We start from the raw sequence: 57,107 nt of genomic DNA on the forward strand, positions 1-57,107 counted from the left end.
AGGCCGCGGTAGCCGCGGTCATCGATCCCCGCCGCGACATCGATATCTACCTGCAAATGGCCAAGGCGCGAGGCCTGCGAATCGCCTACGCCATCGAAACACATATCCATGCCGACTTCGTGTCCGGTGCCCAGGCGCTGGCAAAGCGCACCGGGGCACAGATCATCGGCGGTCGTGCGGACAACTACGGGTTCGAGCTTCGCCAGGTCAGCGGTGGCGAGACGATAGAGCTCGGGCAGGCCACGTTGCAGGTCATGCACACGCCCGGGCATACGCCTGAACACATCTCCCTGCAGCTGTTCGACGCCCAGCAGGGCGACCAGCCGATCGCGCTGTTTACCGGCGATACCCTGTTCAACCTGGACGTCGGGCGCCCCGACCTGCTGGGCGAAGGCAGTGAGCGAAAGCTGGCCGGCGCGCTGTACCACACGCTTTTCGATCACTACCTGCCCCTTGGCGACCGGATCGAAATCTACCCCTGCCACGGCGCCGGCTCGGCCTGCGGCAAATCCATCGGCGACCGTCGCCACTCCACGCTCGGCAGCGAGCGTCTCTTCAACCCCGCGTTGCGCGAACAGCGGAGCGAGGACGAGTTTATCGATTGGCTACTGGCGGACATGCCGGAACCACCCCGTCACTATGCGCGACTGAAACAACTTAACGTGCGTTCGGGCGTACAGATGGAAGGCCCTTCCCTGCCACCGCCGCTCGCGCCGTCCGACTTCGAGACACTGGCGACGCGCGACATGCAGGTCGTGGACGTCCGCTCGATCCTCGCGTTTGGCGGCGGGCACGTACCCGGGGCGATCAACATTGCCCTGCGCAACGAGTTCGTGAACTGGGCTGGCTGGATGCTCGACGACGCTCGCCCGATCCTGCTGGTGGGCGAATCGGCCGACGATGTTCACCAGGCCGTCACTCAGCTCTACCGGATAGGCCTGGACGATATTCGCGGCTATCTGCGCAACGGCATGACGGACTGGCAGAACGCAGCGCTACCGCTGAACAGGCTTCAGGAATGGACGGTTCACGAGCTCAATGCGCGTCGTGAAGCGCCCGATGTGCAGGTGCTGGATGTACGCAGCCCTCAAGAGGTCGCGGCGGGCCGGGTGCCTGGCGCCAGGCACATCTTCGTCGCGCACCTTGCTGACCGGCTCAACGAGCTGGATCCGGACAAGACCACCGCCACCTACTGCGGCTCCGGCTATCGCGCCTCCATCGCGGCCAGCATCCTCAAGAAAGCCGGCTTTCGTGACGTGGCCAATGTCCCCGGTTCCTGGATGGCCTGGAAGGCGGCAAACCTGCCGGTTCAGAAAGACTGAAGGATCTATCGGCGTTTGAACGGCGCAGGTGTCTGGTTTGCCACCTGCGGGTGCGCGATCAGAAGGCGACCTGAAGCAGCAAGGCCGACGCGGCAACCGCCGCGACCAACCCGAAGCCTCGCTGCAGCAGGCGCCCGTCCAGGCGAGATGAAACCATGCGGCCGGCGAACATCCCGAGCACCGCACCGGCCGAAAACGGCAGCGCCACTGCCCACTGGATGCCACCCGTCAGCGCGGCGGACAACACGCCGCTGACCGACACCAGGCCGATGACCGCCAACGACGTGGCGGCAATCGAACGCATCGGCAGATCACTGAAGCGACTGAGCGCCGGCACCAGCACGAACCCGCCGCCGACCCCCAGCAAGCCGGACAGGAAACCGGCTAAGGTGCCGGACGCGGCGACAGTGGCCGCGCAGCGGGACGTCCAGTGGAAACGGCCCGTGTCGGGATTCAACCGACAGGGCACGGCCCTCGGGGTCGTGTCATCGCTCGGCGGGCGCCTGAATGCCCTGAAGGCAACCCAGAACATCACCAGCGCAAACACCACGGCGAGCACATCGTGCGCTACCCGCCCGGCCACCCAGACGCCGACGGGCGCGAGCAACACACCGCAGCAGGCCATCAGCGCCGCCGCCTTGTAACGGACAATGCCGTCCCTCAGCCCAATCACCGCCCCAACCCATGCGGCAAGCCCGACCGCCATCAACCCGATGGGCGCGGCCTGATGCAGCTCGAGCCCGACCACGAAGATCAGCAACGGCACGGTGAGGATGCCGCCGCCAGCACCCGTCAGCGCCAGGACGAGGCCGACCAATAGCCCGAGCCCGATCTCAACCATCGTTGCGCTCCGGAAGCCTTGGATCACCTTTCGATTTACAGCGACCGCAACGTTTCACTGCGGCTTCCCTGAAAAGCGTGTCTGCAACTCGTAGAGCGCCATACCTGCCAACATGGCGAGGACAAAGATCAGCGGTTCGCTCCGACCACTCAAAAGCGTCGCGACCGCCGGCCCCGGACAATAGCCAGCCAGCCCCCATCCCGCTCCGAATGCCAGGCTGCCCAGTACAAGAGGGCGATCGATCCGGGTGGCGGTGGGCATTCGCATGACATCTCCCAGCACCGCCCGGGACCGTTTGGAGGCGAAATAGAACCCGACACTGCCGACCGCAATCGCACCGCCCATAACGAACGCGAGCGAGGGGTCCCACGGACCGGCCAGATCGAGAAAGGCGATCACTTTGGACGGATTGGCCATCCCTGACAGGATCAGGCCGAGGCCGAAAATCAGCCCCGCTACAAAGGCGCTCAGCAATTTCATGGCAACTCCTCAGCCCAGCAGGTGGCGGATGACGAACACGGTCAGAAAGCCGCTGGCCATGAAGGCGGCCGTCGCGACCAGCGAGCGCGGCGACCGTCGCGACAACCCGCAGACGCCATGCCCGCTCGTACAACCGGAGCCATACCGCGTGCCGATCCCGACCAACACACCAGCCGCGATTAGCGTCAAGGTGCTCGCCTCTACGTCGATGTCTGGTTGCTCGAACGCGGCCTGAAACAGCACCGGCGCGATCACCAGCCCGGTAATGAAGGCAACACGCCAGAGCACATCGCCTTTGCCTGGCCGCATCAAGCCGCCGATCACGCCGCTAATGCCCGCGATTCTTCCGCTCAACAGAATAAACAAGGTCGCAGCAAGACCGATCAGCGCGCCCCCGGCGAGCGAGGACCACGGTGTGAAATGTACCCAGTCAATCGTCATGTCGAGGGTTCCTCGCGTTCGGGATGCTGACAGTAAAGCCGGTAGAGCACCTGCATAACCTCCATCGCTTGTTGGCTGGCGATGCTGTAATGCACTTGCTTGCCCTCGCGTCGGGTGCTGACCAAGCCGTTATGGCGCAGCACCGTGAGCTGCTGCGACAGGGTCGGCTGCACAATGCCCGTCGCACTGGCGAGGTCACCCACGCAGTGCTCGCCCTGGGTCAGCTGGCAGAGCAACAACAGGCGGTCAGGGTTGCCGAGCACTTTCAGCAAGCCGCAGGCGTCCGCGGCACTGCGACGAAGCGTTTCGATATCGAGATCTGCCATGTGGGCCATTTTTATTCAGGTGGGTCAGGTGAATTTGACAATACGATTTATCAATATATATTTCAATAGATCGTATCAACGCGGCAGCGGACGCCCGGTCGGAACTCGACCACCCGCACACACCCTAAAAATATGCGGCATCGCTGTGACTTTTCACCTCGCCGCGCCCACCCTGTCGGCGCGAACCAGGAGATCAACATGTCATCGATACAGCAGAACAGTACCCATCATGACCAGGCGGACCGGGTTCGCCGCTCAACGTCCCGACCTGTGAATCAGGAAATCGATCGGCAAACGGACGAGAACATTCGTCACTTCAGCGGGATGGGACGAAGCGCAATCCTTCAGCGTATCGACGCCCTGGATCGCGAGTGGGATGTCGAGCGCGTGCTCGAGGTCAATGCCTCCTCGCTCGCGCTGTCTGGCCTGCTGCTTGGCCTGACAGCGAACCGAAAGTGGTTTCTGCTGCCCGGCGTCGTGCTGCCGTTTCTTCTGCAACACGGCTTGCAGGGCTGGTGCCCGCCGCTGGCGATCTTGCGCCGGCTGGGTATCCGCACGCGGGGCGAGATCGATCAGGAAAAATATGCACTGCTCAGTGCGCTGGAACAGGCACCGCTGAACACTCACCACTAGCCGAGACCATCATGATATTTCGCCAGCTGTTTGAGCCCGTGTCGTCCACCTATACCTACGTACTCGGATGCGAGGACACCGGCCAGGCCGTGCTCATCGACCCGGTCATTTCCGCAACGGACCGCGACCTGGCCGAGCTGGCCAGGCTGGACCTGCAGCTGGCGTTCACCTTGGACACCCATATACATGCCGACCATATCACCGCCGCGCTGGAGCTAAAGAAGCAGACCGGCTGCCGTATCGCGGGGCCGGCTATCGACAAGCTGCCCTGCACGGATGTGGGCATCGTGGAAGGCGTCCCTTTCATAGTCGGCAGCCTGCAGTTCACGCCTTTGCATACCCCCGGCCACACGGACGGGCACTTCGCCTACCTCCTCGGTGATCGCCTGTTCAGCGGTGATGCGTTGCTCATCGACGGCTGCGGTAGGACTGACTTTCAGAACGGCAGCGCCGACGACCTGTTTCACAGCGTTAGAAACAAGCTGTTCACGCTGCCAGACGACACCCTGGTCTATCCCGGCCATGACTACAGTGGTCGACGAGTCTCGACCATCGCCCAGGAAAAGCAGCGCAATCCCCGACTCGGTGAAGCGATAACGTTGGAGCGCTTCCGCGACATCATGGCGGAATTGAATTTGCCTTATCCCAAGTTCATCGATCACGCCGTGCCGGGGAATCGCCAGTGCGGCGTTTGCCCACCCGACCTGACGGATAATTTCCGCCGCTATTGCGAACAGGTTGAGCACAGTCCTCAGGGTTGAGCACGTCATGCCAGCCCCCGTGAGGCCCGGAGAATCCCGTTAAATGAGTCACCGTTCGCAGCCTCCAGGTGACGTTGCCAAGCATCCATTCGCTACGTGAGGGATTGAATATGAAGACCCCTGATCGACCCCGTTTCCGCGTGAGCGCAGACCGGCAATCGGGAAGCCGCCGCGTTCGCTATGTTGAAACCAATCATCCAGATAGCCAGAACTGCACGATTTGCCAGCTGGATGAGGAGAACCCACCGCCGATGGAAGAACGGCCTTCGAGCCCGTCAGGTACTCGAGGGGAGAACCATGACGCGAAGCCGGAGCGATCCTGATCGGGCGATGAGATTGATAAATTATCTGTATCAACTCGTCGCGTTCGTTTGTAGTCGGTTCGTTTTGTACCACTGACGTCGACGCGCAAGACGTCGCTGCGTGCCACGGCAGCAGGACAACAAAAAAGCCCCGCATCAAACGATGCGGGGCTTTTCTGTTTAGGCTGAGTCCTGTTCCTTTCGGCCGCTCCGAGCAGCAATTCCCTACGCCGATCCTGGCGCATGCGAGTTCCTTCGCGGCAGCCTTGCCCGACCCAAACGTGGCGGGTCGGGTGCCGAGCTAGGCGTTTCGCGGCACGTCGAGACGGGTCGCGGAGCGGCTAGCAGCGGCAGCAGGGTTAAGAGGAGCAGTGATGGCAAAAGTTCCACTTTTAGAATGAAAAGGCCATCAGATTAAGTGTTTTCAACTTTGGAGGGCTCTGGCATGGGCTCGCTGGCCGTACCGCAGCCCGTCGCCAAAAAGCATTAATGCGCCGGGACCCACTATCACGCAAGCGCACGAACAAAATGATCCCGGCACGGCGAACTACGCTGCATGGCGGTGATTCAGCCTGTAATGGCCATTAGCCGAACCCGATCCCAGCTGGCCGATCGACACCATTTCTTCGGACCTGCGGGCCGGAACATAACGAATAGATTGCTGTCAGCTGAGCGTCGCCACACTCCAGCGCAACTGAAAGGCATTGCTTTGCCGCCACGGAGCCAGCCTTGAGGAGCCAGGCCACTCGATGACCGCTATCACCACCGTCTTCAACAAACTCAAAGTCTATCTATTCAACGCATCATGGATGATGGCGGAGCGGTTGCTGAACATCGGTGTGGGCTTCCTGATGGCGATCCTCCTGGCCCGTTACCTGGGGCCGGAGCAGTTCGGCATTCTCGCGTATGCCATTTCGATGACTGCAATCTTTGCGTCCGCGGGCCACATGGGCCTGGCTGGCCTGGTTGTGCGTGAAGTGGTTCAGCAGCCGGACAAGGTGCCGGAAACGCTGGGCACCACCTTTATGCTTAAGCTGACCGGCATGACGCTCGGCTTCGCGTTGATCGTCGCGTATGCGTTCTTCTTCGAAGAGGTGGGCGGCACCGAGTTCTGGATGCTCCTGATCGTCGCCTCGGCTATTTTCTTTCAGACCTTCGACGTCGTGGAGTACTGGTTCCAGTCGCAGGTGCAGGCCCGCTACCCGGCCATCGCTAAATCGAGCGCGATCCTGCTCTCGTCCGGCCTCAAGCTGTTAATGGTGTTCAGCGGCGCCGGTGTCATCGCCTTCGCGTTCGCCCACACCGCGCAATTCCTGATGGCGGCGGTGATTCTGGCAATTCTCTACAAAGGCACCACGACCGTTTCGGTGATGAGCTGGAAGGCGAGCTTCGCCAAGGCCAAGGAACTGCTCAGCCAGGGCTGGATCCTCTATGTCGGCTCGATCTTCGCGGTGATCTACATGAAGATCGACCAGGTCATGCTCAAGTGGATGGTGGGCGCCGAAGAAGTCGGCGTATATGCCGTGGCCGCGCAACTGTCGGAAGCCTGGTACTTCCTGCCGACCGCCATCGTCGCATCGTTTTTCCCCAAGCTGATCAACCTCCACGCGGCCGATCCGGCGCGCTTCAATCAACGCTTTCAGCAGCTGTTCGATGTGTTGTTCATCCTCGCCATCGCCGTTGCGCTGCTGGTGACGCTCGTCGCCGGGCCGATGATTTCGCTGCTGTTCGGGGCGGAGTACCAGAACTCCGCCTCAATTCTCACCATCCATATCTGGGCGGGCGTGTTCATCTTCATGCGCGCAGCGTTCAGCCGCTGGATTCTGATCGAGGGCGCGCTGATGTTCTCGCTGATCACACAGGGCCTGGGCGCGCTGGCCAACATTGGTCTGAACATGCTGTTGATCCCGCATTACGGCGGAGAGGGAGCGGCCATGGCGACGCTGATTTCCTATGCGGTGGCCTCCTACGCGGCGCTGCTGGTGCACAAGAAAACCCGGCCCGTGTTCTTCATGATGACCAAATCCATATTCAGTCCTTTTCGTTATGCGTTCAGCGCCGTAGGAGCCTCCCGATGAGCCTCAAGTCCCTCGCCAGAGCCCTGCCTGAGCCGGTCAAGAATCTGATCAAGGCCACCCGGGACAACACCGGGCTGGCCCTGGTCCGGCTGTTTTCCGCCAATGGCTTCCTGTCGTCCCTTTATTACTGCCTGATCAGCCGCGAGTTCGACCGCGAGCACCGCGCGGTGCTGCTGGGGCGGCTGCAATTTGCGCGGCTGATGCGTGGCAAAGGCGAGAATGACGCCTTCCTGCGGCGCAACGTACACCGCTTGGAAAAAGGGCTGATCATGCGCCCGCGTCGCGCGACCTTCGCCGAAGACTACATCGGCCCGACCGTTCGCTGCTTCGCGGATGCAGCCCAGGCCGGTGTCGCCAGTGGCCAGCAGCGCTGGGCCAATGATGTGCTCACCGATTATTTTTCAGCAGTCGGCAGCACGCCGCGTATCGACTCGGCCAAACAGGCCTTCACCAGCGCGCAGCAGCTCGACGAATCCAGCCGGTGCGTCCCCTACCCGCACAGCGAATTGCCGCCCTGCCCGGTCAGCTATGACGAGCTGATGGTGCTGTTTCGCCGTCGCCGCTCGGTGCGCTGGTATCAGGACAAACCGGTGAGCAACGAGCTGATCGAACAAGCGGTCAAGGCGGCTGCCCTGGCCCCCTCGGCCTGCAATCGTCAGCCATTTCGCTTCTATGTCAGCAACGACCCCGCCAAAGCAGCCGACGTCGCGCAGTGCGCCGGCGGCACGGCCGGCTTTCATGACAATCTGCCCTGCGTGATTGCGGTGGTGGGCGACCTGGGTTGCTACCCCGAGGCGCGGGATCGTCACGTGGTTTATATCGACGGCTCGCTCGCCGCCATGCAGTTGATGCTGGCGCTGGAAAGCCTGGGCCTGTCCAGCTGCTCGATCAACTGGCCGGACGTGGAAGAAAAAGAACGCAAACTGGCAAAAAAACTGGGCCTGGCCTACCACGAGCGCACCGTGATGCTGCTGGCGGTGGGCTATGCCGACCCAACGGGAGGGATTCCTTATTCGGACAAGAAGACCGCAGACGACTTGATTGTATTCAACTGAGGTAAGCGATGATTATCGAGATCAGAAAGGCAGGCTTCGTCAATAAAGGCGCAGAGCTGATGTTGCACGCAGCGTTGCAGAAGCTGAGGACCCGGTATCCCGACGCTACCTTCGTCATGGCCCCGACCCCGAAAAAAGCCGAGCAGCCGTTCCGCAAGCTGGTCCAGCTGGGTTTCTATCCCAAGGCCTGGCTCTGGCGCTACGGCATCCAGTGGGGCACGCTGGCCAACTTCGCGCCACGTCCGCTGCGTGAGATGTACGGCGTGGTGCTGGATAAGGAAGTCGATGTGGTCATCGACGCGGCGGGCTTCGCCTATAGCGATCAGTGGGGCGAGGATCCTTGTGCTGAGTTGGCACAGTCAACCAAGCGCTGGCACAAGAACGGCACCCGGGTGATCCTGATGCCACAAGCGCTTGGGCCGTTCAAATCGGAGAAAAACCGGGCGGCAATGAAAACGGTGGTCGATAACGTCGACCTGATTTTCCCGCGCGAGCGCGTGTCCTACGAGCACCTCACCGAGCTGGTGGGCAAGCAGGCCAAGATCAAGCAATCACCGGACTTCACCAACCTCATCACCGGTGTGCTGCCGCCGGGGTTCGATACCGAGCAGAACCGTTTCTGCATCGTCCCCAACTGCCGGATGCTCGACAAGACCGACCAGAAGACCCGCGACGCCTACCTCCCCTTCCTGATTAGCTGCACACGCTACCTGCTGGAAAAGGGCGCCAAGCCCTTCGTGCTGGTGCATGAAGGCAAGGACGATCAGCGCCTGGCTGACGAACTGTCCGCGGCGGTGGGCGGCATCCCGATCGTCAAGGAGAGCGGTGCACTGGAAATCAAGGGCATCCTCGGCGCCTGCAGCGGCACCCTGGGCAGTCGTTTCCACGGGTTGGTCAGCGCGCTGTCCCAGGGCGTGCCAGCCTTGGCCACGGGCTGGAGCCACAAGTATCAGATGCTCTTCGAAGACTACGGCTTCCCGGAAGGACTGGTTCAGGTCACCACCGATGAGGCGGAAATCAAGCGCAAGATCGATCTGGTGACTGACGAAGCCGAGCGGATCAAGACGATGATCCAGGCCCGCACCGATCAGCTCAAGCAACAGTCCGAGCAGATGTGGCAGCAGGTGTTCGCCGTGATCGATCAGTGCGAGCGTGCTCAACAGCCGCAACACCACACCGCCGGCGCAGCCTGAGTGCCCGCCGTGGCGCCGCGAACCGGCGCCACGGTTTAGTGTTTCTTACCGGCGAAACGCTGACGAATCAGCCGGTACAGGTAATAGAGCACCATCAACACCACAACGCCGGTGGATACGGGATCAAGGTACTGCGAGACCTTCTCGTACTGGGACTCGAGGACGAAACCGGCCAGCGCCAGCAGCGCCGTCCAGATCAGCGAACCCAGCGTCGAATAGATCAGGAACTTAGTCATCGACATGCCGGCGATACCCGCGGGCACCGAAATCAGGGTGCGCACCGCCGGGATCAGGCGACCAAAGAACACCGCCCCCTTACCGTGCCGATCGAACCAGTCGCTGGCCTTGTCGACGTCCTCTGGCGACAGCGTCAGCCAGTGCCCCCAACGTTTGGCCAGCCGTTTCATGCGCTCTTGGCCGAGCTTGGCGCCGGCGTAATACCACGGCAGTGCACCGACCACTGAGCCGGCCGTGCCGACCAGAATCACTCCGATGAAATTCAAATCGCCTCGCGCCGCGACGAAGCCCGCCAACGGCATGATCAGCTCCGAGGGAATCGGCGGGAAGATGTTTTCCAGCAACATCAGCAAGAACACGCCGAGATAGCCAAATGCCGAAACCACTTCCACGATCTTGTCGAACATCGCTTACCTCTGCTGTTGGTTTGAAGCGTCCTGCGCCGAGGGCTCGGGGCGGATGGGCTCTCGCCTGTTTAGTGTCAGCGCAGGCTTACCACGTGCCGCGGTTTCCTCTGCCGGTAACGACGCGTAGTAATCGGCCAGTGCCTGCATCTGCTCCGGCGTGAGCCGCTGCGCGGCGCTGTGCATGATATGGGCGTACTCCGTACCGCCACGCTTACCGGACGTGAACAGCTCCAATTGCAACTTCAGATAGGGCGCGTACTGGCCGGCAATGTTCGGGTACATCGAATTGCGAGGGCTCTCCTTGGGCCCATGGCAATGCACGCAGGACGGGATGCCGCGTTCACGCACGCCGCGCTCGGCCAGCGACCGGCCCTGGGCAAGACTGTCGGGTAGCGGTTCCGGGGCGTCCGTTCGGCTGACAGGCGGCAATTCAGCGTAATGCTGCGCCAGCGCTTTGCGCACGTCCGGCTCCAGGCGCACAGCGATTGGCTGCATGATTCCGCTGTGGCGTTTGCCACTCGCATAGGCCTGCAGCGCACCGAGCAGATATGCCTCGTTCTGCCCGGCCAATCGGGGGAACGCGCCTTCGCCCCGGCCGCCGCCGTCTTCGGCATGACAGCGGCTGCAGTTGGCCAACACCGGACCGAGCGGATCCTGCAGCGGGCGCAGATGATCGGGGGTTACCGGTTTGGCGGGCTGGTCGACTTGCCCACCCAGCGCCAGTTGCCTGTAGCGCTTGGGCGACATGTTCGACATCGCCTGGAGGAATGCCACCAGGGCCCAGACCTCATCGTCCCTCTGCTGCGCGGGCCAGGCCGGCATGGCGGTGAATTTCACGCCATTCTTCACAATCCAGAACAGCTCCTGCGGCTCCCAGTGTTCGATGCGCGGCGGGAGGAATGGCGGCTCGGGCGTCATCTGCTGAACGATCAGCGAGCGCTCCTCACCCGGGGCGCCATGGCAGGCCAGGCAGCTGGTGTGATAGTGCCCGGCGCCCTTGAGCACCAGCGCCGGATCGTCCAGAGGCGGCACCTTGATGCCCATCGACTGCGTGCTCACCGCACGACGCATGGCGTAATGCAGCACCCAGCCGGTTGCCTTCCAATGACCCGAGCTGGCTCCGATCGAGACCAGCCCCAGCGAAACCAGCACAAACGCCCCCGTGCCCGCCAACGCAGCCAGCAGCGCAACGGCCGCTACGACGCGCTTCAATGAGCCTCCGGTTAGCCAACACAGCCAGCGCCGCAAGGGCGCCGAGCATCGCTGAACCATGCGTTTAGCTGACTGAAACGGCATTGCGCTTGTCCTGTAGAAGGCCGAACAGCAGGTACAACCCGCCGATCAAGTAGGCGCTGCCGCCAAAGGCCAGCATGATCACGCCGCCCATTTGCTGGTCCTCCAGTGGGCTCATGCCTGAAAGCGGAGACCCGGTGTGCTCGAACAGCGGCCGGCTCGACATTGCCAGCAGCACGCCGAGCAACGTCATGTGCATCGAGGTCAGCAGCAGACCGGCGATGCCGGCCAAGGCGCGCTGATGGCGCACGCCGCCGAACGCGGCGAGCCACACCAACAGCCCAACGAACAGGTAGCTGCCCTGTTCAAGCAGCTCAGCCGATTGCGAGGTGCGCGCTGCATGGTGCAGCGCCGGCATGTGCCAGGCCCAGACCACGAACAGTTCGATCACCGAAGCCAGGATCGGCGAGAACAGAAAGGGGATGCGATTGGAGACGTCGAACCTGCCGCCTGCGAGTCCAATCGCTAGCAGCGGCGCCGCCACCGCTACCACCATCACATGCATCAGCATATGGCCGACGAACAACCGATCCGCCATGTCCGGTAGCGGACCGAGCCAGACAGCCGCCAGCGTGGCCAGGCCGAGCATCAGCGACAGCGGGCGCCAGATCATGCGCAACTCCTGATGAACACCACGGACAGCGCGACGAAAATCGTTGCCACGAAACTCAGGCCACTGAGCAGCAATGTCGAGAAGCCAAGGAAACGATGGCGATCAGCGGGCGTATCGAAATCATGCGGTGCCGTGGCGTGGCCAAACGAGTGCTTTCGCCAGCCACGCCAGCCGGTCAGGGCGATGCCGGCCAGCGCCAAGGCTGTCAGCACACCGATGGCAAGGCGGATATCGCCCAGTTCGCCACTGCGACCCGCCACCTTCGCGCACCACACCGCCGTCGCCACGTAACACAGCAGAAAGTGCACCGCCCAGATAGTCGGGCTGAAGGTGATTAGCCAGAGCGTGTCACGCACCTGCGGCGGGGCTTCAGGCGCCTGCTGATCGCCGCTGCGTTGCCGTTCGCTCAGGTCTTCACTCATAGCACCTCCGGGAAGCCAGCGATGACGGCGACGGTCACGCCAACGGTGATGAGCATGAAATGCCAGTACAACGCGATGTTGCGGATATCGATGTCGTGCACCGCGGTCATCCGCCCGGCCGCACGGCGCGCCAGGCAATAGAGCTGCATGATCAGGCCGATGGACAGGTGAATCAGGCACCAGAGCACCAGTACCCAGACCGTGGCGGGGTACACGTTAGTGGTCGGGTCCAGCCCACTGAAATGCGGCCCGGCCCATAGCGAGTAGGCGCCACCGAGTGTGCAGATCGCCGCCAGCCCCAGCGCGCCATAGAAACCCGCCGCCTGATCACGGACGTTGCAGCGCCGTGCCAACAGCGTCAGCCACCAGGAGGCGGCAATCAACCCCAGCCCCAATACCGGCCAGAACACACCGGGGCCGGCCGCATCGGCCGGTGGAAAATCCTCGTGAACGGTCCAGAAAAAGAAGTAGCCGAACACCAGGCTGCCGAAGGCGCTCATGTCACCGATCATGGTGATGAACATCGCCCACCAACCTACCGATTTGGCGCCCGACGCATACAGCGGCACCGTTACGTCCAGGCCGATGTCCTTTTTCGGCTTCTCCGGGATCACCGCCGTGCCGGTCCACAGCCAGATGAGGATGGTGACCAGCGCGAGGCCGCCACTGACCAGCGCTGCGACGTACCAGCTGTAGGTCGCGAAGATGAACAGGCCACCCGTAAAGATGGCCGCCCACATGCTGAGGAAGGTCGGGCCCGGCACGCGCAGGCACTGGATCGGTTCGGCATCGATGATGCTGCTGATCAGGGTTTCGCGCTTGCCCTCCTCGGCATCCGGCAGGTAGAAGCGACCAGCATCGACGTCGCGCATCAGGTTGGGCTGATCCCACAGCGGGTAGCGGCTCTTGATGATCGGGATCGAGCGCGCACCCCACGGCATGCCAGGCATTTCCGCCAGCCATTCGAGTGTGCCGGCGTTCCACGGATTGCGCTTGCTGTAGGGCTGGTTGCCCTTGGGCCGCATGACATCCCAGACCAGCACCGCGACGCCGGTGGCGAGAATGAAGGCGCCCACGGTCGACACCATATTCAGAACGTCAAAGCCCATGTCCGGCGCGTAGGTGTAGACGCGTCGCGGCATCCCCAGCAACCCGGTGAAGTGCATCGGCAGAAAAGCGATGTTGAAGCCGATGAACATTAGCCAGAAGGCGATCCGACCCAGACGATCAGACAGCGTCTTGCTGCGCGCGAGGGGAAAGAAGTAATACAGGCCGGCGATCACTGGGAACAGCATGCCGCCGATTAGCACGTAGTGCAGGTGCGCGACGATGAAGTAAGTGTCGTGCGCCTGGAAGTCGAACGGTGCCAGCGCCACCATCACCCCGGTCAAGCCGCCGAGCACGAAGATCGCCAACGCACCGGCGACGAACAGCATCGGTACCGATTTGACGAAGCGTCCCGCCAGCGCCGTTGCCAGGAAGCAGAAGATTTGCACGCCGGTAGGAATCGCCACCGCCTCGGACGCAGCCGAGAAGAAGGCCAGCGAGATCGCCGGCATCCCGGTGGTGAACATGTGGTGGACCCACAGCCCGAAACTGATGAACCCGGTGCCCACCGCGGCCAGCACGATGAAGCTGTAACCCACGATGGGCCGACCCGCGGCGGTGGGCACGATGGTCGCCACCAGCGCCACGGCCGGCAGAAAGATGATGTAGACCTCGGGGTGGCCGAAGATCCAGAACAGGTGCTGCCACAAAAGTGGATCGCCGCCGCGGGTGTGGTCGAAGAACGGCCAGTCGAAGGCGCGTTCCAGCTCGAACAGGAGGTCGCCCGCGATCAGCGGCGGGAAGGCGAAGAGGATCATTCCGGCCACGACCAGGATGTACCAGGAATACAGCGGGATCAGGTTGATGCGCATGCCCGGCGGCCGGGTCTTCAGCACGCCGACGATCAGCTCCACGGCGGCGGCGATCGACGACACTTCGATGAATGACAGCCCGAGCAGCCAGATGTCCGCGCCGAGGCCGTCCTGATACGTGGTGGTGAGCGGCGGGTACATGAACCAGCCACCCTGCGGCGCAACGCCGAAAAAGATCGAACCGCAGACGAACACGCCACCAATGATGAAACACCAGAAGCCGTAGGCGGACAGCCGCGGGAATGGCAGGTCCCGCGCGCCGAGCATCTGCGGCAGGATCAGGATCGAAAAGGCTTCGAAAATCGGCACGCCGAACAGGAACATCATCACCGAGCCGTGCAGGGTGAACACCTGGTTGTAGGTTTCGGCGGACAGCAGATCGTTGTTCGGCACGGCCAGCTGCGCACGGATCAGCATCGCCAGCACACCGGCAAAAAGGAAAAACAGGAAGGACACGCCGGTGTACCAGAGCCCGACCTCGGTGTTGTTTACCGCCGACCAGTAGCGCCAGCCGGTGGGCGTCTTCCAGGCGGCGGCGAGGCGTTCGGCCTGGGCCTTGGCACGGGCCTCGTCCTGCGGGTCGCGGTATGCAATCGGCTCGCTCATTTCAGGCCCTTCAGGTAATGCGCCATGGCGTTCAGCTGTGCCTCGGACAGCATGCCGAAGGCAGGCATTCTCACGTCCGGCTTGATCTCACTGCTGTGGCCGATCCAGCGTCGGAAGGCGTCGACATCGGCTGGCAGCGTGCCAGCGGCCAGGGTCAGGCGGCTGCCGACGTGGGTCAGGTCGGGCCCGACCGTGCCGTCTGCTTCGGTGCCGCGCACCTGATGACAGGCACCGCAGCCATTGGCGAGAAAGGCCTGCTGGCCCGCCTGCTGCAGTTCCGTTTCCGGTTGCTGCGCGGGCTTGGCCTGCTCGGCAAGCCATTGATCGAAGGCGTCTCGCGTCATCACCACCACGGCGAAATTCATCAGCGCATGGGAAGTGCCGCAGTATTCGGCGCAGGCGCCACGGAAGGTGCCGGTCTCGGTCGGCTCCAGCATCAGCTCATTGGTGCGCCCGGGAATCATGTCGACCTTGCCGCCCAGCGACGGGATCCAGAACGAATGGATCACGTCCGGGCTGGTCAGGCTGAAGGCCACCCGCTCGCCCACCGGCAGTCTTATTTCGTTCGCCAGCTCGACGACCGCCCCCGCCTCGGTCTGGTAGCTCACGCGCCACCACCATTGCTCGCCGGAAACGTCCACGCGCAGATCGATATCCGTCGTCGAACGGAGCGGCGGCATCAGCATCAGCCCATACGTCAGCAGCCCGGTCAGCACCACGACCGGGAAGATGATGCCGCCGCCGAGAATCAGCCAGCGCGCGCTGCGAATGCCATGCGCCTCCGGGTGCGCCTGGGTCGCGTAGAGCGCGATGCCCATCACCACGGCCCAGATCAGCAGCCCGCCGCCGCACATCCACCAGAACAGCTCGGCGATGCTCTGCGCGCCGGTGCCGGCAGGGTTCAAAGCCGATTGCTGGCCGTCGCACCCTGACAGCAACACGAGCAGCAGCAGGCCGAAGCCATGCGCTCGACGGCGTGCCGGGCTGAGGTCAAAGGTTCGGGTGGGCCACATAGTCCGCCTCGCTGGGGGTCACGTTCTGTGACACTCCCAAGGCCGGAAAAGTTGGATAACTCGCCAATCCGTGGCCAGCGGACCCTCTGCCCGCTGCGCTTGTCCCAACAAGGAAGGCAACGATTCGGAGTACGCATGGAGACAGACAGACGCCATCGACGCTACCTGCTAACGCTGGTTGGCGTGTTCCTGCTGATCTGGGGCGCGCTGGCGATCAACCCCCTCAACCGTCATGACTGGTTGCTCGAAAACCTGCTGGTGCTGGGCCTGGCCGCCGCATTGTTGCTGGGCCACAAACATTACGTGCCGTCGCGCAGTGCGGGCACGTTAATTTTTCTTTATCTGTGCATTCACCAGCTCGGTGCCCACTACACGTACGCCAATGTGCCTTACGACGATTGGTGGCAGGCGCTGACCGGTGAGAGTCTGAATGAGCAGATGGGATGGGACCGCAATCAGTTCGACCGCCTGGCGCATTTCAGCTATGGCCTGCTGCTGGCGTTCCCGATACGCGAGGTGTTGATTCGTCTCGGCCTGCGTCCCGGGATCTGGAGCCTGGTGCTGCCCGTGGACATCGTGCTCTCTACCTCGGCGGTCTACGAGCTGATCGAATGGCTAGGGGCGGAAATGCTCGACGGCGGGCTGGGGCGGACGTTTTTGGCGACCCAGAATGATCGCTGGGACCCGCAGAAAGACATGGCACTGGCCACCGTTGGCGCGATTATCGCCATGCTCGTGACGGCCTTTGCCGTTCGCCCACGTCGTGACCTCTAGTGAAAAGGTACTGGAAGGGCCCGCTGAAGCGCCGCGTGGCCACCACGCTTCACGGCCGCGCTGTGCTGCCCAAACGCCCGTTCTCATCGGCTGTTTCTGGTGTGGTAGTGATCCCGATGCGCCGTAGATACCAGAGGTATGCCAGGTGCGAGCAACCCCAGCCAAGGAACACGCCGAGGGTGTTGGCGAGCATGTCGCCCAGCGACGCCTGCCGGTTAGGCAGCAGGCTCTGACCGATCTCGATCAGCAGCGCGGCGCCAAGGCTCGCCGCAATGGTCCAGAAAGCGCGCCACTGCGGGAAGGCCAACCGCAAGGTGAAGGTCAATGCGGCAAACCCCAGCATGTGGTGCAGCTTGTCTTGCTGGTCGAACACCTGCGGCACCGGCTCGGGCCGCAATCCGCTGAACAGGATGACCGCGAAAACCACGAGGAATGGCAGCGCACGCAAGTAATTCATAGGCAAACGGAGACTCTCGCAGCGGTCGAAGAAAGAAGGGTGGGCAGGGCCCGAACGGGCTGAATATATAAGGAGCGTCGGTAACCGGCGGCGTAAGATAGCAGCCCCCGTGACGCGCAGCGTACCGACCATGTTGTCTGGCTCGCCCGCTATGGAGCCTGATCACCGTCGATAGTTCGCGGCGGTCTGTAACAAATTGCCCGGCGGTCGACGCGCCGCACAATTCAATCAACGCTTCAGCCGGCTAAACCGAACCTCGATCACAGGGTCCGAGCTGTTAGGATCGAAAAAAGCTGCGGCGCCGGTGATTGCCGTCAGCCAACTGCACCATGGGAATCGAATTTGACACACCCCACCTCGCCGCCCGGCAGTCTGCAGCGGCAATCGAACACTGACGCTCAGGCCGCTACCCTTGCGGCCGGCGGCGACTGGACGCTCAAGCATTACGCCGCGCTTCGCCGTGAAGTCGAGCGCACCCGTCGCCAGGTCGCCGAAACCGATCGCGTCGAACTCGAGGCCATCGGCGAACTGGACACCGCGGGCGCCGGCTTGCTGGTCGAGTTGCTCGGGCCGGCACGGGTGGCCGAGGTTGAGGTGTGGGCACCGCAGCTTGCCCCGGAGCGACTGGCACTGCTGAAAACCGTCGCGGCCTCGCTGAACAAACCCGAAGCCGAGCAGGCGCCCGATACCAATGGCCTGGCCGACGTCCTGGCGCACGTGGGCCGCACGGTTTCCGGCGTCTGGAACCAGCAACGGACGCTGCTTGGCTTCATCGGGCTGACGTTGCAGACGCTGTTTACGGTCATGCTCAACCCACGGCGCTGGCGGATCACCTCCCTGGTTTCGCATATCGAGCAGACCGGGCTGGACGCGATCCCCATCGTCGCCCTGCTGACCTTTCTGGTGGGTGCGGTCGTGGCCTTTCTCGGCGCCACGGTGCTGGCCGACTTCGGTGCCACGATCTACACCGTCAACCTCGTGGCCTTTTCGTTTCTACGCGAGTTCGGTGTGCTGCTGGCCGCTATCTTGCTCGCCGGCCGCACCGCCAGTGCGTTCGCGGCGCAAATCGGCGCGATGAAGTCCAACGAGGAAATCGACGCCATCCGCACCCTCGGCCTCAGCCCGATTGAGCTGCTGGTGCTGCCGCGCGTTCTCGCGATGCTGATCACGCTGCCGATCCTGACCTTTATCGGCATCCTCAGCGGTATCGTCGGCGGGCTGGTGGTGTGCTCGCTGGCGCTGGATATCTCGCCGGCGATGTTCTTCACCATCCTGCAGCGCGACATACCGCTCAATCACTTTCTGGTCGGGATCGGCAAAGCGCCCGTCTTTGCCTTCCTGATCGCCGTGATCGGCTGTCTGGAAGGCTTCAAGGCCAGCGGCAGCGCGCAATCGGTGGGCGAGCACACCACGTCCAGCGTGGTGCAGTCGATCTTCATGGTGATCCTGCTCGATGCGATCGCCGCGCTGTTCTTTATGGAGATGGGCTGGTGAGGACGAATGAACCCGTGATCCAGGTCAGCGGCCTGGTCAACCGCTTCGGCAAACAGGCGGTACACGTCAACCTGGACCTGGATATTCGTCGCGGCGAGATTCTCGGCGTGGTGGGCGGCTCCGGCACCGGCAAGTCGGTGTTGCTGCGCAGCATCGTCGGCCTGCGCCGTCCGAATGCCGGCAGCGTGAAGGTATTCGGCGAGAACCTGCTGAAGCTCTCGACCCAGCGCCGTTCGGAAGTGGAGCGGCGTTTCGGCGTGCTTTTCCAGCGCGGCGCCCTGTTCACCTCGTTGAACCTGCAGGAGAACGTCGCCCTGCCGTTGATCGAGCATGCCGACCTCAAACGCGCCGATGCCGAGCACCTCGCGCGGCAGAAACTGGCACTGGCCGGCCTGCCACCGGAAGCCGCCTGCAAGTTTCCTGACGAGTTGTCCGGCGGCATGGTCAAGCGTGCGGCGCTGGCCCGCGCGCTGGCGCTGGACCCAGAAGTGCTGTTTCTCGACGAGCCCACCGCCGGCCTCGACCCCATCGGCGCGGCGGCCTTCGACCAGTTGATCCTGACCCTGCGTGACGCGCTGGGTTTCAGCGTGTTTCTGGTGACCCATGACCTCGACACGCTCTACACCATCTGCGATCGCGTCGCGGTGCTGGCACAGAAGCGCGTACTGGTCGTCGACACCCTCGAAGCCGTCGCCGCCACCGACGATGAGTGGATTCGCGAATATTTTCACGGCCCGCGTGGCCGCGCTGCGCACAATGCGGCGCTTATGTTGGAGACACCCTGATCATGGAAACCCGCGCCCATCATGTATTGATCGGACTTTTTACCGTGGCAGCCGTCGGCTGCGCCCTGCTCTTCGCGCTGTGGCTGGGCAAATCCAGCATGGACCGGGAATACAGCTACTACGACATCGGCTTCAGCCAGGCCGTAAGTGGCCTGTCCAGCGGCAGCTCGGTGGAATACAGCGGCATCAAGGTGGGCGATGTGACCGAGCTGTGGCTGGAGCCGGATGACCCACGCAAGGTGCGCGCACGCATCCGCGTCTACGGCGGCACGCCGATCAAGACCGACACCCAGGCGCGGCTGGCGCTGGCCAACATCACCGGCAGCATGGTCATCCAGCTGCACGGCGGTACACCCGACGCGCCACGGCTCGAGGGCGAGCGCGATGACCCGCCACTGATCATCGCTGATCCGTCATCGCTCAGTGCGCTGCTGGAAAACGGCGAGGACCTGATGAGCAACATCAACAATCTGCTGCTCAGCGCCAACCAGATCTTCTCCGAGGAGAACACCAGTCGGCTGAGCCGCACACTTGAGCATCTGGAGCAGGCCACCAGTGTGCTCTCCGACCACCGTGGCGATCTGGCGCAGACGCTGCAGCAGTTCAATCAGCTGAGCCAGCAGGCCAACACGGTGATGGGTGAACTGTCGAGCCTGGCGCGCAACGCCAACGGCCTCTTGGATGATCAGGGCCGTAGCGTGCTGACCAGCGCAGCGCAGTCGATGGACACGCTGGACCAAGCCACGGCTCGGCTGGACAAGCTGCTTGAGGAAAACGAAGGCGCGCTGAACAACGGCATGCAGGGCTTCAACGAGCTCGGCCCGGCCATCAACGAGCTGCGCACTACCCTTGGCGCGCTGCGCCGCGTGACTCAGCGCCTGGAAGACAACCCGAGCGGCTTTCTGCTCGGCCGCGACAAACTGCAGGAGTTCAACCCATGAACCTTCGCCACTCCCTGTCCCGCCTCGCACTGCTCGGGCTGTTCGCGACGCTCGCGGCGTGTTCGATCCTGCCGGAGTCCGAGACCCTTCGTATCTACCTGCTGCCCACGACGCCCACGCCGCAGCAGGCCAGTACACCCGCGCTCCAGCATGCACTGCGCATCAATACACCCCAGGCCAGCCGCATCCTTTCGAGCCAGCGCATCGCCGTGGTGCCGCAGGGCAACCAGATCAGCGCCTATCAAGGCGCGCGCTGGAGCGACGCCGCGCCGGTGCTGCTGCGTGATCGCCTGATTGAAGCCTTTCAGCGCGACGGCCGAATGCCGTCGGTGAGCAACGAGGACGTCAACCTCTACGCTGACCTCAGCCTGCACAGCGACCTGCGCGCCTTCCAGACGGTGTATGTCGACGACAAGCCAGTCGTGGTCATCACGCTCGACGCGCGCCTGGTCAACCGCAACGACCAGCACACCCTGGCCAACCACCGCTTCGAGGTGCGCCAACCAAGCACTGGCACTGGCGTCGAGCAGGTAGTGGAGGCTTTTGGCCAGGCCAGCGATCGCCTCAGCGCTGAGGTTCTTGAGTGGACGCTCGGCCACGCACGTAAATTGCCGTAACCCAACATAACGGCAGCTAATCGCACCGGTATTGATCCAGATACACACAAAGTGCGTGTTAGAGCGCCTAACATGGCTCCGGACTTCACAACAGCCGGAGCAGATTCATGAGTCAGCCACGCACCCGAGCCGCGCTCAAGGCCCTTGCGTTCGTAGTCGTCATCGCTGTCATCGGCGTCCTGCTCTGGAACGAGTTGCGTCCGAGCGGGCTGGGCGACGGCTTTGCCAGCGGTAACGGGCGTATCGAAGCGACCGAAATCGACGTTGCGACCAAAAGTCCCGGCCGCGTGCTGGAAATCCTCGTGGATGAAGGCGATTTCGTTCAGCCCGGCCAAGTGCTGGCGCGCATGGACACCGAAGTGCTGCAGGCTCAACTGAACCAAGCACGTGCCCAGGTCCGTCAGGGCGAGAACGCGATCCTGACGGCCCAGGCCATGGTCGCCCAGCGCGAAAGTGAACGCGCCACAGCCGAGGCCGTGGTGACCCAGCGCCGTGCAGAGCTCACCGCCACGCAGAAGCGCCATCAGCGCACCGAAACCCTGGTGGCGCGCAATGCCATGGCACGTCAGCAACTCGACGATGATCTGGCTGCGATGCAAAGCGCTCAGGCCGCCTTGGCCGCGGCGCGCTCTCAAGTGATTTCTGCCGATGCCGGAATCGCCGCGGCCAAATCCCAGGTGATCGAGGCTCAATCCTCGGTCGAGGCCGCTCAGGCTGGCGTCGAACGGCTGCAGGCCGATATCCGCGACAGCGAGTTGAAAAGCGACCGCGTCGCCCGCGTGCAATACCGAGTGGCGCAAGCGGGGGAAGTGCTCGGGGCGGGCGGCAAGCTGCTCAACCTGGTTGACCTGGCCGATGTGTACATGACGTTCTTTCTGCCGGAGCGCCAGGCAGGTCGGGTCGCCATTGGCTCCGAAGTACGCTTGGTGATCGACGCCGCGCCGCAGTACGTGATTCCGGCGCGGGTCAGCTACGTCGCCAGCGTTGCGCAGTTCACGCCCAAGACCGTGGAAACCGAAAGCGAGCGCGAGAAGCTGATGTTCCGGGTCAAGGCAAGGATCGATCCCGAGTTGCTCAAGCGCCATATGGAGCAGGTCAAGACCGGTTTGCCGGGCGTCGCGTACCTGAAGCTGGACGCTGACGCCGAGTGGCCTGCCCACCTGCAAATCAACGTCACGCCATGATCGAGCAGCCAGATGCGGTGGTGCAGGTTGATGGAGTCAGCCTGCAGTACGGCAAGACGCACGCGCTCGACGAGCTGACGCTGACCCTGCCCGCTCGGTGCATGGTCGGGCTGATCGGCCCCGATGGGGTGGGCAAATCCAGCCTGCTGGCACTGATATCCGGCGCACGCAAGCTGCAGCGGGGCACGATAGCGGTGCTCGGCGGCGACATCGGTAACGCCGCCCATCGCCGCAAGGTGTGCCCGCGCATCGCCTACATGCCTCAGGGTCTGGGCAAGAATCTCTACCCGACGTTGACGGTTTTCGAGAATCTCGAGTTCTTTGGCCGCCTCTTCGGCCAAGACGCTGAGGAACGTCACTGGCGTATCGCCGAGCTGACCCGCAGTACCGGGCTGGCCTCCTTTATCGAGCGACCAGCCGGAAAGCTTTCCGGCGGCATGAAACAGAAACTGGGGTTGTGCTGCGCCCTGATCCACGACCCCGATCTGCTGATCCTCGACGAGCCCACCACCGGCGTCGATCCGTTATCGCGCGCGCAATTCTGGGAGCTGATCGAGCGCATCCGCCGCGACCGACCGCAGATGAGCGTGCTGGTCGCCACCGCCTACATGGATGAGGCGCAGCGTTTCGATCACCTGGTGGCGATGGACGCCGGCAAGGTGCTGGCTACCGGCAGCCCGGCAGAACTCCTGTCTCGTACCAGCAGCGACTCGCTGGAACAGGCTTTCATTCGCCTGCTGCCGGAAGACAAGCGCAGCCAGCACCACGAACTGGTCATCCCGCCGCAGCCGCAAAGCGACAGCATCGCCATCGAAGCCCATGGCTTGACCATGCGTTTCGGCGATTTCGTTGCGGTGGATCAGGTGAACTTTCGCATCCCGCGCGGCGAGATCTTCGGCTTTCTCGGCTCCAACGGCTGCGGCAAGACCACCACCATGAAGATGCTCACCGGACTGCTGCCAGCCAGCGAGGGCGAGGCGCTGCTGTTCGGCAAACCAGTGGACCCACACGACATGCAGACCCGCCAGCGCGTCGGCTACATGTCACAGGGGTTCTCGCTGTACAGCGAACTGACGGTGCGGCAGAACCTCGACCTGCATGCTCGGCTGTTCCACCTGCCGGCAGACCGCCGCGAACCACGCGTGCGAGAAATGCTCGAGCGCTTCAGCCTCACCGATGAGGCCGACAGCCTGCCTGGCAACCTGCCGCTGGGCGTGCGGCAGCGCCTGTCGCTGGCGGTGGCCGTGATTCACAACCCGGAAATTCTCATCCTCGACGAACCGACATCAGGCGTCGATCCGATCGCCCGCGATGGGTTCTGGGCGCTGCTGGTGCAGCTCTCGCGCGAAGACGGCGTCACGATCTTCATTTCCACCCACTTCATGAACGAAGCGCTGCGCTGCGACCGTATCTCGCTGATGCATGCCGGCCGCGTACTCGACAGCGATACGCCCCAGGCACTGATGGAAAAGCGCGGACTGCCTACGCTGGAAGCGACCTTCATTGCCTATCTCGAAGAGGCCGCTGCGGCGAACGCAAGCGGCCCCTCACCCGGCACGCCGGGACCAGGCCGCGCCCCTGAGCGGCCCGCGGCCAGCACACGACAGGCCCGCTTCAGCCTGCGCCGGCTGTTAAGCTATTCCCGCCGCGAGGCCATGGAGCTGCGCCGCGACCCGATCCGCGCCACGCTGGCGATGCTCGGCAGTGTGATCCTGATGTTCATCATGGGATACGGCGTCAGCTTCGATGTCGAGAATCTCAGCTACGCCGTCCTCGATGGCGATCAGACCACCACCAGCCAGCACTACCTGATGAACATCGCTGGCTCCCGCTATTTCGAAGAGAAACGGCCACTCGCCAGCCACGCTGAACTCGACGCGCGCATGCGCAGCGGCGATATCAGCCTGGCGGTAGAAATTCCGCCAAATTTCGGCCGCGACCTCAAACGCGGCGCGGTCCCGCAGATCGCGTTCTGGATCGATGGCGCCATGCCCATGCGCGCCGACACCATCAAGGGCTATGTGCAGGGTATTCATCTGACTTACCTGCAGCAACTGGCCCGTGAATCGGGTGTGAGCGGACAGCTTTCGCCAGCCGATGTAGCCATCCGCTACCGCTACAACCCCGACGTGCAGAGTCTGCCGGCGATGGCTCCGGCAATGATTCCGCTGTTGCTGATGATGATTCCGGCGATGCTGACCGCACTTGGCGTGGTACGGGAAAAGGAGCTGGGGTCGATCACCAACTTCTACGTCACGCCGACCACTCGCCTGGAGTTCCTGCTCGGCAAGCAGTTGCCCTACATCGCGCTGGGCATGTTCAACTTCGCAACGCTGGCGCTGCTGGCCGTATTCGTCTTCGGCATTCCGATCAAGGGCAGCATTCTTACCCTCTGCCTCGGTGCGTTGCTTTACGTTGCCTGCGCCACGGGGCTCGGGCTGCTGATGTCGTCGATCCTCAACAGCCAGATCGCCGCGATCTTCGGCACCACCATCGTCACCCTGCTGCCGGCCATCCAGTTTTCCGGACTGATCCACCCGGCCTCCGCGATGGAGGGGTTCGGCGCCTTTATCGGCCAGCTCTATCCGACCACCCATTTTCTGATCATCAGCCGCGGGGTGTTCTCCAAGGCGCTTGGGCTGGCGGAGCTGTATCCCTATTTCATCCCCATGCTGCTGGCCATTCCGCTGCTGACGCTGCTCAGCATCGCCGGCTTGCGTAAGCAGGAGAAGTGAAATGGGACCTACCCGGCGATCACTCAGCAACATCTTGCAGCTCGGTCTCAAGGAGCTGCGCAGCCTCTATCGTGACCCGGCGATGCTGGTGCTGATTCTCTATTCGTTCACCCTGGCCATCTACGAAGGCGCGACCGCCGTGCCCGAAGCGCCGCACCGCGCCAGCATCGCGGTCGTCGACGAGGACCGCTCGCAGGCCTCGTTACGCATCATCAACGCGTTTCAGCTGCCCTATTTCATCGAGCCGAAAGCCATCAACCTTCAGCAAATGGACAGCGGCATGGACGACGGCCTGTATACCTTCACCCTGAACATTCCGCCGCGATTCCAGGAAGACCTGCTGGCAGGCCGCCAACCGACAATCCAGCTGAACGTGGATGCCACCCAGGTCAGCCAGGCGTTCACCGGTGCAGGCCACATCCAGCAGATCATTGCGAGCGAGACCGCCGAATTCATCAAGCGCTACCGCTCGGGCGATGCCTTGCCCGTCGAGGCGGTTGTGCGCACGGCTTTCAATCCCAACCTCAGTCGCGCTTGGTTCGGCGCCGTGAACGAAGTCATCAACCAGATCACCATGCTGGCGATCATCCTTACTGGCGCGGCGCTGATCCGCGAGCGCGAACACGGGACCATCGAGCACCTGCTGGTGATGCCGGTGACGCCGTTCGAGATCATGGTCAGCAAGGTCTGGGCGATGGGTCTGGTCGTGCTGACGGCCGCAGCCTTCGCCTTGCGCTTCGTGGTCGAAGGCTGGCTCGACATTCCGGTCCAGGGTTCGCTACTGCTGTTTGCCGGCGCGGCCGCACTGCATTTGTTCGCAGCGACATCCATGGGGATTTTCTTCGGGACGGTGGCGCGTTCCATGCCGCAGCTGGGGCTACTGGTGATCCTTACGTTGATTCCGTTGCAGATCCTCTCGGGCGGCGTGACCCCGCGCGAAAGCATGCCGGAGCTGGTGCAGACCATCATGCTGGTGGCGCCGACCACGCATTTCGTCGAGCTGGCGCAGGCCGTGCTGTTCCGCGGCGCCGGCGCGTCGGTCATCTGGCCACAGCTCTTGGCGCTGTCGGCCATTGGCGCGGTGTTCTTTCTCGGGGCGTTGTCTCGGCTGCGGACGTCACTACGTTAGCCGGCGTTTGCCGCTCGCGACGCGAGCTAATCGATTAGGCGGTCGTCTGCGCCAACCGCCGAGCCCGCGTCAGTGCAGACGGATACGTTCGTCGGCAGTTCTGACGCTGAGCGGATCTCCGCCATTCGCGACACCATCCGCCGGCTGGCGATCCGTACCGCCGGGTCGTCGCTGGCCATGAGTTCGAGGGCGAATGCAGTCAATGCTTCGGAGAGTTGGGCGAGGCTGTGCACGGAGCGGCTCAGCTGATCGGCGAGCAGGTTGTTTCGGTTATGCATTCCATTGCTACCGGTGATAATGGCCACGCGATATTACGTTATCCATGTGAGCCCGCTACCCCGCCCTTCGTCTGAGATAAGCGGCGCCGGATAGATTGGGCCCGCCCCGCCCCCCGTTGTATGAATGGCCCGGCTGCAGCAAACTTTCGAGTCGCCCCTGCAGCCCCACTTCACGGCCGGGAATTTTTGTATTTTCGGCGGGTCTATCCTGCCGACATGCCAAGAGCCTTTAGCTCTAGTAGCGCGCCAAGGAAGCCTATCAACATGCGCATTCTCGTTACCGGCGGAGCCGGATTCATCGGCTCTGCTCTGATCCGCCACCTTATTCACGACACCGAGCACAGCGTCCTCAATCTGGACAAGCTGACCTACGCGGGCAACCTCGAGTCGTTGGCTGAAATCGAAAGCAGCGACCGCTATCAGTTCCTGCAGGCCGACATCGCCGACCGCGAGCGTGTCAGCGAGGCGCTGCTCGACTTCCAACCAGACGCCATCATGCATCTGGCGGCCGAATCTCACGTCGACCGCTCCATCGACGGGCCGGCCGAATTTATCCAGACCAACATCGTTGGTACCTATCAGCTGCTCGAGGCCACCCGCGCGTACTGGCAGAGCCTGTCAGCCGAGCGCCGCGAGGCCTTCCGTTTCCATCACATCTCCACCGACGAGGTGTATGGCGACCTGCACGGTGTTGATGACCTGTTCACCGAAACCACGCCCTACGCGCCCAGCTCGCCCTACTCGGCGAGCAAGGCCTCATCCGATCATCTGGTTCGCGCCTGGCAGCGCACCTACGGTCTGCCGGTACTGATCACTAACTGCTCGAACAACTACGGCCCCTATCACTTCCCCGAGAAGCTGATCCCGCTGGTGATCCTCAATGCCCTGGATGGCAAGCCCCTGCCGGTTTACGGCAACGGCACCCAAGTGCGTGACTGGCTGTTCGTCGAGGATCACGCGCGCGCACTGTTCAAAGTGGTCAGCGAGGGCACCGTCGGCGAGACCTACAACATCGGCGGCCACAACGAGCAGAAGAACATCGACGTGGTGCGCGGCATCTGCGCGCTGCTCGAAGAGCTGGCACCGCAGAAGCCTGCCGGCATCGAGCGCTTCGAAGATTTGATCACCTTCGTCAAGGACCGCCCAGGCCATGACCTGCGCTACGCCATCGACGCCAGCAAGATCGAACGCGAGCTGGGCTGGGTTCCGCAGGAAACCTTCGAGACCGGCCTGCGCAAGACCGTGCAGTGGTATTTGAACAATCTGGAATGGTGCCGTCGCGTTCAGGACGGCAGCTATCAACGTGAGCGCCTTGGCGCGCTGGAGAACGCATGAAAGGAATCATCCTCGCCGGAGGCTCCGGTACCCGTCTGCACCCCATCACCCTGGGCGTATCCAAGCAGCTGCTGCCGATCTACGACAAGCCGATGGCTTATTACCCGATTTCGGTGCTGATGCTGGCCGGCATTCGCGACATCCTGCTGATTTCCACGCCGCAGGATCTGCCGCAGTACAAGAATCTGCTGGGTGACGGCAGCCAGTTCGGAGTCAACTTCACTTATGCCGAGCAGCCCTCGCCGGATGGCCTGGCCCAGGCGTTCCTGATCGGCGAAGACTTCATCGGGGATGACTCGGTGTGCCTGATCCTCGGCGATAACATCTTCCACGGTCAGCATTTCACCGAGAAACTGCAGCGCGCCTCGGCCCAGGAAAAGGGCGCTACGGTCTTCGGTTACTGGGTCAAGGATCCGGAGCGCTTCGGCGTGATCGACTTCGACGAGACGGGTAAGGCCTTGTCGATTGAAGAGAAGCCCGCCAAGCCGAAGTCCAGTTATGCCGTGACCGGCCTGTATTTCTACGACAATGATGTGGTGGAGATCGCCAAGTCGATCAAGCCCTCGCCGCGTGGTGAGCTGGAAATCACCGACATCAACAATGCGTACCTCAAGCGCGGCGACCTGAGCGTCGAACGCTTCGGCCGTGGCTTTGCCTGGCTCGATACCGGTACCCACGACAGCCTGCTGGAAGCCTCCCAGTACGTGCAGACCATCGAGCATCGCCAAGGCTTGAAGGTCGCCTGCCTGGAAGAGATCGCCTATCAGCACAAGTGGATCGACCGCGAACAACTGCTGCGCCGCGCCGATGCACTGGGCAAGACCGGCTACGGTCAGTACCTGTTCAAGCTCGCCGGTGAAGATGCATGAAAGTCATCGAAACCGAGATCCCTGACGTACTGATCATCGAGCCCAAGGTGTTCGGTGATGAGCGCGGGTTCTTCTACGAGAGCTTCAACGCCGCGGCTTTCGAGGCTGCGACGGGGGTCAAGCGCAGCTTCGTTCAGGACAACCACTCCAAGTCCCAGCGTGGTGTGCTGCGGGGGCTGCACTATCAAATCCAGCAGCCGCAAGGAAAACTGGTGCGGGTCGTGGCCGGGGAAGTGTTCGACGTAGCCGTGGATCTGCGCCGTAGCTCGCCTACCTTCGGGCGCTGGGTCGGCGTTCATCTGGATGCGCAGAACCAGCGCCAGCTGTGGATTCCGGAAGGCTTTGCGCATGGCTTCGTAGTGCTCAGCGAGAGCGCTGAATTTCTCTACAAGACTACCGACTACTACGCGCCAGCCCACGAGCGATCGTTGCTCTGGAATGACCCGCAGATCGGCATCGACTGGCCATTCACCGAGCCGCCTCAGCTGTCGCAGAAGGACATCGACGGCAAGGTACTCAGCGAAGCGGAGCTGTTCGCATGAAAATCCTCATCACCGGTAGCACGGGGCAACTGTCTCAAGCGCTGCAAACGGCGCTTGCCGGTGAAGGGAAGGTTCTAGCCCTGGGGCACAAGGTGATGGACCTCACCAAGCCGATGCAGATCCGTCAGCAGGTACGCCTGCTGCGCCCGGATCTGATCATCAACGCGGCCGCCTACACCGCGGTCGATCCGGCACAGGGCGACCGCGATCAGGCATACGCGGTGAACGCCATCGGCCCTGAAGTATTGGCCGAAGAAGCAGCCGCTTTAGGCGTGCCGCTGATTCACTATTCCACCGATTATGTGTTTGATGGCCGCAAGCCCGAGCCCTATCACGAAGAAGACGAGCCGCGCCCGTTGAGCATCTACGGAGCAAGCAAGCTTGCCGGGGAACAGGCGATCCAGGCTGTCGGCGGCCAACATCTGATCCTGCGGACCAGCTGGGTGTACTCGCTGCACGGGCGCAATTTCCTGCTGACCATGCAACGCTTGCTGCAGGAGCGTGACACCCTGTCGGTCGTAGACGATGAGGTCGGCGCACCGACCTGGGCCGGCACCATTGCCGCGGTGACTGCCGATATGGTGCGCAAGTGGCGCACCGGCACCGGCGGCCCCAGCGGGCTGTACCACCTGACCGCGACCGGTGAGACGTCCTGGTACGGCTTCGCCTGCAGCATCGCGCAGAACCTGGAGCGCCAGGGCCTGCTACGGGCTCGCCTGGAGCCCATCTTGTCAGCGGACTACCCCACCGCCGCCGAGCGGCCGCTCAATTCACGGCTCAACTGTGCACGCTTGCAGCGCGACTGGGGCATGGTATTGCCGGACTGGGAGGCCGCCTTGCATCAATGCCTGGGTAACGCCAACGCTCATCAGGCGAACCACAGCATGCAGGCCACACAGAGCCTCTGAGGCTCCAGCCCGGCAACCGCGCTCAGGCTGCGGCTGCGGTGCGCGAGGCGATTGCTTAACGTGCATAATGTCGCCCGAACGACAGGCGCACCCGCATGACCCCACCCGAACCTCCTCGCCGCCCACGCTGGCGCAATCTGGCCCTGGTTGCGCTGCTGCTGGCCCCGCTGCTGTGGCCGTTGCAAGAGCTGGCCGAGCGTTACTACCGTAACGAGCTGACCGAGCAAAACCGCCAGACGCTCGACCTCTACGTGGCCAACCTGCTCGGCTCCTTGCGGCGCTACGAGGTGCTGCCGCGCATCTTGGGTGACTTGCCCACGCTACGCTCTGCGCTGCGCCAGCCAGCGAGTCCGGCCGCGAAGGATCAGGCCAATCGCCTGCTCGATCAGCTGCGCAAGGAGACCGGCGCTGATGTGATCTACCTGATGGCGCCGGACGGCAACACCTTGGCGGCATCGAACTGGAACGACGAAGACAGCTTCGTCGATCGCAACTTCGCCTTTCGGCCGTATTTCAGGGAAGCCATGGCCGGCAAGCTTGGCCGGTTCTTTGGCCTCGGCACCACCTCGGGCAAGCGCGGCTACTACTTCGGTGCGGCCGTGCGCGACGGCGACGCGGTCCTCGGGGTACTGGTGGTCAAAGTCGATCTGGACCACACCGAGACCCTCTGGGGCACGACGCCCGAGCAACTCATGGTGACCGACAGTTTCGGCGTGGTGATCCTGACCTCGAAGCCGGAATGGCGATTCCGCGCCAGCCGGGCGCTGGATATCGACGAACGCGAACAGATCGCCTCCGACCGGCCCTACCCAACGCTCTCGCCCCAAGACCTGACGCTCGACATCGACACCTGGCTGATCCAGAGCCGTGAGCTCAAGGAAACCGGCTGGACCGTGCGCATTCTGGCCCCCATCAGCCTGGTCGAGCGGCCGGTGCAAACGGTCGTGGCGATTGGCGCCGCCACCTTGGCTGCGTTGTTGCTGCTGCTCGGGCTGTTGATGCAGCGGCGCCGCCACTACCTCGAACGTATCGCACTGGATGCCAAGGCGCGGCAACAGCTCGAGCGTCGCGTGCAGGAGCGGACGCAGGACCTGGAGGCGCTGAACAGCCGGCTCAAGCAGGAAGTCCTGGAGCGGGAGCAAGCCCAGCAGGAGCTGGTCCGCGCGCAGGACGAGTTGCTTCAGGCCGGCAAGCTCTCGGCACTGGGCACCATGTCGGCGAGCATCAGCCATGAACTCAACCAGCCGCTGGGGGCGATTCGCAGCTATGCGGATAACGCCCGCGTGCTGCTCGATCAGCAGCGCAACGAGGAAGCCCGCGATAACCTCAAGCTGATCAGCGAGCTGACCGCGCGCATGGCGTCGATCATCGCCCACCTGCGCGCCTTCGCCCGGCGCGACCGGCACGCGCCGGAGCGGGTCGCGCTGCAACCCGCACTGGATGACGCACTGGCCTTGTTGGCCAAGCGCCGCCAGGCAATGGGTGTTGAGCTGATTCGCGACCTGCCAGAGGCAACGCTATGGGTGCAGGCCGGTGAAACGCGATTGCGGCAGATCCTCTCCAACCTGCTGGCCAATGCCCTCGATGCGCTCAACGAACGGCCGCCGGGACGGCGAATCTGGTTGCGCGCCGAACGCCAGGGCGATGGCGTGCTGCTGACCCTGCGCGACAACGGCCCGGGGTTTTCCGCCACGGCGCTGCAGCGTGCACGCGAGCCGTTTTTCACGACCAAAACCAGCGCCCAGGGGCTAGGCCTGGGGCTGGCGATTTGCGATACCCTGACGCGTGCCCTGGACGGCCAACTGACCATGGCCAACCATCCAGAAGGCGGCGCCCAGCTCAGTCTTTACCTGCGATCCGCCGACCCGGGCGTCGCCTTCCCCAGCGAGGACTAGCATGACCAGCCAGATCGACCCGCACGTTCAGGTAGTCCTGGTCGACGACGATCCGCACCTGCGCAAGGCACTGAGCCAGACACTCGACCTCGCCGGGCTCAAGGTCCTCGGCCTGAGCGATGCGCGCGGACTGGCCGGCCTGTTGCCGCCGGACTGGCCCGGCGTCGTGGTCAGCGACATCCGCATGCCGGGCATCGATGGCCTTGAGCTCCTGCAACAGCTGCACGCTGTTGACAGTGAGCTGCCGGTCCTGCTGATCACCGGCCACGGTGACATTCAGCTCGCCGTCCAGGCCATGCGCGCCGGCGCCTACGATTTCCTTGAAAAGCCCTTCCCCAGCGAGGCGTTGCTCGACAGCGTTCGGCGCGCCCTCGCATTGCGTCAGCTGGTCCTCGACAACCGCAGCCTGCGTCTGGCCCTGGCCGACCGTCAGCAGTTGTCGACGCGCCTGCTCGGTCAGTCATCAGCCATGCAGCGGCTGCGCGAGCAGATCGGCGCACTCGCCGGAACGCAAGCGGATGTACTGATCCTCGGCGAAACCGGCGCTGGCAAAGAGGTGGTCGCGCGTGCCTTGCACGACCTGTCCAGCCGCCGCAGCGGGCCCTTTGTAGCCATCAACGCCGGCGCTCTGGCCGAGTCTGTCGTGGAAAGCGAACTCTTCGGTCATGAGGCAGGCGCCTTCACCGGCGCGCAAAAGCGCCGTATCGGCAAGTTCGAGTTCGCCAACGGCGGCACCCTGTTCCTCGACGAGATCGAGAGCATGAGCCTGGATGTGCAGGTCAAGCTCTTGCGCATGCTGCAGGAGCGGGTCGTCGAGCGCCTGGGTGGCAATCAGTCGATTCCGCTGGATATTCGCGTCATCGCCGCTACCAAAGAAGATCTCCGCCACGCCGCCGATCAAGGCCGCTTCCGCGCCGACCTCTACTACCGGTTGAACGTGGCACCGCTGCGCATCCCACCGCTGCGCGAACGCAGCGAGGATCTGCTGTTTCTGTTCCAGCATTTCGCCGAAACCGCGGCCAACCGTCATGCACTGCCGATCCGTGAGCTGCGCCCCGAACAACGGGCGCAGCTGCTGCGGCACACCTGGCCGGGCAACGTCCGTGAACTGCAGAACACGGCAGAGCGTTTTGCCCTCGGCCTGGAGCTGGGGTTGGACGATCCTGCACAGACCCCCGACGGGATGGCCGCAACACCGGCGAGCGCACTCAACGAGCAGGTCGATGCCTTCGAACGGGCCTTGATCGCCGCGGAGCTGGCTCGGCCGCATTCGTCGTTGCGCAGCGTCGCCGAAGCCCTTGGCCTGCCCCGCAAAACGTTGCATGACAAACTGCGAAAACACGGTCTGGTGTTCAGCGATGCTGGCGGAAGCTCGCCGGATGAGCCGGAATAGCTGGCGGATTTCCGCCATATCTCAGGTCGACGAATCGGATTTTCCTGCGCTGCGACCTTTTGCCACCTGTTTGTCACACTTGTCCGGCTAGCTAGCGCGCACAGCCTGATTCATCCGGGATTAGGGGAAGCTGCGAACTAGACGCGCTGGCTGAGAATTATTCGTCAGCATTCTGCCACTACACCGGTAAACTCCCGCGTCACGAGGGCAGGCTTCGCGCTTCTGGCACAGCACTTGCTCTCGCTAACCCCAATGAGTTGGTGAAACAGGTCGGCCGTCGGCGTCGCGACTTTTCGTCGATGACGCCTAGACTTGTCTTGCTGGCTACAGCCGAGTTGCCGCTTCGATGCGACAGCTCAATTCACAACAAGAGGAAAACAACAATGTTCAAACTGACCGCCACGGCGCTTGCCTGCGCTCTGTCACTCGGTATCGCAGGCCTGGCCCAGGCTGCCGACCCGATCCTGATCAAGTTCTCCCACGTGGTTGCCGAAAACACGCCGAAAGGCCAGGGCGCCAACCTGTTCAAGAAGCTGGTCGAAGAGCGTCTGCCCGGCAAGGTCGAAGTTCAGGTGTACCCGAACTCCTCGCTGTTCGGTGATGGCAAGGAAATGGAAGCGCTGCTGCTGGGCGACGTACAGCTGATCGCGCCTTCGCTGGCCAAGTTCGAACACTACTCCAAGGGCGTACAGGTGTTCGACCTGCCGTTCCTGTTCGACAACATCGCTGCGGTTGACCGCTTCCAGCAGAGCGAAGCCGGCCAGAGCCTGCTGAGCTCCATGGAAGACAAGAACATCACCGGCCTGGGCTACTGGCACAACGGTATGAAGCAGCTGTCCGCGAACAAGGAACTGCGTGAGCCGAGCGACGCGCGTGGTCTGAAGTTCCGCGTACAGGCCTCCGCCGTGCTCGACGAGCAGTTCAAGGCCCTGCGCGCCAACCCGCGCAAGATGAGCTTCGCCGAGGTTTATCAGGGTCTGCAGACTGGCGTGGTTAACGGTGCCGAGAACCCCTACTCGAACATCTACTCGCAAAAGATGCATGAAGTGCAGAAGCACATCACCGAGTCCGACCATGGTCTGCTCGACTACATGCTGATCACCAATACCAAGTTCTGGAACGGCCTGCCGGCTGACGTTCGCGGCGAGCTGGAAACCATCCTGGACGAGGTCACCGTAGAGGTGAACAAGCAGGCTGACGAACTGAACCAGAAAGCCAAAGCCGACATTCTGGCGGCGGGCACCACCGAAATTCTGGTCCTGACGCCGGAAGAGCGGGCCAAGTGGCGCGAAGCGATGAAGCCGGTCTGGAAGAAATTCGAGAGCGACATCGGTGCTGATCTGATCAAGGCCGCTGAAGCGTCCAACGCTCAGTAAGGTGATTGGAGAGGGCGGCACGGTTCGCCCTCTCCACGCTGCCCCGACAGCTCAGTGAAAAGAACAGAGCTCAGGCGAGCATGACGAACGGCCCCCTCAGCCTAACGTTTCGCCCAATACGTTATTTTTCATTGCCCTGTCGCCCGGTTACCAGACCGGTTCATGGCGCACATTCCGTACGCCTGTCGAAACAATGCATTTCATCGGGAGATGTCATCCATGAACGCCCTCTGGCGCGTCTGGGACCACTTCGAGGAGGGTTTCATTGCCTTCCTGCTGGCCGCCATGACTCTGGTGACCTTCGTTTACGTGGTTCTGAACAACCTCTACACCATTTTCTACAGCCTGGCGGATTCCTTTCCAGCCGCGGAAGACTTTTTCTTTTCGGTCGGTGATTTCGTCATCGGCCTGGCCCAGGCCATGACCTGGAGCACCGCATTGACCAAGGCGCTGTTCGCCTGGCTGATTTTTTCCGGCCTGGCCTATGGCGTCCGTACCGCCGGACATATCGGCGTCGACGCGCTGGTTAAACTCGCGCCCCGCCATATACAGCGCTACATCGGCGTGATCGCCTGCCTGTTCTGCCTCGGCTATGCCGGCCTGCTGACCGTCGCCAGTTTCGAATGGATTCAAGCGCTGTTCACCGCCAACATCGGTGCTGAAGACCTCGGTCATGTCGGCGTCAAGCAGTGGCATATCGGCATGATCGTACCGTTCGGCTTTGCCATGGTGTTCATCCGTTTTGTCGAGATCTTTGTGCGCATCCTGCGCAACGAGCAAACCGGCCTGGGGCTCGCCGACGAAGCGGCCGAAGCCGCCAAGCTTGGTGAAGAGGAGCCGAAGTAATGACTATCCTGTTCCTCTTCCTGGCGCTGTTTGCGCTGATGTTTATCGGCGTGCCGGTGGCCATTTCGCTGGGCCTGGCCGGTTCGCTGACGATTTTCTTCTTCAGCCCCGATTCGGTGCGCTCGCTGGCCATCAAGCTCTTCGAGACCTCCGAGCACTACACGCTGCTGGCCATCCCGTTTTTCCTCCTCGCCGGCGCATTCATGACCACCGGCGGCGTGGCCAAGCGTCTGATCGATTTCGCCAACGCCACCGTCGGCCACATCCGTGGCGGCCTGGCAATCGGTGCGGTGATGGCGTGCATGCTGTTCGCCGCGCTGTCCGGCTCGTCGCCGGCCACCGTGGCGGCGGTCGGTTCCATCGCCATCGCCGGCATGGTCCGCTCCGGTTATCCGCAGGCCTTCGGCGCCGGTATCGTCTGTAACGCCGGAACCCTGGGCATTTTGATCCCGCCGTCGATCGTCATGGTGGTGTATGCCGCCGCGACCGAGACCTCGGTGGGCAAGCTCTTCATGGCAGGCGTGGTCCCCGGCATTTTGCTGGGTGTCGGCCTGATGCTGGCGATCTACATCGTCGCGGTGAAGAAGAACCTGCCAGCCATGCCGCGCGCCTCGTTCCGCGAGTGGCTGTCCTCGGCTCGCAAGGCGCTGTGGGGCCTGCTGCTGATGGTCATCATCCTCGGCGGTATCTATTCGGGCATGTTCACCCCGACCGAAGCGGCTGCCGTGGCGGCGGTGTATTCCGCGTTCATCGCGCTGTTCGTGTACAAGGACATCACCATCCGCGATTGCCCCAAAGTGCTGCTGGAGTCGGGCAAGCTTACGATCATGCTGATGTTCATCATCGCCAACGCCATGCTCTTCGCGCATGTGTTGACGACCGAACAGATCCCGCAACAGATCACGGCAATGGTGCTCGAAGCAGGCCTTCAGCCCTGGATGTTCCTGTTGGTGGTGAACATCGTGCTACTGGTCGCCGGTGCGTTTATGGAGCCGTCGGCCATCATTCTGATCCTGGCGCCGATCCTGTTCCCGATTGCCGTGCAGCTGGGCATCGACCCGATCCACCTGGGCATCATCATGGTGGTGAACATGGAGATCGGACTGATTACACCGCCGGTGGGGCTGAACCTGTTCGTCGCCTCGGCCGTCACCGGCATGCCGGTGACCCAGGTCATCCGCGCCGTGCTGCCATGGTTGGCATTGATGCTGTCGTTCCTGGTACTGATTACCTACGTGCCGTCGATATCGCTCGGCCTGCCCAATCTGCTGGGCATGTAATCTCAACGAATCAAAGTGTTTACCTTTAGCCCGGCCCTGCGCCGGGCTTTTTTATGGGCGTCATGCCGTCCGGTCTCAGAGCGCCAGCACGTCCACGGGCCGGCGCCGGAACCAGCCAGTCAGCGAAAGGCGTTCGGCCTGCGTGATCATCACTTCATGCGGAAACTCGCCCGACAGAAACATCAGCAGATGCCCATCCAGCGGTGGGATATCCAGCGTCTTACCGTCGGGCAAGTGCATGCGCAGCTCGCCGCCGTTGTTCGGTTGCCAATCCGGATTGAGGTACAGAACCGCCGTGATGCAACGGCTGTCGTCGTCGCGGAAACGATCCAGGTGGGTCTGATAGAAGGCACCGGGCGGATAGAGGGCGAAGTGGCACTCGAATTCTTCGAGGCCAAGAAACAGCTCGCGGTTGAGCGTTTGACGCAACTCGTCCATGACGGACAGATAGCCGTCGGAGACCGCCGCCTGGCCCTCTTCCAGCCAGTGGATGTGATCACCGCGAATGCCTTCATGCACTGCCTGCTCCTCGCCGCGCCCCACACCAGCCGGTGCCAGCGCACCCTCCGCGTAGCGCCTGCGGCACTCAGCGGCCAGCTGATGGGTCACATCACTGGAGAGGAAGGAACTCTGCAGCGACCAGCCGCGCGCGGCAAGGTCGTCGATGATCGAAGAGAACGGCAAAGACATTGACTCCAATGGGTCGGATTACGCGTCCGCGCGGCCTCGGTGGGCCCGCACGGAAACAGCCGCTGAGTCTAGCAGCAGCGCTTGCGCTCCTCGACAGGCCGGGGTCATGGCGCAGAAAATAAACAGCCCGCCACAGAGGAGCTTCCATGCGCGCCCTTATTGCTTGTGTATTACTCGCTGTCAGCCTGAACACCTGGGCCGATCGTTACGATGAACTCTACGAGGCTGCAGGCTGGACGGAACAACGCGCCAATTTTTCCGATGCCCTGACCGCGGCCCAACAGCGCTACAAGAACACCCTGCCCCCTGCGGTTTTTCAGGCGCTGGTCACCAACAGCAACCGGCGTTTTGCCGTCGACGCTATCGATCAGCGCGCCAAGCAAGCGTTAGAGAAGCACCTGTCGAACCCTCAGCCCGCGCTGGACTTCTTCCAGTCGCCTCTGGGCCACAAGGTTGTCGCGGCAGAAACGCTGGCCGGGCGGCGCGAACAACTGGCCCGCTACGAGAATGGCTTGCCTCGGATGGAAGCCGGCAGCAATCGGCAGTTGCTGATTCGCCACCTGGCTCAGGCGTTGCCCGCCGCTGAAGCCGGCGCAGAAGTCAGCCTGGCACTCGCCGGCGTGGCGGCCGATAGCCTCAGCCAGATGATTCCAGGCTTGCTCGGCGGCGGTCAGGCGCAGGGCTTGCTGGATGGCCAGCGTGAGCGTCTGCAGCAGCAGGTCGAAAGCGACCTCGACAACACGTTGCTGTTCATCTATCGCGACCTCTCGGACGCCGAGCTGGAAGAATTCGTCGAGTTCGCCCAATCGGAGGCTGGCAAGCAGTACTACCAGGCGGCGCTACAGGCACTGCGCGCGGGCCTCGCCGTCGGCATGAGCAGTAACGAGATCCAGGCGCACGCCAGCCCTGCGGGCAATGGCCTGGCAGTTAACTCAGCCGTTCGCTGAGAAAATCGAAGTACGCACGGCGAATGGTTTCGCGCTCGTTGACCAGATGATGACGCGCACCCGGAAGTCGAAGGATGTCCGGGGCGGTAAAGGAGCGCTCGAGGACGGGGAGATTGTGTTGCCAGTCCACGGTCATGTCGGCCTCCCCTTGCACGATGATCGGACTGTGCAGGCTGCGCGGCGACCCCTCGATCCGAGGGATCCAGCGGGACAGCGCGCCGACCCAGGCGGTCGGCAGGATGTCCGGCTGCAGCGGGTCTTTTGTCTGAATGAAGTCGAGAAAGGCCGGATCGCCGGAGTTCTCACTGAAGCGGCGGGGGATTTGCGTGACGAAGCGCCGCGCGACTTCGTAGCTGAGTCGCGACCAGCCCCATGCGCGTGGCCGCACCAGAGGTGCTAGCAGGATGCCCCGCCCTGGTTGCGGGTGCTCCGGTTGGTTGAGCAGGTAATCGAGCACAATCGCGGCTCCCGTGCTCTGTCCGAGCAAGTGCCAAGGCTGCGGGAGCTCCAGGTCCAGCGCTTCGCGCAGAAGACCCTGCAGTACCGCCTGATACTCAGCGAACTCATTGATGCTGGCCCGCGGCCCGCTGGACAGGCCATGCCCCGGCAGGTCACAGGCAAGCACCGCAAATCCCATGCGCAACCCCCAGTCCACCACGTGTCGGTAGAGACCCATGTGGTCGTAATACCCGTGCAGCACCAACAGCGTCGCCACCGGTTGCTCGGGACACCAGGACTGCGCGGCGACCTCGTAGTCATGTACCGAAAAGCGCCCCAGGCGCCGCTGGACGTTGCGGTGGTGCAGCAGATCCAAACCGTAATAGGCCTGGTAGTAACGCGCGTCGTGGCTAAGCTCGGCGCCCTGCGTTATAGGACGGAGCTGGGCACGAAGCGCGTCGGGGTCGATTCGCGAAGGCATGTCAGGTTTTCTGGCTCGAATGGAACGAGATATTCAGCTCTGCAGCGCGACGTGGCAAGCTGACGGCTCACTCGACGAGCGCCGCCATGTCCGTACGCAACAAATATCTGCTCGCAGCATTGATCGCGCTGCTATGGGGCGGTGCCATGCTGGCGGCCTTCTGGTGGTTCGAGGCACGCTACCTGCGGCCATTCGCAACCGAACGCGCTGAGCTGTTCTCTGGTGACAACCTGGCATTGCCCGGCAGCCTGGGAGGCCCTGGACCCGTTCGCGTGGTGCATTTCTGGGACCCGGCATGCCCATGCAATGCGGGCAACCAGCAGCACCTGGCCGACCTGCTGCAACGCTTCGGCAGCCAAGGGGTGAGCTTCTATGCGCTGCAGAAGCCAGGCACCCAAGGGCGCCTACCGCTGCAACTGAGCGGCCTGCAGACCCTCACAACCCTGCCCGGCTCGCACAGCCTGCCCGCCAGCCCCGCAGTCGGAATCTGGGACGCGAGCGGCCGCCTGGTCTATGTCGGTCCCTACAGCGAAGGCGCAGTGTGCAACTCCAGCAACAGCTTCATCGAACCGATCATCGAGGCGGTGTTGGCGGGTCGCAAGGTCACCGCCACGCATTCACTCGCAGTGGGCTGCTTTTGCGATTGGGGCGAGCGCCAGCCTGCCAATGATTGAGCAGGCAGCCGCTTGGCTGCTGCCTTCACCCCAGCCATCAGCTATGCGCTGATGGCGGCGTCGCAATTGCTTTGTCGATCGTCGGGGTCCAGCTCTGATTCGCACCCTCGTCCATCGCCTGCCGCATCGCGCGCACGCGGCGCTTCTCGGCACGACGGCTGAGGTACCAAGCGATAAACGTCGCCAGCGACACAACCAGCAATATCAAGCTCGCTACCGCATTGATCTCAGGTTTCACACCCAGCCTGACGGCCGAGAAAATCTCCATCGGCAACGTGGTCGAACCGGGGCCGGAGACAAAGCTGGCCAGCACGAGATCGTCCAACGACAGTGCGAACGAGAGCATCCCGCCTGCGGCCAGCGAGGGCGCGATCATCGGCATCGTAATCAGGAAGAACACTTTCCAGGGCCGCGCCCCCAGGTCCATCGCGGCTTCCTCAATGGACTGGTCGAGCTCACGCAACCGCGCCATCACCACCACCGCGACGTAAGCCGAGCAGAACGTGGTGTGCGCAATCCAGATGGTCGCGATGCCACGCTGCGCCGGCCAGCCGATCAGCTGGGCCATCGCCACGAACAACAGCAGCAGCGACAAGCCGGTGATGACTTCCGGCATGACCAGCGGCGCCGTTACCAGGCCGCCGAACAGGGTGCGTCCACGGAAGTTGGGGATCCGGGTCAGCACGAACGCCGCCATGGTTCCCAGTACAACCGCTGTCACCGCCGTATAGAGCGCGATTTCCAGAGAACGCATCACCGCGCCCATGAGCTGACTGTTATCCAGCAGGCCGGCATACCACTTCAGCGACCAGCCACCCCAGACCGTCACCAGCCGCGAGGCGTTGAACGAGTAGATGACCAGCAGCACCATCGGCAGGTAAATAAACAGCAGCCCAAGCACCAGGATCAGATTGGAGAAACTGTAGCGCTTCATAGCTTGCCCTCCAGTTCCTTGGTCTGGTTGCGGTTGAACAGGATGATCGGTACCAGGAGGATCGCGAGCATGACTACCGCCAGGGCCGAGGCCACCGGCCAATCGCGGTTATTGAAGAACTCCTGCCAGAGCACCTTGCCGATCATCAGCGTCTCCGGGCCACCGAGCAGTTCGGGAATTACGAATTCGCCTACCACGGGAATAAACACGAGCATGCAGCCGGCAATGATGCCGTTCTTCGACAACGGTACGGTGATCTTCCAGAACGCGCTGAGGTTGCTGGCGCCGAGATCGGATGCCGCTTCGAGCAGGCTCAGATCGTGCTTCACCAGGTTGGCGTACAGCGGCAGGATCATGAACGGCAGGTACGAATAGACCACGCCGATATAGACGGCCAGATCGGTGTTCAGGATTTGCAGCGGGGTGTCGATCAGCCCCAGGTTCAGCAGCACGCTGTTGAGTATGCCGTTACTGCTGAGAATGCCCATCCAGGCATAGACGCGAATCAGGATGGCCGTCCAGGTCGGCATCATGATCAACAACAGCAACACCGTCTGCAGATCCTTGCGAGCCCGTGCGATGGCATATGCCATGGGGTAACCAACCAGCAAGCACAGGAGCGTGCTGAAGAACGCGATTTTCAACGAGCCCGCATACGCGGCCCAATAGAGGTCGTCTTCGCTGAGGAAGATGTAGTTGCCGAGATTGATCAACACCTGAAGCTGCTGGTCGGCGTAGGCGAAGATATCCGTATAAGGCGGAATCGCCACGTCGGCTTCGGAAAAGCTGATCTTCAGCACGATGGCAAACGGCAGCAGGAAGAACAGCATCAGCCAGAGGAACGGCACGCCGATGACCAGCCGGCGTCCGGTATTCAACCGCGAGCGCCTCATGCCTGCAGCACCACGCCGCTGTCATCCCACCAGTAGACGTACACCTCTTCCTCCCAGGTCGGCAGCTTCACGTGACGCTCGGCGTTCGCCATGAACGCCTGCAGCACACCACCGGACGGCAACTTGATGTAGTAAACCGAATGGCCGCCCAGATAGGCGATGTCATGCACGACGCCCTTGGCCCAGTTGTAGCCGGGCCGCTCCAGTTCCGGTAACTCGGTGCCGATCAACAGTTTCTCGGGCCGAATGGCATAGGTGATGTGCTTGTCCTGAGCGCGCGTGCTGATGCCGTGGCCGACGTAGATCGGATTTTCCAGGCCAGGGCTGGCAATCACCGCGTGATCGCCCATGTCTTCAATCAGCTCACCGTCGAACAAATTAACGTTGCCGATGAACTCGCAGACCAGGCGGCTCGCCGGGGTCTCATAGATATCCATCGGGCTGCCCACCTGGGCGATCCAGCCCAGATGCATGATGGCGATGCGTTCGGCCATGGTCATGGCCTCTTCCTGGTCGTGGGTCACCATCACGCAGGTCACGCCGACGCGCTCGATGATTTGCACCAGCTCGAGCTGCATCTGCGAGCGCAGCTTTTTGTCCAGAGCGCCCATGGGCTCGTCGAGCAGCAACAGCTTCGGTCGCTTGGCCAGCGAACGCGCCAAGGCCACGCGCTGACGCTGGCCGCCGGACAGCTGATGCGGCTTTCGCTTGGCGTACTGACTCATCTGCACCAGGCCGAGCATCTCTTTGACACGCGCCTGCACTTCGTCCTTTGGCAGGCCGTCCTGCTTGAGGCCGAAGGCGATGTTCTGCTCTACGGTCATGTGCGGAAACAGCGCGTAGGACTGGAACATCATGTTGATCGGCCGCTCGTAGGGCGGCATATCGGTGATGTCCTGACCGTCGAGAAATATCCGCCCCTCGGTGGGCCGTTCGAAACCCGCCAGCATCCGCAGCAGGGTCGATTTGCCAGAACCCGAACCGCCCAGCAGGGCAAAGATCTCGCCCTGATGAATGCTCAGGGAGACATCATCGACCGCCACCGTTTCATCGAACTTCTTGGTGACGCGGTCGATCTTCAGCAGCACCTGTTTGTTCTGGCTCTCACCGGTGAGGGCCTTTTTGTAGGCGCTGGAGGCAACGGCCATGCGCGAACTCCCGATTGAAATATTGGGCCCGGACGGAACCGGGAGACGGTATTGCACCAGGGCAAGACAACGCAGCCAAGGCCGGCGCCCGTCTTGCCCTGTGTACGGCTATTGGCCGGACTTGACCTTGGTCCAGGTACGGGTCATCAGACGCATGATCTTTTGCGGCAACTCCGCAGAGACGTACAAGCGGTCCAGCACGGCCTGCGGTGGGTAGATCGAGGGGTCGTTCCGCACTTCTTGGTCCATCAGCGTGTCAGCCTTGGTATTGGGGTTGGCATAACCCACGTAGTCACTGACCGTCGCGATAACCTGGGGGTCCAGCAAGTAGTTGATGAACGCATGGGCCTCATCGACATTCTGCGCATCAGCGGGAATGGCCAGCATGTCGAACCACAGGTTGCCGCCTTCCTTTGGAATCGAATAGGCGATCTCGATCCCCTTGCCCGCCTCGTCGGCACGCGCCGCCGCCTGGAACACATCGCCCGAGAAGCCGGCGGCGATGCAGATGTTGCCGTTGGCCAAATCAGACACGTACTTGGATGAATGGAAGTAGCGCACATACGGCCGGATCTCGAGCAGCTTGGCTTCGGCCTTGGCGTAATCGTCTGGATCGGTGCTATTGGGATCCAGACCGAGGTAATTGAGCACGGCGGGGATCATCTCGTCCGCCGAATCCAGCAGGGCGATGCCACAGCCAGCGAGCTTCTTCGCGTTCTCCGGCTCGAACAGCACGGCCCAGGAATCGACCTTCTCGATGCCCAGCGCAGCGGTCACTTTTTCAACGTTGTACCCGATGCCGTTAGTGCCCCAGAGGTAAGGTGCAGCGTAGGCATTGCCCGGATCGTTCTTCTCCAGCTGCTTGAGTAGCGCCGGGTCAAGGTTTTCCCAGTTCGGCAGCTTGCTCTTGTCTAGCTTCTGAAACGCCCCGGCACGAATCTGCTTGCCGAGGAAATGGTTGGATGGCACCACCACGTCATAGCCCGTGCGGCCGGCGAGCAGTTTGCCCTCCAAGGTTTCGTTTGAATCGAACACGTCATAGACCGGCTTGATGCCCGTCTCTTTCTCGAATTCTTCCAGCGTGGTTTCGCCGATGTAGTCGGACCAGTTGTAGATATGCACCGTGGCAGCCTGGGCGGATGCAGCACCGCTGACCGCAGCGGCGAGAAGAAGCGACTTCAATGTCGAAGGCATGAGAGTGTCCTCTTGTTGCAGACCGCGCCGATCAGTTGGCGAAAGGCGGGCTGTTTATTGGAAAAACCTCAAAAAAGCAACTGGCACGACGCACAACCGATACGGTTGTAGCCGAAAGGCGATACGGGAAACGGATCGCAAGCCAGAAAAAGCAGGCCGTATAGCGCCCTTCGCGCCGTGTTACCGACTCGCACAGCTCCGCATGCGGGCTGGCGAGCCGGCTACGCACAATCAGCGACCGGATTTGATCTTGGTCCAGCTGCGGGTCATGGTCCGTTGGGTCTTCGAATCAAGATCCGGGAAGGTGTAGAGCTTTTGCAGCACGGCCTGGCTCGGGTAGATGCCCGGGTCGGTGCGAATCGCTTCATCGACCAGCGGGGTGGCCGCCGCATTGCCGTTGGGGAACTGAACATAGTCGGTGATCGAGGCCATTACCTCTGGCTTCATCAGGTAGTTCAGGAACACGTGAGCGCTGTCGACATTCTTAGCATCGGCCGGCACGGCCAGCATGTCGAAGAAGGTGCCGGCACCTTCCTTGGGAATGTTGTAGCTGACCTTGACCTTGCCGCCCGCTTCTTCCGCGCGCGCTTTGGCCTGGTAGATGTCGCCGGAATAACCGATAGCGACGCAGACGTTGCCGTTGGCCAGGTCCGAGATGTATTTCGAGGAATGGAAGTAGGCAACGTTCGGACGGATCTGCATGAACAGCTCTTCCGCCTTCTTCAGCTCGTCGCTTTTAGTGGTGTCTGGCTTGTAGCCGAGATAGTGCAGCGCTGCTGGCAGGATCTCGGTCGGCGAATCGAGGAACGAGACGCCGCAGGCCTTCAGCTTCTCCATGTTTTCGGGCTTGAACACCAGATCCCAGGAATCAACCGGGGCGTCCTCACCCAGCACTGCCTTGACCTTTTCAGGGTTGTAGCCGATGCCAATGGTGCCCCACATGTAGGGCACGGCGTACTGGTTGTCCGGATCGCTGGGTTGCAGCGCTTTGAGCAGATCCTTGTCGAGATTCTCCCAGTTCGGCAGCTTGCTCTTGTCGAGTTTCTGGAATACGCCCGCCTTGATCTGCTTGGCGAGGAAGGGGTTGGACGGCACCACCACGTCATAACCGGAGCTGCCGGCCAGCAGCTTGGCTTCCAGCACTTCGTTGCTGTCGAAAACGTCGTAGACCACCTTGATGCCGGTTTCCTTGGTGAAGTTGTCCAGGGTGTCTTCGGCGATGTAGTCCGACCAGTTGAAAACGTGAAGAACCTTGTCTTCGGCCTGCGCAGCGCCAGCAACCGCGCCGGCCAGCGTCATCGCAAGTAGTGTTTTGGCAAAGGGTTTCATCCGTGCAGCTCCTGTTGTCGTCATTTATGTCGGTCGAGGCTAGAGGCAGGGCGGAAAGATGAACGCCATCTCCCATCACTTCCTGGCAGCTAACTGGGCCTGTGCCGGCATCGACACACCCCTCGGTAAGTCTGGCCAAAGCACGCGCGCAGTCTGGCAAGGTCGCTATCCGTTTTTCAACAACCCGAACGAAGTTCGCACCACGCTCGTAACAGTAGTTCAGGCTCCAAAAAGAGCACCGCGGCCGGAAGGCTGTGTTCAGCTGACGGCATCCTTCGCGGTGGCGTCCAGGCACAGGCGCACCTTGCTGATCAGCTCGTCGATCTGCTCCTCGTTGATCACCAACGGTGGAGAAATGATCATGGTGTCCCCAACGGCGCGCATCACCAGGCCGTTACGGAAGCAATGTTCGCGGCACAGCATGCCGACGCCCGGATCAGCAAAACGCTCACGGGTTTTCTTGTTCTTCACCAGCTCCAGCGCGCCGAGCATGCCGACGCCACGCGCCTCGCCCACCAGCGGATGCTCCACCAGCTCACGCCAGCGAGACTGCAAATAGGGTGCCGTCTTTGTCTTGACCCGCTCGACGATCTTCTCTTCGCGCAGGATGCGGATGTTTTCCAGCGCCACTGCCGCAGCCACGGGGTGCCCGGAATACGTGAAGCCGTGATAGAACTCGCCGCCTTCATTGAGCGTGTGCACCACTTCGTCGCGCACCACCACACCACCCATGGGCAGGTAGCCCGAGGTCAGGCCTTTGGCGATCGGCATCAAGTCCGGTGCGTTGCCGTAATGGTCGCTGCCGAACCACTCGCCGGTGCGGCCGAAGCCACAGATCACTTCGTCAGCGATGAACAGGATGTCGTAGCGGGCCAGGATTTCGCGAATCTTCGGCCAATAGCTGTCCGGCGGAATGATCACGCCGCCGGCGCCCTGGATCGGCTCGGCAATAAAGGCGGCGACCTTGTCTTCGCCGACTTCTAGAATCTTCTGCTCCAACTGTTGTGCGACGCGGACACCGAATTCCTCCGGATCCAGATCACCACCCTCGCCGAACCAGTAGGGCTGGTCGATGTGCTCGATGCCCGGGATCGGGCCATCGCCCTGCTCGTGCATGGCCTTCATACCGCCAAGGCTGGCGCCGGCGATGGTCGAGCCGTGATAGCCGTTCCAGCGACCGATCACCACCTTCTTCTGCGGCTGGCCCTTGATCGCCCAGTAATGACGCACCATGCGCAGCACGGTGTCGTTCGCTTCCGAGCCAGAGCCGGTGAAAAACACGTGGTTCATGCCTTCCGGTGCAATCTCGGCGATCGCCTTTGCCAGCGCGAGCGCCGGAGGGTGTGCCGTCTGGAAGAACAGGTTGTAGTAAGGCAGTTCACGCATCTGCTTTGTTGCCGCCTCGACCAGTTCCTCGCGGCCATAGCCGAGGTTGACGCACCAGAGCCCCGCCATGGCGTCGAGGATCTTGTGACCTTCACTGTCCCACAGATAGACGCCTTCGCCCCGGGTGATGATGCGCGTGCCCTTGGCATTCAGCGCCTTGAAATCAGTGAACGGCGGCAGGTGATGGTCGCGGCTCAGGGCTTGCCACTGCTGGGTTTGCGAATCGCTCATCAGTCACCTCTTGATAAAATTCATGCATGTTTGGTGGATGAAAACAGCGTCATCCACCCTACGGCCCATCCATCCAAAGCCTCGTCCAACGTTGGTGGATCACGCTTCATCGATCCACCGGGTGGCGCTCCACCGGGTAGCGTCCCACCGAACAGAGCCATGGTGGATGAAAAGAGCGCCATCCACCCTACGGCTTTTCTTTACACCGAGAGCATCAGGAACTCCCGTTCCCAGGAACTGATGACCCGATGGTAGTTCTCCTGCTCGGCGCGCTTGACCGCGACATAGCCGGTGATGAATTTCGGGCTCAGGTACTTTTCCAGCTGCCGGCAGTTTTCCATCCGCTCCAGCGCCGCCTCCAGCGTAAGCGGCAGGCGCAGGTTCCGGCGCTCGTAGCCGCGACCCTTGACCGGCTGGCTCGGCGTCAGCTCCTCGACCATGCCGATATAACCGCAGAGCAGGCTGGCGGCGATGGCCAGGTACGGGTTGGCATCGGCGCCCGGAAGACGATTCTCGACCCGGCGGTTCTGCGGATCCGAGTCCGGCACGCGCAGGCCCACGGTGCGGTTTTCTTCACCCCACTCCACGTTGACCGGCGCCGAGGTGTCCGGCAGGAAGCGGCGGAACGAATTAACGTTGGGCGCGAACAGCGGCAGCAGCTCGGGGATGTACTTCTGCAGCCCGCCCACGTGATACAGAAACAGCTGGCTCATGGTGCCGTCGCTGTTGGAGAAGATATTGCGCCCGGTTTCCAGGTCCACCACGCTCTGGTGCAGGTGCATGGCGCTGCCCGGCTCGCCCGTCATGGGTTTGGCCATGAAGGTGGCGGCGACGTTGTGCTTGAGCGCCGCCTCGCGCATGGTGCGTTTGAACACCAGGATCTGATCGGCTAGGTGCAGCGCCTCGCCATGACGGAAGTTGATTTCCATCTGCGCGGTGCCTTCCTCATGGATCAGCGTGTCCAGGTCCAGCCCCTGGGCCTCGCACCAGTCGTACATGTCCTCGAACAGCGGGTCGAACTCGTTGGCAGCGTCGATGGAAAACGACTGCCGCCCCGTCTCCTGGCGGCCCGAGCGCCCTATCGGCGGCTGAAACGGCAGGTCAGGATCTTCGCAGCGCTTGGTCAGGTAGAACTCCATCTCCGGCGCAACGATGGGTTGCCAGCCCTTGTCGGCATACATCTTGAGCACGCGCTTCAAGATGTTGCGTGGCGAAATCTCGATGGGGTTGCCCATCTTGTCGTAGGTGTCGTGAATTACTTGGGCGGTGGGCTCGATGGCCCAGGGCACCAGAAACACGGCATCGGGATCGGGACGGCAGAACATGTCGATGTCCGCCGGGTCGAGCAGCTCGTAATAGATGTCATCTTCGACGTAGTCCCCGGTGACGGTCTGCAGGAGCACGCTTTCCGGCAGGCGCATGCCCTTTTCGTCGAGGAACTTGTTGGTGGGAGAAATCTTGCCGCGGGCAATGCCAGTCAGGTCGCTGATCAGGCATTCCACCTCGGTAATCTTGCGTTCTTTCAGCCAGCCGGTGAGCTGGTCGAGCTTGCTGGACATAACGACCTCAGAAATTAATGAAACGAGCGCCGTGCCGGCCCGCGCTCAGCGCCGTCCTGCGCGTTCCTGGCAAGCGCGAGCAAAGCCCTCGAACAATGCCAGGTAGTAAGGGTGCTCATGCACCTTCCACTCCGGATGCCACTGCACGCCAAGGGCGAAGCTGCGCGCACCCTCGACGGAAAACGCTTCGATCAACCCGTCCGGCGCCAGCGCCTCGATGCGCAGGCCATGGCCAAGCCGCTCCACGCCCTGACCGTGCACTGAATTGACCTCAATCTGAGTGGGAAGACCGATCTGTTCGAATAAGCCACCGGGCTGAACATGCACCGGATGACTGAGGCCGTACTGCACCTCGACCGGATCGTCCGCTCGCTCGCGGTGATCGGCGAAGGGACCGGCTTCATGAACCTTCTGATGCAAGCTGCCGCCAAAGGCGACGTTCATTTCCTGAAAGCCACGACACACGCCAAACACCGGTATGCCGGTCTCTACCGCGGCGCGGATCAAAGGAAGTGTCAGCTGATCACGCGACGGGTCATGGGGCGTGCCTTCGGCACTGGCGGGACCGCCGTAATGATGCGGCTCGACATTGGACGGCGAGCCGGTAAAGAGCAGGCCGTCTACGCTATCAAGGAGTGCAGCGGGATCAATCAGGTCGCCGAGCGCCGGGATGACCAGCGGCATACCGGCTACAGCCGCCGCGCGCAGGTACTTGTCGCCGGCGATGTGGAAACTGTGGTGGCCGATCTGCCTGGTACAGGCCGAAACGCCGATCAATGGCACGCGAGGCATGGGATACTCGTCTTTTCGGATGGGGCTCGTCGGAGAGTAGTCTTGTTCATTTTTATAGACAATAGCCGAGCAATCCTGCTTCGGAAAGCGCTGCCAGCGCAGGGGGAAATTTTCCGCAATTGCCCCAAAACCGCCCAGCGTGGGCCTTGACGGGGCACTTCGGGGCGCTATTGACAGCGACAAGGCTTTTCGATTGACTCCAAGACACGCTGTTTGATGATTGAAATTTTTAACAATTAAGGTGCTTCATCATGCTTCCGCCGCCGCGTGCCGTTCAGCTCAACGAAGCGAACGCATTTCTCAAGGAACACCCGGAGGTCCAGTACGTCGACCTGCTGATTGCAGACATGAACGGGGTCGTCCGGGGCAAGCGCATCGAGCGCGCCAGCCTGCACAAGGTGTATGAAAAAGGCATCAACCTCCCCGCCTCGCTGTTTGCCCTCGACATCAATGGCATCACCGTGGAGAGCACTGGCCTGGGCATGGACATCGGCGACTCGGACCGAACTTGCTTCCCGATTCCGAACACCCTGAGCAACGAACCCTGGCAGAAGCGCCCCACCGCGCAATTGCTGATGACGATGCATGAACGTGACGGCTCGCCCTTCTTTGCGGACCCGCGTGAAGTGCTGCGCCAGGTGGTGAGCAAGTTCGACGAGCTGGGTCTGACCATCTGCGCTGCGTTCGAGCTGGAGTTCTACCTGATCGACCAGGAAAACGTTAATGGTCGCCCGCAACCCCCGCGCTCACCGATCTCCGGCAAGCGCCCGCACTCCACTCAGGTTTACCTGATCGATGACCTCGACGAGTATGTCGACTGCCTGCAGGACATCCTCGAGGGTGCCAAAGAGCAGGGCATACCCGCCGACGCCATCGTCAAGGAAAGCGCCCCGGCGCAATTCGAGGTTAACCTCCATCACGTCGCGGACCCGATCAAGGCGTGTGACTACGCGGTACTGCTCAAGCGACTGATCAAGAACATCGCCTACGACCATGAGATGGACACCACCTTCATGGCCAAACCCTACCCGGGCCAGGCGGGTAACGGCTTGCACGTGCACATCTCGCTGCTCGACAAGAACGGCAACAACATTTTCGCCACGGACAAACCGCTGGAAAGCGAAACGCTGCGCCATGCCATCGGCGGGATTCAGCAGACCATGGCCGCCTCCATGGCGTTCCTCTGTCCGAACGTGAACTCTTATCGACGTTTCGGCGCGCAGTTTTACGTGCCTAACGCACCCTGCTGGGGCCTGGACAATCGCACTGTGGCCCTGCGCGTGCCGACGGAGAGCTCGGACTCCGTGCGCATCGAGCACCGCGTTGCGGGCGCGGATGCCAACCCTTACCTGCTGCTGGCAGGGGTTCTCGCGGGCATTCACCACGGGTTGACCAACAAGATTGCTCCGGACGAGCCCATTGAGGGCAACTCCTATGAGCAGGTCGAGCAGAGCCTGCCGACCAACCTGCGCGATGCCCTGCGCGAGCTGGATGACAGCGAAATCATGGCGCGATACATCGACTCCACGTACATCGACATTTTCGTCGCCTGTAAGGAAAGCGAGCTGGCCGAGTTCGAGCACTCGATTTCCGATTTGGAATACAACTGGTATTTGCACACGGTCTGACGGGTAACCCGGTTGCGTTGGGCCTGCCCGCGCAACCGTCGGCTATCGCGAGACGTCACACCTGGTTTGCCGTGCGGTCCCTATCAGCGATTCCTCTATCCGGCTGATTGCCACGAAGCCCCCGGGTGGCTTCCAATACCCATCCATGACAACCGCCGCCCACCAGCACGATGATTGACGCCTCGCACCGGCCCGTTTTTCGCCGGCCATTTGTCGGTGTTCAGGTCAGCCGCGGGCCTCGTTGCGCGGAATGCTGTTCGCCGCGGTCAGATGTCCGCCAACTGATGAAACGCCGCCGCATTCGGCGGCCTTGAGATTGCCGTTCCTTCGCAGGTAAAACGATGACCACCCTGACCACCGCCCCACGTGCTGACGATTTCCACATGCCCGCCGAGTGGGCGCCGCATAGCCAGACCTGGATGGTCTGGCCGCAACGACCGGACAACTGGCGTAATCAGGGCACGCCGGCACAGGCGGCATTCACAGCGGTGGCCAAGGCCATCGCACGCTTCGAGCCGGTTACGGTTTGCGTCACCGCCGAGCATTACGTAGCGGCACGGGCGCAATTGGACGATCCGCGCATCCGCCTGGTCGAGATCAGCAGCGACGACGCCTGGGTACGCGATACCGGTCCGACGTTCGTGATCAACGGCAAGGGTGGCTTGCGCGGCGTAGATTGGACGTTCAACGCCTGGGGCGGGTTAGAGGGCGGCCTCTATGAAGACTGGCAGCGCGACGACGAAGTGGCCCGCAAGATTCTCGAAATCGAGCGCTGCGATCGCTACCGCACCGAGGGCTTCGTGCTTGAAGGCGGATCTATTCATGTTGACGGTGAAGGCACCCTGATCACCACAGAGGAATGCCTGCTCAACCGTAATCGCAACCCGAATCTGTCCCGTGAAGACATCGAAAAGGTGCTGGCCGATTACCTCGCGATCGACAAGGTGATCTGGCTGCCGCACGGCCTCTACAACGATGAAACAGACGGTCACGTCGACAACTTCTGCTGTTTCGTTCGTCCGGGCGAAGTGCTGCTGGCCTGGACCGATGACCGCGACAATCCCAATTTCGAACGCTGCCAGGCCGCGATGCAGGTATTGGAACAATCGCGTGATGCCTGGGATCGCCAGCTGGTGGTGCACAAGATGCCAATCCCCGGGCCTTTGCACGCCACTGAAGAGGAATGCGCCGGGGTCGTTCCACTGATTGGCAGCCAACCTCGCGATCCGTCGATTCGACTGGCCGGCAGCTACGTGAACTTCCTGATCGTGAACGGCGGCATCATCGCGCCCTCATTCGACGATCCCCTCGACGCGGAAGCCGAGGCGATCCTCAGCCGGCTGTTTCCTCAGCATCAGGTGGTCATGGTGCCGGGGCGTGAAATTCTGCTCGGCGGCGGCAATATCCACTGCATCACCCAACAGCAGCCTGCCGCATCGAGCCGCGCCACGGCGTAGCAATCACCATGGGAGTCGCCAGCCATGCGTTTTGGAGCCTTTCTACTGTGTGTGCTGCTGGCGCCCTCGGTGCAGGCCATCGAGCCCTATTCGTGCCGCAACGGCTTCTTTCCGGCATTTGCCGGCGAGGTGCGTCACGCTGAGGTGGTCACCGGCGCCGGCGAGCGGGTGCATTTCAGGGACGATGCTGCTGGCTGCCCCGACGCGCCGTCCTGCCAGCAAAAGGCCTACCTCGTGGAGGGCGACACGCTCCTGGTCGGTAATCAGGCGGACGGCTGGGCCTGCGTCTGGTACTTCGCCGAAAAGCGGGAGTTCGTTGGCTGGGTGCCGGCCAACAATATCGACATCGAAGCCTCACACACGCCTACGGCCGACGACTGGATCGGCCGCTGGGTGCCGATTGCGGGCGGCAACAGCATCGTCATCGCGCGTCCATCATCCGGCGACGCACTGGCTGTCGAAGGCGAGGCCATTTGGCAGGGCGGGCTCAACAGCGCTGGGGAGCGGGTCGTGCACCTTGGCGCCTTTGCCGGCAAGGGGCAGCCCGCAGGCGATTTGCTAAAGATTGCCGAAGGCGATGACGACTACGACTGCCGCGTCACTCTGCAATACGTGGCCGGCAACCTGGTCGTCACCGACAACAGCCACTGCGGCGGGATGAACGTGCGTTTCGACGACGTGTACCGTAGAGCGCCCTGAACACTTAAGCGCGCCTTCCCTTGCTTGAAGCGCAGCCGTTTTGGTCTAGAATTCAGGTCTTCAACGGGTTCGCGGGCCACCACCGCGACCACCCGACCTGATCACTTATCCACCAAAACAGGAAACCAGCTGCTGTGCTGACGCCCCGCTCTACCCTACCGGCTTTGCTGGTCCTTGCGCTTGCAACCAGTGGCTGCGATGACGAAGGCGACCCCGGTTCTGATCCCAGTGCGGGATACGTTCCACCCACCCTCGAGCAGCTCCCCGACTGCAACCAGATCGCCGCAACGCTTGGCCCCATGGTCGAAGGCCTGGTGCTGGTCGACGAAGAAGACGGCGGCCGTTATGACAATGTAAGTGTCTACGGCATTGGCTGCACATGGCTATCCCAGGAAACGCAGTCCGGCAATGCGTTCGAGGTGGTCAAAGGCGGCAGCATGGCTATTGGAATCACCATCGACCAGGAACCCCAGGACGCCACGCTGCTTCGACAGATGGGCATGGTGTATGACGATCACAGAGTCGAGGAAATCGGTGGATTCGTGGTGGACCTGAGCAAGCAGATGGACCCCGCTGCGCAGCTGGGCATCATCGGCCCGCAGGTGGTCGTCGGCAGAGTCACCGTTACCACTGCGGCGGGCGGTATCGTTTTGCAGAAGGTCGAGAGCATGCAGGGCATTACCAACGACCAGGCAATCGAAGGTGCGGTGGCCGTTCACAATATGCTTCGTTGAGGGCTGTAAACCGACGTGGCACAACGATGAACACATCAAGCGCTTAGCCGGCGCAGCGAATCATTCAACGCAGAACAGACATTCAACAGAAGGAGCAAACATGTCTTTAGCAACCGGTCTGCAGCGGCTGTCCATGGCGAGCGCAATGATGCTGGTCAGCCTCGGTGCACAGGCTCAGGACCCGAACCCAGAGATGATGATGTCCAACATGCATACGCAGCTGGCCAATTTCGGCGGCGCTATGCACACAACGGCCAAGGTCTGCGGAGAGTCGTCAGACGAACAGCTGGCTGAGCAAAAAGAGAAGCAAAGAGCCCTGTCGATCCAAAACGGTATGGACGCGGCCGCTTTTGACAAAGCCTTCAACGCCGGTGCAAGCGAGGCGAAGGCAAAATGGGCAAGCATCCCGGCCTCCGAACATCAGGCCAAATGCGATGAGTTCAAGCAAGAGATGGAAGCGTTAGGCCAGCAGTTCATGCAGTGACAGCGCTCGCGGCCGACGGCATAGGCCATCGGCCGCGACGAGGCGCGACCCACGGGGCCAGGGCGCCACTCAGGACACGATGACCTGGTTCTTGCCCAGACGCTTGGCGGTGTACATCGCCGCATCTGCCCGGGCGAACAGTGCGCTCAGGTCAGGATCGCTGGCTCTCAGGTAGGTCACGCCCAGGCTGATGGTGACACCAAAACGCTGTCCATCGGGGCTGGTGAAGACCAGACGCTGAATCTCGCGCTGCAAGCGTTCGGCGATCTGCTCGGCGAGATCGGGCTGGCAACCCGGCAACAGCAGGGCAAATTCTTCGCCGCCGATGCGGCCAAACAGATCCCCGCGACGCAGCACCGATGAACCGCACTGGGCCACGCGCTGCAATACCTGATCGCCCATCTGATGACCGTGGGTATCGTTGATCCGCTTGAAGTCATCGATGTCCAGCAGCTGGAACGCCATCGGCGTGGCGTACTGCCGCGCCAGATCGAATTCGCGCTGGGCGCACTCGAAGAAATAGCGACGGTTGCTGCTCTGCGTCAGCACATCAATGGTGGCCAGCCGCTGCAGCTCACCCTCGAGCTGCTTCTTTTCCGTAATGTCTTCGGCGATGCCGACGATGATCGGCCCGCGCGCGCTGTCGGCACTGTGGGCGATGAAGCACTTGTCGCTCAGCCAACGCAGCTGCCCGTCGGCACGGATGATGCGGTACTCGCGCTCTTCAACGGCGCCTTTGTCCAGCACCTCGAGCATGGTCTGTTGCGCGTACTCCAGATCGTCCGGGTAGATGCTGTTGCGCCACTCCCCATAATCGGCCAGCAACAAGGCGGCTGAGCGACCGAACACCTGCTCGTACGCCGGGCTGACGTAAATCATCTGTTGCGCCTGCCAATCGAACGCCCACAGCACCGCATTCACAGCACCCATCAACGTGCTGAACAGCTGCTCGCGCTCGCTCAGTCGTTCGACCTCGGCGCGGGCATGCATCAGTGCCAGAAGTGTTTGCGCCTCGGTCGGCGGAAGGATGCCGACCCCCTTTTCGCTTCGCTGCTTCACCAGACTCATACCTGCGTTCCAAAAATGGCGTCAGGCACCGGCGGAGACCCGCTGAGTAGCTGTCGCAATAACACCAGAATGCAGTTCAGAGAGTGGCGATCGAGCAAAGTTCCGAACGGCTCCTATAGCCCGAATCCTGCCGATCAAAGGTCATGCAGGGACGACAGCCGGCCGTAGCGAGTAGGTTCGCAGGTGCTCAGCGAATTCCCGCAGTGACTGGATACCGCTGGCCTCAGCGTCCTGCACCCACTGTTTCATCGCAGCCAGCATGTCGTGACCGTTGGCGCTGGTACGCGTCCAGATCTGTTGCAGCGCCAGACGCTGCTCGTAAATGACCCGCAACGCCTGGCTCTGCTCCAGGATCACCTCGATACGCTGCTGTTGGTCGTCCTGCAGCAGGCTCGGCTCACGCGACAGCAGCCGCTTGGCACGGCGGAACTGGTGCCGGACAGAGGCGTCGGCACGCTGCAGCTCCAGCTGTACCAACGGTTTGATCACCAGCTTGCGGTACTGAGCCATGATCTGGAACCGGTTGTTGAGGATGGCCATCACACTGTCCATGTCCAGCTGATGCTTGGCCTCGACGCGGTGAGCAATCGGCGCCGTCCGGTTCACCTTGGCCAGACCCAGCAGGCTGAACAGCTTGATCCAGGCCCAGCCCATGTCGAATTCCCACTTGCGCACCGACAACTTCGCCGAATTCGGGTAGGTGTGATGATTGTTGTGCAGCTCTTCGCCGCCGATGAGGATGCCCCAGGGGACCAGATTGGTGGCCGCGTCGCGGCATTCGAAGTTGCGATAGCCGACCGCATGCCCCAGCCCATTGACGACGCCTGCCGCCCAGACCGGTATCCAGATCATCTGCACGGCCCAGACCGTCAGGCCGATCACACCGAACAGCGCCAGATCGAGGCCGAGCATCAAGACGATGCCAAGGTTGGGAAAACGCGAGTACAGGTTGCGCTCGACCCAGTCGTCGGGGCAGTTCTTGCCGTAGATGCGCAGGGTCTCCTCGTTCTTGGCTTCTTCCATGTACAGCTCCGCACCGCGCCGCAGCACCGTGCCGAGCCCCTTCTGCACCGGGCTGTGTGGATCGTCTGGAGTCTCGCATTTGGCGTGATGCTTGCGATGGATAGCGGTCCACTCGCGGGTGTTCATCGCCGTGGTCAGCCACAGCCAGAAGCGGAAAAAATGCTTGAGGCCCGCGTTCAGCTCAAGCGAGCGATGCGCGGAATAGCGGTGCAGATAAACAGTGACCGCGACGATGGTGACGTGGGTCAGTAGCAACGTAGCCGCTACCACTTGCCAGGCGGAAAGGTCGAGAAAACCGGTGTACCACATAGTGTCGCTGCCTCGCGGTGTAGAGTCCGATACGCCTTTGCGAATCTGCGACCTATTGTCCTCCCCCGCCCGAGCGCATACACCGCCGTCTGTCGTTCGACGCGCTTTTTTCATTTCAGGGTCTGACAGAAAACCCCGCCGTGGCCGATAGACCACAAGCACGGACAGCGCTTTCCAGATAGCATATCGCCATCACCTTTTTAAATCTCTGCACCTCGCCACGTCGCGT

At 62.2% G+C, this 57,107-nt stretch carries 54 protein-coding genes (1 of these 54 only partly in view); 30 read left to right on the forward strand and 24 right to left on the reverse strand.

What is annotated here, in order from left to right:
* Positions 1-1,322 carry the 3' portion of a rhodanese-like domain-containing protein gene (locus K4O48_RS19585; protein WP_222910033.1) on the forward strand. Its footprint begins 67 nt before the window's first position, so the window shows 1,322 of its 1,389 coding nt (coding positions 68-1,389); the start codon falls outside the window, past its left edge; it ends in the stop codon at positions 1,320-1,322.
* 58 nt (positions 1,323-1,380) lie between these two features.
* Here K4O48_RS19585 and K4O48_RS19590 read toward each other — a convergent pair whose 3' ends face one another.
* Genes K4O48_RS19590 through K4O48_RS19605 form a run of 4 tightly spaced genes read right to left on the reverse strand, consistent with a single transcriptional unit; the run spans position 1,381 to position 3,419 of the window.
* Entirely contained in the window at positions 1,381-2,163 is a 783-nt protein-coding gene (locus K4O48_RS19590; RefSeq protein ID WP_222910034.1) for a sulfite exporter TauE/SafE family protein, read from the reverse strand.
* 54 nt (positions 2,164-2,217) lie between these two features.
* A complete protein-coding gene (locus K4O48_RS19595; protein ID WP_057387751.1) occupies positions 2,218-2,643 on the reverse strand; it encodes a YeeE/YedE family protein in 426 nt (141 codons plus the stop codon).
* 9 nt (positions 2,644-2,652) lie between these two features.
* Complete coding sequence (locus K4O48_RS19600; RefSeq protein WP_028238034.1) at positions 2,653-3,084, reverse strand: YeeE/YedE family protein; 432 nt, start codon at positions 3,082-3,084, stop codon at positions 2,653-2,655.
* Positions 3,081-3,419, reverse strand: a complete 339-nt coding sequence (locus tag K4O48_RS19605; protein WP_222910035.1) for an ArsR/SmtB family transcription factor — start codon at positions 3,417-3,419, stop codon at positions 3,081-3,083. The genes K4O48_RS19600 and K4O48_RS19605 overlap by 4 nt, the downstream gene beginning before the upstream one ends.
* A 189-nt stretch (positions 3,420-3,608) precedes the next feature.
* Between K4O48_RS19605 and K4O48_RS19610 the strand changes: the two genes are divergently transcribed.
* From K4O48_RS19610 to K4O48_RS19630, 5 genes are all read left to right on the forward strand, one after another.
* On the forward strand, positions 3,609-4,043 hold the full coding sequence (locus K4O48_RS19610; protein WP_222910036.1) for a hypothetical protein: 435 nt from the start codon (positions 3,609-3,611) through the stop codon (positions 4,041-4,043).
* Positions 4,044-4,054: 11 nt separating this feature from the next.
* A complete protein-coding gene (locus K4O48_RS19615; RefSeq protein WP_222910037.1) occupies positions 4,055-4,804 on the forward strand; it encodes an MBL fold metallo-hydrolase in 750 nt (249 codons plus the stop codon).
* Between the two features lie 1,051 nt (positions 4,805-5,855).
* A complete protein-coding gene (locus tag K4O48_RS19620; protein WP_222910038.1) occupies positions 5,856-7,184 on the forward strand; it encodes a flippase in 1,329 nt (442 codons plus the stop codon).
* On the forward strand, positions 7,181-8,239 hold the full coding sequence (locus K4O48_RS19625) for a nitroreductase family protein (RefSeq protein WP_222910040.1): 1,059 nt from the start codon (positions 7,181-7,183) through the stop codon (positions 8,237-8,239). Before K4O48_RS19620 ends, K4O48_RS19625 begins: the two co-directional genes overlap by 4 nt.
* An 8-nt stretch (positions 8,240-8,247) precedes the next feature.
* On the forward strand, positions 8,248-9,432 hold the full coding sequence (locus tag K4O48_RS19630; RefSeq protein WP_222910041.1) for a polysaccharide pyruvyl transferase family protein: 1,185 nt from the start codon (positions 8,248-8,250) through the stop codon (positions 9,430-9,432).
* A gap of 35 nt (positions 9,433-9,467) precedes the next feature.
* Here K4O48_RS19630 and K4O48_RS19635 read toward each other — a convergent pair whose 3' ends face one another.
* From K4O48_RS19635 to coxB, 6 genes are all read right to left on the reverse strand, one after another.
* A complete protein-coding gene (locus tag K4O48_RS19635) occupies positions 9,468-10,076 on the reverse strand; it encodes a DedA family protein (RefSeq protein WP_222910042.1) in 609 nt (202 codons plus the stop codon).
* A gap of 3 nt (positions 10,077-10,079) precedes the next feature.
* Positions 10,080-11,288: a c-type cytochrome gene (locus K4O48_RS19640; RefSeq protein WP_222910043.1), complete on the reverse strand. Its 1,209-nt coding sequence runs from the start codon at positions 11,286-11,288 to the stop codon at positions 10,080-10,082.
* A gap of 64 nt (positions 11,289-11,352) precedes the next feature.
* Positions 11,353-11,982 carry a cytochrome c oxidase assembly protein gene (locus K4O48_RS19645; protein ID WP_222910044.1) on the reverse strand — a complete coding sequence of 210 codons (630 nt, stop codon included), beginning with the start codon at positions 11,980-11,982 and terminating at the stop codon, positions 11,353-11,355.
* Positions 11,979-12,404 (reverse strand): hypothetical protein, encoded by a 426-nt coding sequence (locus tag K4O48_RS19650; protein WP_222910045.1) that lies wholly within the window; start codon positions 12,402-12,404, stop codon positions 11,979-11,981. The genes K4O48_RS19645 and K4O48_RS19650 overlap by 4 nt, the downstream gene beginning before the upstream one ends.
* Positions 12,401-14,929, reverse strand: coding sequence for a cytochrome c oxidase subunit I (ctaD, locus tag K4O48_RS19655; RefSeq protein ID WP_222910046.1), 2,529 nt, complete (start codon positions 14,927-14,929; stop codon positions 12,401-12,403). Before ctaD ends, K4O48_RS19650 begins: the two co-directional genes overlap by 4 nt.
* Positions 14,926-15,834, reverse strand: a complete 909-nt coding sequence (gene coxB / locus K4O48_RS19660; RefSeq protein ID WP_260523674.1) for a cytochrome c oxidase subunit II — start codon at positions 15,832-15,834, stop codon at positions 14,926-14,928. Before coxB ends, ctaD begins: the two co-directional genes overlap by 4 nt.
* A gap of 243 nt (positions 15,835-16,077) precedes the next feature.
* On the opposite strand from coxB, the gene K4O48_RS19665 reads away from it, so the two are divergent.
* Entirely contained in the window at positions 16,078-16,716 is a 639-nt protein-coding gene (locus K4O48_RS19665; RefSeq protein ID WP_222910049.1) for a DUF2238 domain-containing protein, read from the forward strand.
* Positions 16,717-16,765: 49 nt separating this feature from the next.
* Here K4O48_RS19665 and K4O48_RS19670 read toward each other — a convergent pair whose 3' ends face one another.
* Positions 16,766-17,173 (reverse strand): VanZ family protein, encoded by a 408-nt coding sequence (locus K4O48_RS19670; RefSeq protein WP_222910050.1) that lies wholly within the window; start codon positions 17,171-17,173, stop codon positions 16,766-16,768.
* Positions 17,174-17,545: 372 nt separating this feature from the next.
* Between K4O48_RS19670 and K4O48_RS19675 the strand changes: the two genes are divergently transcribed.
* From K4O48_RS19675 to K4O48_RS19705, 7 genes are all read left to right on the forward strand, one after another.
* Positions 17,546-18,667 (forward strand): MlaE family ABC transporter permease, encoded by a 1,122-nt coding sequence (locus K4O48_RS19675; protein WP_222912177.1) that lies wholly within the window; start codon positions 17,546-17,548, stop codon positions 18,665-18,667.
* Positions 18,664-19,452 carry an ABC transporter ATP-binding protein gene (locus K4O48_RS19680; RefSeq protein ID WP_222910051.1) on the forward strand — a complete coding sequence of 263 codons (789 nt, stop codon included), beginning with the start codon at positions 18,664-18,666 and terminating at the stop codon, positions 19,450-19,452. Before K4O48_RS19675 ends, K4O48_RS19680 begins: the two co-directional genes overlap by 4 nt.
* A 2-nt stretch (positions 19,453-19,454) precedes the next feature.
* Positions 19,455-20,393, forward strand: coding sequence for an MlaD family protein (locus tag K4O48_RS19685; protein ID WP_222910053.1), 939 nt, complete (start codon positions 19,455-19,457; stop codon positions 20,391-20,393).
* Positions 20,390-21,010, forward strand: coding sequence for an ABC-type transport auxiliary lipoprotein family protein (locus tag K4O48_RS19690; RefSeq protein ID WP_222910054.1), 621 nt, complete (start codon positions 20,390-20,392; stop codon positions 21,008-21,010). Before K4O48_RS19685 ends, K4O48_RS19690 begins: the two co-directional genes overlap by 4 nt.
* A 107-nt stretch (positions 21,011-21,117) precedes the next feature.
* Complete coding sequence (locus K4O48_RS19695) at positions 21,118-22,194, forward strand: HlyD family secretion protein (RefSeq protein ID WP_222910055.1); 1,077 nt, start codon at positions 21,118-21,120, stop codon at positions 22,192-22,194.
* Positions 22,191-24,929, forward strand: a complete 2,739-nt coding sequence (rbbA, locus tag K4O48_RS19700; protein ID WP_222910056.1) for a ribosome-associated ATPase/putative transporter RbbA — start codon at positions 22,191-22,193, stop codon at positions 24,927-24,929. The genes K4O48_RS19695 and rbbA overlap by 4 nt, the downstream gene beginning before the upstream one ends.
* Before the next feature lies 1 nt (position 24,930).
* Positions 24,931-26,058 (forward strand): ABC transporter permease, encoded by a 1,128-nt coding sequence (locus K4O48_RS19705; RefSeq protein ID WP_222910057.1) that lies wholly within the window; start codon positions 24,931-24,933, stop codon positions 26,056-26,058.
* 26 nt (positions 26,059-26,084) lie between these two features.
* Here K4O48_RS19705 and K4O48_RS19710 read toward each other — a convergent pair whose 3' ends face one another.
* Positions 26,085-26,336, reverse strand: coding sequence for a hypothetical protein (locus K4O48_RS19710; RefSeq protein ID WP_222910058.1), 252 nt, complete (start codon positions 26,334-26,336; stop codon positions 26,085-26,087).
* Positions 26,337-26,600: 264 nt separating this feature from the next.
* Between K4O48_RS19710 and rfbB the strand changes: the two genes are divergently transcribed.
* The 9 genes from rfbB (at position 26,601) to dctM (ending at position 36,780) form a co-directional block, all read left to right on the forward strand.
* On the forward strand, positions 26,601-27,671 hold the full coding sequence (gene rfbB, locus K4O48_RS19715; RefSeq protein WP_222910059.1) for a dTDP-glucose 4,6-dehydratase: 1,071 nt from the start codon (positions 26,601-26,603) through the stop codon (positions 27,669-27,671).
* Positions 27,668-28,540 (forward strand): glucose-1-phosphate thymidylyltransferase RfbA, encoded by an 873-nt coding sequence (rfbA, locus tag K4O48_RS19720; RefSeq protein WP_222910060.1) that lies wholly within the window; start codon positions 27,668-27,670, stop codon positions 28,538-28,540. The genes rfbB and rfbA overlap by 4 nt, the downstream gene beginning before the upstream one ends.
* Positions 28,537-29,082 carry a dTDP-4-dehydrorhamnose 3,5-epimerase gene (gene rfbC, locus K4O48_RS19725; RefSeq protein ID WP_222910061.1) on the forward strand — a complete coding sequence of 182 codons (546 nt, stop codon included), beginning with the start codon at positions 28,537-28,539 and terminating at the stop codon, positions 29,080-29,082. Before rfbA ends, rfbC begins: the two co-directional genes overlap by 4 nt.
* On the forward strand, positions 29,079-29,990 hold the full coding sequence (gene rfbD / locus K4O48_RS19730; RefSeq protein WP_222910062.1) for a dTDP-4-dehydrorhamnose reductase: 912 nt from the start codon (positions 29,079-29,081) through the stop codon (positions 29,988-29,990). Before rfbC ends, rfbD begins: the two co-directional genes overlap by 4 nt.
* 95 nt (positions 29,991-30,085) lie before the next feature.
* Positions 30,086-31,885, forward strand: a complete 1,800-nt coding sequence (locus K4O48_RS19735) for an ATP-binding protein (RefSeq protein ID WP_222910063.1) — start codon at positions 30,086-30,088, stop codon at positions 31,883-31,885.
* Between the two features lies 1 nt (position 31,886).
* Positions 31,887-33,278 carry a sigma-54-dependent transcriptional regulator gene (locus K4O48_RS19740; protein WP_222910065.1) on the forward strand — a complete coding sequence of 464 codons (1,392 nt, stop codon included), beginning with the start codon at positions 31,887-31,889 and terminating at the stop codon, positions 33,276-33,278.
* A 383-nt stretch (positions 33,279-33,661) separates the two neighbouring features.
* A complete protein-coding gene (gene dctP, locus K4O48_RS19745) occupies positions 33,662-34,654 on the forward strand; it encodes a C4-dicarboxylate TRAP substrate-binding protein DctP (protein ID WP_222910067.1) in 993 nt (330 codons plus the stop codon).
* A 219-nt stretch (positions 34,655-34,873) separates the two neighbouring features.
* Positions 34,874-35,500 (forward strand): TRAP transporter small permease, encoded by a 627-nt coding sequence (locus K4O48_RS19750; protein WP_222910069.1) that lies wholly within the window; start codon positions 34,874-34,876, stop codon positions 35,498-35,500.
* On the forward strand, positions 35,500-36,780 hold the full coding sequence (gene dctM, locus K4O48_RS19755; protein ID WP_222910070.1) for a C4-dicarboxylate TRAP transporter large permease protein DctM: 1,281 nt from the start codon (positions 35,500-35,502) through the stop codon (positions 36,778-36,780). The genes K4O48_RS19750 and dctM overlap by 1 nt, the downstream gene beginning before the upstream one ends.
* A 75-nt stretch (positions 36,781-36,855) precedes the next feature.
* Here dctM and K4O48_RS19760 read toward each other — a convergent pair whose 3' ends face one another.
* The gene (locus K4O48_RS19760) at positions 36,856-37,464 is read right to left on the reverse strand and encodes a 2OG-Fe(II) oxygenase (RefSeq protein ID WP_222912178.1); all 609 of its coding nucleotides are present in this window, start codon (positions 37,462-37,464) and stop codon (positions 36,856-36,858) included.
* Between the two features lie 152 nt (positions 37,465-37,616).
* On the opposite strand from K4O48_RS19760, the gene K4O48_RS19765 reads away from it, so the two are divergent.
* Complete coding sequence (locus K4O48_RS19765; RefSeq protein ID WP_222910072.1) at positions 37,617-38,417, forward strand: hypothetical protein; 801 nt, start codon at positions 37,617-37,619, stop codon at positions 38,415-38,417.
* Here K4O48_RS19765 and K4O48_RS19770 read toward each other — a convergent pair.
* Positions 38,398-39,336, reverse strand: coding sequence for an alpha/beta hydrolase (locus tag K4O48_RS19770; protein ID WP_222910075.1), 939 nt, complete (start codon positions 39,334-39,336; stop codon positions 38,398-38,400). The two genes, K4O48_RS19765 and K4O48_RS19770, sit on opposite strands and share 20 nt — an antisense overlap.
* 86 nt (positions 39,337-39,422) lie before the next feature.
* Between K4O48_RS19770 and K4O48_RS19775 the strand changes: the two genes are divergently transcribed.
* Positions 39,423-40,010, forward strand: a complete 588-nt coding sequence (locus K4O48_RS19775; RefSeq protein ID WP_222910076.1) for a DUF6436 domain-containing protein — start codon at positions 39,423-39,425, stop codon at positions 40,008-40,010.
* Positions 40,011-40,047: 37 nt separating this feature from the next.
* On the opposite strand, the gene K4O48_RS19780 is transcribed toward K4O48_RS19775, so the two are convergent.
* The 8 genes from K4O48_RS19780 to K4O48_RS19815 form a co-directional block, all read right to left on the reverse strand.
* Positions 40,048-40,944, reverse strand: a complete 897-nt coding sequence (locus K4O48_RS19780) for an ABC transporter permease subunit (protein ID WP_222910078.1) — start codon at positions 40,942-40,944, stop codon at positions 40,048-40,050.
* Positions 40,941-41,822, reverse strand: a complete 882-nt coding sequence (locus K4O48_RS19785; protein ID WP_222910080.1) for an ABC transporter permease subunit — start codon at positions 41,820-41,822, stop codon at positions 40,941-40,943. Before K4O48_RS19785 ends, K4O48_RS19780 begins: the two co-directional genes overlap by 4 nt.
* Before the next feature lie 11 nt (positions 41,823-41,833).
* Positions 41,834-42,985: a polyamine ABC transporter ATP-binding protein gene (potA, locus tag K4O48_RS19790; RefSeq protein WP_222910081.1), complete on the reverse strand. Its 1,152-nt coding sequence runs from the start codon at positions 42,983-42,985 to the stop codon at positions 41,834-41,836.
* 108 nt (positions 42,986-43,093) lie between these two features.
* Positions 43,094-44,179: a polyamine ABC transporter substrate-binding protein gene (locus K4O48_RS19795; protein WP_222910082.1), complete on the reverse strand. Its 1,086-nt coding sequence runs from the start codon at positions 44,177-44,179 to the stop codon at positions 43,094-43,096.
* A gap of 231 nt (positions 44,180-44,410) precedes the next feature.
* A complete protein-coding gene (locus K4O48_RS19800; RefSeq protein WP_222910083.1) occupies positions 44,411-45,508 on the reverse strand; it encodes a polyamine ABC transporter substrate-binding protein in 1,098 nt (365 codons plus the stop codon).
* 258 nt (positions 45,509-45,766) lie between these two features.
* On the reverse strand, positions 45,767-47,125 hold the full coding sequence (locus K4O48_RS19805; RefSeq protein WP_222910084.1) for an aspartate aminotransferase family protein: 1,359 nt from the start codon (positions 47,123-47,125) through the stop codon (positions 45,767-45,769).
* Positions 47,126-47,325: 200 nt separating this feature from the next.
* On the reverse strand, positions 47,326-48,684 hold the full coding sequence (locus K4O48_RS19810; protein ID WP_222910085.1) for a glutamine synthetase family protein: 1,359 nt from the start codon (positions 48,682-48,684) through the stop codon (positions 47,326-47,328).
* 45 nt (positions 48,685-48,729) lie between these two features.
* The gene (locus tag K4O48_RS19815) at positions 48,730-49,476 is read right to left on the reverse strand and encodes a gamma-glutamyl-gamma-aminobutyrate hydrolase family protein (protein WP_222910086.1); all 747 of its coding nucleotides are present in this window, start codon (positions 49,474-49,476) and stop codon (positions 48,730-48,732) included.
* A gap of 251 nt (positions 49,477-49,727) precedes the next feature.
* On the opposite strand from K4O48_RS19815, the gene K4O48_RS19820 reads away from it, so the two are divergent.
* The 5 genes from K4O48_RS19820 (at position 49,728) to K4O48_RS19840 (ending at position 54,478) form a co-directional block, all read left to right on the forward strand.
* Positions 49,728-51,104, forward strand: a complete 1,377-nt coding sequence (locus K4O48_RS19820; RefSeq protein WP_222910087.1) for a glutamine synthetase family protein — start codon at positions 49,728-49,730, stop codon at positions 51,102-51,104.
* Between the two features lie 341 nt (positions 51,105-51,445).
* Positions 51,446-52,561: an agmatine deiminase gene (aguA, locus tag K4O48_RS19825; protein ID WP_222910088.1), complete on the forward strand. Its 1,116-nt coding sequence runs from the start codon at positions 51,446-51,448 to the stop codon at positions 52,559-52,561.
* 24 nt (positions 52,562-52,585) lie between these two features.
* Entirely contained in the window at positions 52,586-53,260 is a 675-nt protein-coding gene (locus K4O48_RS19830; protein ID WP_222910089.1) for a hypothetical protein, read from the forward strand.
* Positions 53,261-53,394: 134 nt separating this feature from the next.
* Positions 53,395-53,994, forward strand: coding sequence for a lytic murein transglycosylase (locus K4O48_RS19835; protein WP_222910091.1), 600 nt, complete (start codon positions 53,395-53,397; stop codon positions 53,992-53,994).
* 100 nt (positions 53,995-54,094) lie between these two features.
* Positions 54,095-54,478: a hypothetical protein gene (locus K4O48_RS19840; RefSeq protein ID WP_222910092.1), complete on the forward strand. Its 384-nt coding sequence runs from the start codon at positions 54,095-54,097 to the stop codon at positions 54,476-54,478.
* Positions 54,479-54,547: 69 nt separating this feature from the next.
* Here K4O48_RS19840 and K4O48_RS19845 read toward each other — a convergent pair whose 3' ends face one another.
* Both K4O48_RS19845 and desA read right to left on the reverse strand, forming a co-directional pair.
* Positions 54,548-55,546 (reverse strand): GGDEF domain-containing protein, encoded by a 999-nt coding sequence (locus K4O48_RS19845; protein WP_222910093.1) that lies wholly within the window; start codon positions 55,544-55,546, stop codon positions 54,548-54,550.
* 141 nt (positions 55,547-55,687) lie between these two features.
* Positions 55,688-56,878, reverse strand: a complete 1,191-nt coding sequence (gene desA / locus K4O48_RS19850) for a delta-9 fatty acid desaturase DesA (RefSeq protein ID WP_222910094.1) — start codon at positions 56,876-56,878, stop codon at positions 55,688-55,690.
* Positions 56,879-57,107: the final 229 nt, after the last annotated feature.

The organism is Pseudomonas sp. DNDY-54 (genome assembly GCF_019880365.1).
Classification (GTDB): domain Bacteria; phylum Pseudomonadota; class Gammaproteobacteria; order Pseudomonadales; family Pseudomonadaceae; genus Stutzerimonas; species Stutzerimonas stutzeri_P.

Excerpts from the sequence above, each read along its gene's own strand:
- K4O48_RS19590 (WP_222910034.1), bottom strand. The coding sequence starts at position 2,163 with ATGGTTGAGATCGGGCTCGGGCTATTGGTCGGCCTCGTCCTGGCGCTG.
- K4O48_RS19595 (WP_057387751.1), bottom strand. The coding sequence starts at position 2,643 with ATGAAATTGCTGAGCGCCTTTGTAGCGGGGCTGATTTTCGGCCTCGGC.
- K4O48_RS19600 (WP_028238034.1), bottom strand. The coding sequence starts at position 3,084 with ATGACGATTGACTGGGTACATTTCACACCGTGGTCCTCGCTCGCCGGG.
- K4O48_RS19605 (WP_222910035.1), bottom strand. The coding sequence starts at position 3,419 with ATGGCCCACATGGCAGATCTCGATATCGAAACGCTTCGTCGCAGTGCC.
- K4O48_RS19610 (WP_222910036.1), top strand. The coding sequence starts at position 3,609 with ATGTCATCGATACAGCAGAACAGTACCCATCATGACCAGGCGGACCGG.
- K4O48_RS19615 (WP_222910037.1), top strand. The coding sequence starts at position 4,055 with ATGATATTTCGCCAGCTGTTTGAGCCCGTGTCGTCCACCTATACCTAC.
- K4O48_RS19620 (WP_222910038.1), top strand. The coding sequence starts at position 5,856 with ATGACCGCTATCACCACCGTCTTCAACAAACTCAAAGTCTATCTATTC.
- K4O48_RS19625 (WP_222910040.1), top strand. The coding sequence starts at position 7,181 with ATGAGCCTCAAGTCCCTCGCCAGAGCCCTGCCTGAGCCGGTCAAGAAT.
- K4O48_RS19630 (WP_222910041.1), top strand. The coding sequence starts at position 8,248 with ATGATTATCGAGATCAGAAAGGCAGGCTTCGTCAATAAAGGCGCAGAG.
- K4O48_RS19635 (WP_222910042.1), bottom strand. The coding sequence starts at position 10,076 with ATGTTCGACAAGATCGTGGAAGTGGTTTCGGCATTTGGCTATCTCGGC.
- K4O48_RS19645 (WP_222910044.1), bottom strand. The coding sequence starts at position 11,982 with ATGATCTGGCGCCCGCTGTCGCTGATGCTCGGCCTGGCCACGCTGGCG.
- K4O48_RS19650 (WP_222910045.1), bottom strand. The coding sequence starts at position 12,404 with ATGAGTGAAGACCTGAGCGAACGGCAACGCAGCGGCGATCAGCAGGCG.
- ctaD (WP_222910046.1), bottom strand. The coding sequence starts at position 14,929 with ATGAGCGAGCCGATTGCATACCGCGACCCGCAGGACGAGGCCCGTGCC.
- K4O48_RS19665 (WP_222910049.1), top strand. The coding sequence starts at position 16,078 with ATGGAGACAGACAGACGCCATCGACGCTACCTGCTAACGCTGGTTGGC.
- K4O48_RS19670 (WP_222910050.1), bottom strand. The coding sequence starts at position 17,173 with ATGAATTACTTGCGTGCGCTGCCATTCCTCGTGGTTTTCGCGGTCATC.
- K4O48_RS19685 (WP_222910053.1), top strand. The coding sequence starts at position 19,455 with ATGGAAACCCGCGCCCATCATGTATTGATCGGACTTTTTACCGTGGCA.
- K4O48_RS19690 (WP_222910054.1), top strand. The coding sequence starts at position 20,390 with ATGAACCTTCGCCACTCCCTGTCCCGCCTCGCACTGCTCGGGCTGTTC.
- K4O48_RS19695 (WP_222910055.1), top strand. The coding sequence starts at position 21,118 with ATGAGTCAGCCACGCACCCGAGCCGCGCTCAAGGCCCTTGCGTTCGTA.
- rbbA (WP_222910056.1), top strand. The coding sequence starts at position 22,191 with ATGATCGAGCAGCCAGATGCGGTGGTGCAGGTTGATGGAGTCAGCCTG.
- K4O48_RS19705 (WP_222910057.1), top strand. The coding sequence starts at position 24,931 with ATGGGACCTACCCGGCGATCACTCAGCAACATCTTGCAGCTCGGTCTC.
- K4O48_RS19710 (WP_222910058.1), bottom strand. The coding sequence starts at position 26,336 with ATGCATAACCGAAACAACCTGCTCGCCGATCAGCTGAGCCGCTCCGTG.
- rfbB (WP_222910059.1), top strand. The coding sequence starts at position 26,601 with ATGCGCATTCTCGTTACCGGCGGAGCCGGATTCATCGGCTCTGCTCTG.
- rfbA (WP_222910060.1), top strand. The coding sequence starts at position 27,668 with ATGAAAGGAATCATCCTCGCCGGAGGCTCCGGTACCCGTCTGCACCCC.
- rfbC (WP_222910061.1), top strand. The coding sequence starts at position 28,537 with ATGAAAGTCATCGAAACCGAGATCCCTGACGTACTGATCATCGAGCCC.
- rfbD (WP_222910062.1), top strand. The coding sequence starts at position 29,079 with ATGAAAATCCTCATCACCGGTAGCACGGGGCAACTGTCTCAAGCGCTG.
- K4O48_RS19735 (WP_222910063.1), top strand. The coding sequence starts at position 30,086 with ATGACCCCACCCGAACCTCCTCGCCGCCCACGCTGGCGCAATCTGGCC.
- K4O48_RS19740 (WP_222910065.1), top strand. The coding sequence starts at position 31,887 with ATGACCAGCCAGATCGACCCGCACGTTCAGGTAGTCCTGGTCGACGAC.
- dctP (WP_222910067.1), top strand. The coding sequence starts at position 33,662 with ATGTTCAAACTGACCGCCACGGCGCTTGCCTGCGCTCTGTCACTCGGT.
- K4O48_RS19750 (WP_222910069.1), top strand. The coding sequence starts at position 34,874 with ATGAACGCCCTCTGGCGCGTCTGGGACCACTTCGAGGAGGGTTTCATT.
- dctM (WP_222910070.1), top strand. The coding sequence starts at position 35,500 with ATGACTATCCTGTTCCTCTTCCTGGCGCTGTTTGCGCTGATGTTTATC.
- K4O48_RS19765 (WP_222910072.1), top strand. The coding sequence starts at position 37,617 with ATGCGCGCCCTTATTGCTTGTGTATTACTCGCTGTCAGCCTGAACACC.
- K4O48_RS19770 (WP_222910075.1), bottom strand. The coding sequence starts at position 39,336 with ATGCCTTCGCGAATCGACCCCGACGCGCTTCGTGCCCAGCTCCGTCCT.
- K4O48_RS19775 (WP_222910076.1), top strand. The coding sequence starts at position 39,423 with ATGTCCGTACGCAACAAATATCTGCTCGCAGCATTGATCGCGCTGCTA.
- K4O48_RS19780 (WP_222910078.1), bottom strand. The coding sequence starts at position 40,944 with ATGAAGCGCTACAGTTTCTCCAATCTGATCCTGGTGCTTGGGCTGCTG.
- potA (WP_222910081.1), bottom strand. The coding sequence starts at position 42,985 with ATGGCCGTTGCCTCCAGCGCCTACAAAAAGGCCCTCACCGGTGAGAGC.
- K4O48_RS19795 (WP_222910082.1), bottom strand. The coding sequence starts at position 44,179 with ATGCCTTCGACATTGAAGTCGCTTCTTCTCGCCGCTGCGGTCAGCGGT.
- K4O48_RS19800 (WP_222910083.1), bottom strand. The coding sequence starts at position 45,508 with ATGAAACCCTTTGCCAAAACACTACTTGCGATGACGCTGGCCGGCGCG.
- K4O48_RS19805 (WP_222910084.1), bottom strand. The coding sequence starts at position 47,125 with ATGAGCGATTCGCAAACCCAGCAGTGGCAAGCCCTGAGCCGCGACCAT.
- K4O48_RS19810 (WP_222910085.1), bottom strand. The coding sequence starts at position 48,684 with ATGTCCAGCAAGCTCGACCAGCTCACCGGCTGGCTGAAAGAACGCAAG.
- K4O48_RS19815 (WP_222910086.1), bottom strand. The coding sequence starts at position 49,476 with ATGCCTCGCGTGCCATTGATCGGCGTTTCGGCCTGTACCAGGCAGATC.
- K4O48_RS19820 (WP_222910087.1), top strand. The coding sequence starts at position 49,728 with ATGCTTCCGCCGCCGCGTGCCGTTCAGCTCAACGAAGCGAACGCATTT.
- aguA (WP_222910088.1), top strand. The coding sequence starts at position 51,446 with ATGACCACCCTGACCACCGCCCCACGTGCTGACGATTTCCACATGCCC.
- K4O48_RS19830 (WP_222910089.1), top strand. The coding sequence starts at position 52,586 with ATGCGTTTTGGAGCCTTTCTACTGTGTGTGCTGCTGGCGCCCTCGGTG.
- K4O48_RS19840 (WP_222910092.1), top strand. The coding sequence starts at position 54,095 with ATGTCTTTAGCAACCGGTCTGCAGCGGCTGTCCATGGCGAGCGCAATG.
- K4O48_RS19845 (WP_222910093.1), bottom strand. The coding sequence starts at position 55,546 with ATGAGTCTGGTGAAGCAGCGAAGCGAAAAGGGGGTCGGCATCCTTCCG.
- desA (WP_222910094.1), bottom strand. The coding sequence starts at position 56,878 with ATGTGGTACACCGGTTTTCTCGACCTTTCCGCCTGGCAAGTGGTAGCG.